The sequence below is a fragment of the Carboxylicivirga mesophila genome, assembly GCF_018271975.1.
Taxonomy (GTDB): Bacteria; Bacteroidota; Bacteroidia; order Bacteroidales; family Marinilabiliaceae; genus Carboxylicivirga; species Carboxylicivirga mesophila.
Genome location: NZ_JAGUCN010000018.1, coordinates 57,672 through 115,342 on the forward strand (window position 1 = coordinate 57,672; position 57,671 = coordinate 115,342).

At 40.6% G+C, this 57,671-nt stretch carries 42 protein-coding genes (1 of these 42 only partly in view); 32 read left to right on the plus strand and 10 right to left on the minus strand.

Going from position 1 to position 57,671, the window contains the following annotated elements; translation table 11 throughout:
• The first annotated feature begins 164 nt into the window (after positions 1 to 164).
• The 8 genes from KEM09_RS15235 to KEM09_RS15270 all read left to right on the plus strand — a co-directional run bounded on the left by KEM09_RS15235 (position 165) and on the right by KEM09_RS15270 (position 8,478).
• Complete coding sequence (locus tag KEM09_RS15235) at positions 165 to 1,346, plus strand: acetyl-CoA C-acetyltransferase (RefSeq protein ID WP_212229574.1); 1,182 nt, start codon at positions 165 to 167, stop codon at positions 1,344 to 1,346.
• A gap of 414 nt (positions 1,347 to 1,760) precedes the next feature.
• Positions 1,761 to 3,851, plus strand: coding sequence for a T9SS type A sorting domain-containing protein (locus KEM09_RS15240; RefSeq protein WP_212229576.1), 2,091 nt, complete (start codon positions 1,761 to 1,763; stop codon positions 3,849 to 3,851).
• A gap of 236 nt (positions 3,852 to 4,087) precedes the next feature.
• Positions 4,088 to 4,516: a hypothetical protein gene (locus tag KEM09_RS15245; RefSeq protein WP_212229578.1), complete on the plus strand. Its 429-nt coding sequence runs from the start codon at positions 4,088 to 4,090 to the stop codon at positions 4,514 to 4,516.
• A gap of 72 nt (positions 4,517 to 4,588) precedes the next feature.
• Positions 4,589 to 6,076: a TlpA family protein disulfide reductase gene (locus KEM09_RS15250; RefSeq protein WP_212229579.1), complete on the plus strand. Its 1,488-nt coding sequence runs from the start codon at positions 4,589 to 4,591 to the stop codon at positions 6,074 to 6,076.
• Positions 6,077 to 6,082: 6 nt separating this feature from the next.
• Positions 6,083 to 6,481 carry a flotillin-like FloA family protein gene (locus KEM09_RS15255; protein ID WP_212229581.1) on the plus strand — a complete coding sequence of 133 codons (399 nt, stop codon included), beginning with the start codon at positions 6,083 to 6,085 and terminating at the stop codon, positions 6,479 to 6,481.
• Positions 6,482 to 6,537: 56 nt separating this feature from the next.
• A complete protein-coding gene (locus tag KEM09_RS15260) occupies positions 6,538 to 7,260 on the plus strand; it encodes a hypothetical protein (RefSeq protein WP_212229583.1) in 723 nt (240 codons plus the stop codon).
• Between the two features lie 398 nt (positions 7,261 to 7,658).
• Positions 7,659 to 8,105, plus strand: a complete 447-nt coding sequence (locus KEM09_RS15265) for a hypothetical protein (protein WP_212229585.1) — start codon at positions 7,659 to 7,661, stop codon at positions 8,103 to 8,105.
• Positions 8,095 to 8,478 (plus strand): hypothetical protein, encoded by a 384-nt coding sequence (locus KEM09_RS15270; RefSeq protein WP_212229587.1) that lies wholly within the window; start codon positions 8,095 to 8,097, stop codon positions 8,476 to 8,478. The genes KEM09_RS15265 and KEM09_RS15270 overlap by 11 nt, the downstream gene beginning before the upstream one ends.
• Before the next feature lie 47 nt (positions 8,479 to 8,525).
• Here the strand turns inward: KEM09_RS15270 and KEM09_RS15275 are convergent, their stop codons facing one another.
• Complete coding sequence (locus KEM09_RS15275) at positions 8,526 to 9,551, minus strand: DUF4421 family protein (RefSeq protein ID WP_212229588.1); 1,026 nt, start codon at positions 9,549 to 9,551, stop codon at positions 8,526 to 8,528.
• Between the two features lie 300 nt (positions 9,552 to 9,851).
• Between KEM09_RS15275 and KEM09_RS15280 the strand changes: the two genes are divergently transcribed.
• From KEM09_RS15280 to KEM09_RS15330, 11 genes are all read left to right on the plus strand, one after another.
• A complete protein-coding gene (locus KEM09_RS15280; protein WP_212229589.1) occupies positions 9,852 to 11,111 on the plus strand; it encodes a M28 family metallopeptidase in 1,260 nt (419 codons plus the stop codon).
• A gap of 143 nt (positions 11,112 to 11,254) precedes the next feature.
• Positions 11,255 to 11,836, plus strand: a complete 582-nt coding sequence (locus KEM09_RS15285; RefSeq protein WP_212229590.1) for an RNA polymerase sigma factor — start codon at positions 11,255 to 11,257, stop codon at positions 11,834 to 11,836.
• A 101-nt stretch (positions 11,837 to 11,937) separates the two neighbouring features.
• Complete coding sequence (locus KEM09_RS15290) at positions 11,938 to 12,987, plus strand: FecR family protein (protein ID WP_212229591.1); 1,050 nt, start codon at positions 11,938 to 11,940, stop codon at positions 12,985 to 12,987.
• A gap of 221 nt (positions 12,988 to 13,208) precedes the next feature.
• Positions 13,209 to 14,633 (plus strand): DUF6242 domain-containing protein, encoded by a 1,425-nt coding sequence (locus tag KEM09_RS15295; RefSeq protein ID WP_212229593.1) that lies wholly within the window; start codon positions 13,209 to 13,211, stop codon positions 14,631 to 14,633.
• A 118-nt stretch (positions 14,634 to 14,751) separates the two neighbouring features.
• Positions 14,752 to 17,940, plus strand: coding sequence for a SusC/RagA family TonB-linked outer membrane protein (locus KEM09_RS15300; protein ID WP_212229595.1), 3,189 nt, complete (start codon positions 14,752 to 14,754; stop codon positions 17,938 to 17,940).
• Positions 17,941 to 17,964: 24 nt separating this feature from the next.
• The gene (locus tag KEM09_RS15305; protein WP_212229597.1) at positions 17,965 to 19,386 is read left to right on the plus strand and encodes a RagB/SusD family nutrient uptake outer membrane protein; all 1,422 of its coding nucleotides are present in this window, start codon (positions 17,965 to 17,967) and stop codon (positions 19,384 to 19,386) included.
• A gap of 17 nt (positions 19,387 to 19,403) precedes the next feature.
• Entirely contained in the window at positions 19,404 to 19,919 is a 516-nt protein-coding gene (locus tag KEM09_RS15310; RefSeq protein WP_212229599.1) for a hypothetical protein, read from the plus strand.
• Positions 19,920 to 19,939: 20 nt separating this feature from the next.
• On the plus strand, positions 19,940 to 21,079 hold the full coding sequence (locus tag KEM09_RS15315; protein ID WP_212229601.1) for a TlpA family protein disulfide reductase: 1,140 nt from the start codon (positions 19,940 to 19,942) through the stop codon (positions 21,077 to 21,079).
• Positions 21,080 to 21,100: 21 nt separating this feature from the next.
• Positions 21,101 to 22,399, plus strand: coding sequence for a thioredoxin family protein (locus KEM09_RS15320; RefSeq protein WP_212229603.1), 1,299 nt, complete (start codon positions 21,101 to 21,103; stop codon positions 22,397 to 22,399).
• Between the two features lie 76 nt (positions 22,400 to 22,475).
• Entirely contained in the window at positions 22,476 to 23,651 is a 1,176-nt protein-coding gene (locus KEM09_RS15325) for a thioredoxin family protein (RefSeq protein WP_212229605.1), read from the plus strand.
• 177 nt (positions 23,652 to 23,828) lie between these two features.
• Positions 23,829 to 24,947 carry a DNA alkylation repair protein gene (locus KEM09_RS15330; protein WP_212229607.1) on the plus strand — a complete coding sequence of 373 codons (1,119 nt, stop codon included), beginning with the start codon at positions 23,829 to 23,831 and terminating at the stop codon, positions 24,945 to 24,947.
• Positions 24,948 to 25,692: 745 nt separating this feature from the next.
• Here KEM09_RS15330 and KEM09_RS15335 read toward each other — a convergent pair.
• The 3 genes from KEM09_RS15335 to KEM09_RS15345 all read right to left on the minus strand — a co-directional run bounded on the left by KEM09_RS15335 (position 25,693) and on the right by KEM09_RS15345 (position 29,035).
• Complete coding sequence (locus tag KEM09_RS15335) at positions 25,693 to 27,594, minus strand: amidophosphoribosyltransferase (protein ID WP_212229608.1); 1,902 nt, start codon at positions 27,592 to 27,594, stop codon at positions 25,693 to 25,695.
• Between the two features lie 115 nt (positions 27,595 to 27,709).
• Complete coding sequence (locus KEM09_RS15340) at positions 27,710 to 28,153, minus strand: SPOR domain-containing protein (RefSeq protein ID WP_212229609.1); 444 nt, start codon at positions 28,151 to 28,153, stop codon at positions 27,710 to 27,712.
• 39 nt (positions 28,154 to 28,192) lie between these two features.
• On the minus strand, positions 28,193 to 29,035 hold the full coding sequence (locus KEM09_RS15345) for a universal stress protein (protein ID WP_212229610.1): 843 nt from the start codon (positions 29,033 to 29,035) through the stop codon (positions 28,193 to 28,195).
• A gap of 216 nt (positions 29,036 to 29,251) precedes the next feature.
• On the opposite strand from KEM09_RS15345, the gene miaB reads away from it, so the two are divergent.
• On the plus strand, positions 29,252 to 30,613 hold the full coding sequence (gene miaB, locus KEM09_RS15350) for a tRNA (N6-isopentenyl adenosine(37)-C2)-methylthiotransferase MiaB (protein WP_212229611.1): 1,362 nt from the start codon (positions 29,252 to 29,254) through the stop codon (positions 30,611 to 30,613).
• Between the two features lie 56 nt (positions 30,614 to 30,669).
• Positions 30,670 to 31,017 (plus strand): carboxymuconolactone decarboxylase family protein, encoded by a 348-nt coding sequence (locus tag KEM09_RS15355; RefSeq protein WP_212229612.1) that lies wholly within the window; start codon positions 30,670 to 30,672, stop codon positions 31,015 to 31,017.
• Between the two features lie 20 nt (positions 31,018 to 31,037).
• Here the strand turns inward: KEM09_RS15355 and KEM09_RS15360 are convergent, their stop codons facing one another.
• Positions 31,038 to 31,382 (minus strand): STAS domain-containing protein, encoded by a 345-nt coding sequence (locus tag KEM09_RS15360; protein ID WP_212191931.1) that lies wholly within the window; start codon positions 31,380 to 31,382, stop codon positions 31,038 to 31,040.
• A 230-nt stretch (positions 31,383 to 31,612) separates the two neighbouring features.
• Here KEM09_RS15360 and KEM09_RS15365 point away from each other — a divergent pair, with 230 nt between their 5' ends.
• The 9 genes from KEM09_RS15365 (at position 31,613) to KEM09_RS15405 (ending at position 43,302) form a co-directional block, all read left to right on the plus strand.
• Complete coding sequence (locus KEM09_RS15365; RefSeq protein ID WP_212229613.1) at positions 31,613 to 32,755, plus strand: 1-acyl-sn-glycerol-3-phosphate acyltransferase; 1,143 nt, start codon at positions 31,613 to 31,615, stop codon at positions 32,753 to 32,755.
• A 150-nt stretch (positions 32,756 to 32,905) separates the two neighbouring features.
• On the plus strand, positions 32,906 to 34,774 hold the full coding sequence (locus KEM09_RS15370; RefSeq protein WP_212229615.1) for an ABC-F family ATP-binding cassette domain-containing protein: 1,869 nt from the start codon (positions 32,906 to 32,908) through the stop codon (positions 34,772 to 34,774).
• 51 nt (positions 34,775 to 34,825) lie between these two features.
• Positions 34,826 to 36,889, plus strand: coding sequence for an ATP-binding protein (locus KEM09_RS15375; RefSeq protein ID WP_212229617.1), 2,064 nt, complete (start codon positions 34,826 to 34,828; stop codon positions 36,887 to 36,889).
• Positions 36,890 to 37,190: 301 nt separating this feature from the next.
• Positions 37,191 to 38,090: a prephenate dehydratase gene (locus KEM09_RS15380; RefSeq protein WP_212229619.1), complete on the plus strand. Its 900-nt coding sequence runs from the start codon at positions 37,191 to 37,193 to the stop codon at positions 38,088 to 38,090.
• 4 nt (positions 38,091 to 38,094) lie between these two features.
• A complete protein-coding gene (locus KEM09_RS15385) occupies positions 38,095 to 39,270 on the plus strand; it encodes a pyridoxal phosphate-dependent aminotransferase (protein WP_212229621.1) in 1,176 nt (391 codons plus the stop codon).
• Positions 39,271 to 39,276: 6 nt separating this feature from the next.
• Positions 39,277 to 40,374 carry a bifunctional 3-deoxy-7-phosphoheptulonate synthase/chorismate mutase type II gene (locus KEM09_RS15390; protein ID WP_212191925.1) on the plus strand — a complete coding sequence of 366 codons (1,098 nt, stop codon included), beginning with the start codon at positions 39,277 to 39,279 and terminating at the stop codon, positions 40,372 to 40,374.
• Between the two features lie 73 nt (positions 40,375 to 40,447).
• Entirely contained in the window at positions 40,448 to 41,224 is a 777-nt protein-coding gene (locus KEM09_RS15395; protein WP_212229623.1) for a prephenate dehydrogenase/arogenate dehydrogenase family protein, read from the plus strand.
• Between the two features lie 173 nt (positions 41,225 to 41,397).
• Complete coding sequence (gene mnmA, locus KEM09_RS15400; RefSeq protein WP_212229624.1) at positions 41,398 to 42,444, plus strand: tRNA 2-thiouridine(34) synthase MnmA; 1,047 nt, start codon at positions 41,398 to 41,400, stop codon at positions 42,442 to 42,444.
• A 327-nt stretch (positions 42,445 to 42,771) separates the two neighbouring features.
• On the plus strand, positions 42,772 to 43,302 hold the full coding sequence (locus tag KEM09_RS15405) for a TlpA family protein disulfide reductase (RefSeq protein ID WP_212229625.1): 531 nt from the start codon (positions 42,772 to 42,774) through the stop codon (positions 43,300 to 43,302).
• Between the two features lie 73 nt (positions 43,303 to 43,375).
• Here KEM09_RS15405 and KEM09_RS15410 read toward each other — a convergent pair whose 3' ends face one another.
• Genes KEM09_RS15410 through KEM09_RS15420 form a run of 3 tightly spaced genes read right to left on the minus strand, consistent with a single transcriptional unit; the run spans position 43,376 to position 47,288 of the window.
• A complete protein-coding gene (locus KEM09_RS15410) occupies positions 43,376 to 43,699 on the minus strand; it encodes a hypothetical protein (RefSeq protein ID WP_212191921.1) in 324 nt (107 codons plus the stop codon).
• Positions 43,700 to 43,704: 5 nt separating this feature from the next.
• Positions 43,705 to 44,313, minus strand: a complete 609-nt coding sequence (locus tag KEM09_RS15415) for a DsbA family protein (protein WP_212229626.1) — start codon at positions 44,311 to 44,313, stop codon at positions 43,705 to 43,707.
• Complete coding sequence (locus KEM09_RS15420) at positions 44,313 to 47,288, minus strand: AsmA-like C-terminal region-containing protein (RefSeq protein ID WP_212229627.1); 2,976 nt, start codon at positions 47,286 to 47,288, stop codon at positions 44,313 to 44,315. Before KEM09_RS15420 ends, KEM09_RS15415 begins: the two co-directional genes overlap by 1 nt.
• A 469-nt stretch (positions 47,289 to 47,757) precedes the next feature.
• Between KEM09_RS15420 and KEM09_RS15425 the strand changes: the two genes are divergently transcribed.
• Positions 47,758 to 49,374 (plus strand): hypothetical protein, encoded by a 1,617-nt coding sequence (locus tag KEM09_RS15425; RefSeq protein WP_244825047.1) that lies wholly within the window; start codon positions 47,758 to 47,760, stop codon positions 49,372 to 49,374.
• A gap of 159 nt (positions 49,375 to 49,533) precedes the next feature.
• Here KEM09_RS15425 and aspS read toward each other — a convergent pair whose 3' ends face one another.
• Positions 49,534 to 51,288 (minus strand): aspartate--tRNA ligase, encoded by a 1,755-nt coding sequence (aspS, locus tag KEM09_RS15430; RefSeq protein ID WP_212229628.1) that lies wholly within the window; start codon positions 51,286 to 51,288, stop codon positions 49,534 to 49,536.
• A 195-nt stretch (positions 51,289 to 51,483) separates the two neighbouring features.
• Between aspS and KEM09_RS15435 the strand changes: the two genes are divergently transcribed.
• Positions 51,484 to 51,930 (plus strand): nucleoside deaminase, encoded by a 447-nt coding sequence (locus tag KEM09_RS15435; protein WP_212229630.1) that lies wholly within the window; start codon positions 51,484 to 51,486, stop codon positions 51,928 to 51,930.
• A 59-nt stretch (positions 51,931 to 51,989) separates the two neighbouring features.
• Here the strand turns inward: KEM09_RS15435 and KEM09_RS15440 are convergent, their stop codons facing one another.
• A protein-coding gene (locus KEM09_RS15440; RefSeq protein ID WP_212229632.1) for a hypothetical protein crosses the window boundary here: on the minus strand, positions 51,990 to 57,671 show its 3' portion. It continues 2,721 nt past the right edge of the window; only the last 5,682 of its 8,403 coding nucleotides appear in the window; the start codon falls outside the window, past its right edge — the gene reads right to left on this strand; the stop codon is at positions 51,990 to 51,992.

The following is a 57,671-nucleotide window of genomic DNA, read 5'->3' on the forward strand; positions in this document are numbered from 1 at the left end:
TGTGCTAAGGTTAAAAGCAATAGGACACGGATTATAAATCCGCACCGGCAATAGAGCCTAAAAGAAAACAAAAGTGCGCAGTGCATTGTGCGCTGCACCCGAACAAAAATTAATATACAAACTGAGCACCGTGCACTTGGCACTATGCACTAAAAACAAATAGTATGAAAGAAATCTATATCATTGACGCTGCCCGCACAGCTGTAGGAAATTTTGGCGGAACACTAGCTAACGTATCACCTGCTCAGATGGGCGCCACTGTTGTTAAGTCACTTTTGGAACGTAACAAACTGGAAGGCGAACAAGTGGATGAAGTAATTATGGGTAGTGTACTGCAAGCCGGACACGGACAGAACGTAGCACGTCAGATTGCGATGCAGGCTGGTATCCCTAAAGAGAAAACAGCTTTGACCATTAACATGGTATGTGGTTCGGGTCTTCGTACCGTTGCTTTGGCTGCTCAGGCCATTAAGGCTGGTGATGCCGAGCTGATTATTGCAGGTGGTGCCGAAAATATGTCACAAGCCCCTTACCTGCTGCCTAAAGCACGTACCGGTTACCGCATGGGCGATGGTACTTTGGTAGACTCAATGATTGCTGACGGCTTAACCGATGTGTTTAACAACTACCACATGGGTATTACCGCCGAAAATCTGGCCAATAAATACAACCTGACACGTGAAGAGCAGGATGCCTTTGCTGCTCAATCACAGAATAAGGCTGAACAGGCCATCAATAGCAATCGCTTTGCTGACGAGATAGTGCCTGTAGAAATCCCTCAGCGCAAAAAAGACCCAATCATCTTTGCACAGGATGAGTTTGTGCGCTTTGGTGTAACAGCCGACTCACTGGCTAAGCTACGCCCGGCCTTTGTAAAAGAAGGTACTGTAACAGCTGCCAACGCATCGGGTATTAACGATGGCGCAGCTGCGGTTATCGTCGCCAGCAAAGAGGCTGTTGAAAAATACGGTCTGAAGCCAATGGCTAAAATTGTATCCTATGCCTGGCATGGTACCGAGCCGTCCATAATGGGTATCGGACCGGTTGAAGCTGTGCGCAAAGCATTGGATAAAGCACAGTGGAGCAAAGACGAACTGGAGCTGATTGAAGCCAATGAGGCCTTTGCTGCCCAGTCCCTGGCCGTTATGAAGGAGCTGGAATTGAATCCTGAGATCACCAACGTTAACGGTGGTGCTATCGCCATTGGTCACCCCATTGGAGCGAGTGGTACCCGCATTTTAACAACCCTGGTACACGAAATGAAAAAACGCGAAGTAAACAAAGGACTCGCTACATTGTGCATTGGCGGCGGTATGGGCATTGCCATGTGTGTGGAACGCATCTAAACCAATATTATATAAGTCCTATTTATTAATTTAAACCTTTAGTCTATTGAGAAAGAGTCGGCCTGCCTGGGTCGGCTCTTTTTTTTGCCGGTAAGTGATGTAGCAACCAGAAAACATCAACTTATTCCCTATCTAAAACTTACATTAGAAAATAGTTGTTGCCTTATGTGACCAATAATAAAAATTCACACATAACATTTACTTAACCATAATGCTACTTATTAAACTAAAAATTCTATTTTAGTTGTCGCTAATCGGAATAGCCGCCTCCCTGACCAGGGATAAATGTGAGTGATGTGGGGCGGAAAGAAGGTGTAGCAGAACTTTTATCATAGAATAGACAATAAATACAACCCTTTATATAATATATGAGCTAACCCCAATCCTCAATAAATACAATCAAACCAAACTATTATGAAAAGAAATCTAACTCTATTTATCTTACTTCTGTTCTTTTACAATATTCAGGCACAGGCACCGCAATGGATCAGCATTACTGCTTCGTATGAAGTGGTTGACATTAAAGAAGAAGGCGACCTCTTATGGCTGGCAACCCAAGGAGGAGTCATTAAATTTCATAAGGAAACAGGTGAGCAGGAACTCTTCACCAGTACTAATTCAGGACTCTGTGACAATCGAGTGCAATCTATTGTCATTGAAGAAAGTGGAAAAAAATGGTTTGGGACAGCAAATGGAGTGAGTTCATTTGATGATACCAATTGGATTGTATACCGAAACGAACTTCCTGATAATTTCGTTAATTCTGTGGCCATAGACCAACAAGGGAATAAATGGTTCGGAACCCAAAGTAACGGTTGTGCTATGTACGATGATTCTCAGTGGAAAATATATAATAATAAATCAAGCGGACACCCAACAACTATTGTTGATATTGTTATAGATAATGAGAATGCAATCTGGTTTGCAACTTTTGGTATGGGCATCTGTAAATTTCATAACAATCAATGGACTCAGTATAATACATCCAACTCTAACCTGCCATATGATTATGTAACTGATTTGATGGTTGATACTGACAACAGTATCTGGTTTAATGTAAATACAGGTGTCTACAAAATTGAGCAGAATACCGTAAGTATGATTTCATCTGACATCCCTGACTGCCTGACAATTGATCCGGCTGGCAACAAGTGGTTTGGCTTCAGAAATGGAGGTATTAGCAAATACAATGAAACCGGCAATTCCACTTATCCTTATATCCCGGCTTTGGGCAATAGGGAAGTAAGAACTATAGAAGTGGTTAGTAATGGGGATTTTTGGATTGGCACCAATGACGGGATAGTTTTGTTTGACCATACGAGCTCGGAGTATTATTCTACTGCCACATCAGGGCTGCCCAGTGCTCTGGTTTACAATATTCACATTGATAAAAACGGAAACAAATGGTTCGGAACAAATCAAGGGGCTGCCAGGTTTGATGGTTCTGATTGGCTCACTTTTAAAGACAAAGACTCAGACTTTTACCTAACACAGGTATTCAAAATAATATCCGACCTGGATGGTAATATCTGGATGGCAACCAATGCAGGAGTTGCCCGGTTTGCTGATGGACAAATGAAGATGCTGAACCACATGAACTCACCTTTACCTAACACCATATTTTCTGATGTTGATGTGGATCCAATCAGCGGCGATGTTTGGGTTACTTCCGCAGAAGGGGTACTAAGCTACGATGGCACTAACTGGTTAGCCTATAATGCTACCAACTCTGATTTACCATCGAATAATGTCAGCTGCGTTGCCATCGATGCCACAGGCATAAAATGGTTTGGAACCCAAGGTAGTGGCATTGCTAAATTTGACAATACCAATTGGGAACTTTTTAACGGGTCTAATTCTCCTGTTGACATTGATTACATTAATTCGATTTCCATTGATAAAGACCAGAAAAAGTGGATATACACTAGCCAAAGGGTTATCGAATACAATGAAGAATCCTGGATAACCCATTGGCATCTTGATTATCAATGGAGGGGTAAAATGCATGAAGGCATTGAAAGTAACAAATGGTTCACTGGTTATAGCGGACTCACTAAGTTTACAGGTGCCTATTATGAACACTTCACAATGGAAAATTCAGGCCTTCCGGCCAATTGGTGTTATTCTTTTGTTGTTGATGACAAATTGAATAAATGGATTGCTACAATTGGTGGTGTTGGCGTTTATAATGAAAATGGTGTTGATATTTCACCAACGCCAACTTCAGTCAATATATCGCCGGTCTCTACAAACCTGAAATTTAAAGTATCACCTAATCCTGCTTCAAGCCATATCAACATTAAATTCAACCCGGTATCTGAACAAGAAAAGATTAATACAATAGAAGTATTTATTTATGATGCATCGGGTAGATTGAATAAACAAGTATCTAAGGCTTTTACCTCCCAAACGACTATCAATGTAGGTGACATCAGTAGTGGTATTTACTTTGTAAAAATCAAATACGGAGAGCAGATTGGACAAACTAAGTTTGTCAAGCTATAGAAAAGTACTTAACCAGATGCTATGGAAGTAAGAGGCTTACTGGTTGTTTTAACTATAAGCAATGGCACGGATTGCAAATCCACACCAGCAATGGGCGGAAAGCAAACAAGGATATAAGAATACATTGGCACTTTAGTGCAGGTAGCGTAAAATATAGAATCTGCATCGGGCATCGATGTGGTGATATAAACTAGTTAGCATTAATTAAAAATTACAAACATTAAATCTTCAAATATATGTTTGGATTATTTAAAAAGAGAAATAGACCAATTCATGAATTGCCAATTTCTAAAGCCCTTGTAGAATATAGGAAAAAAGGATTCGTCATTTTGGGAATTAATTTCTACATCGATGACCAAATTCTTTTTCAAGTATTACTCGCTAAACATTTTAAAGAAAAAGGACTTGAAGTAATCAATGAAGATGATATGGCCATTTATCATTTTTTCAATAAAACTAAAACCCTCACAAATGAAACTTGGGAGATATTTAAAAACGAAGAAATCAATAGCTCTTTTCTTCACTTTGAAGAACTTAAAGGAGTTTTTGGATATGTGAGAAATATCGGAAAGAAACCTACTGAAATTGAAGAAGCTATCTATAATGACATGAAACTGTACAATTTATCCAAAGAAAAAAAAGTTGTTATAGAATATGTAGGGTAAATAACTAATGTAACAAACCGCAATATCACACGCTACATAACTGTTTTCTGTGAAGTTAAAAACCAATCCTATATGAGAAAGTTCTTTATCCTGATGTTCTTGGTTAGCTGTTGGAATGACACCTCACAAGCCAATACCAAGAGATTTGTATTTACTCCCCATCAACCTGCCTACATCAATTTCGTTGTAGAAAACATCAACGACACACATGCCTATTCGCTCATAATTAATGAAATGCTTCCCTACAGTCAGCAAAGTTTAAATGTTGATTTTAATGAGCCTGCCAGTCTTACAAAAGCACTTAGTATAAACACGCCTGTTTATATCAATATGGTCAGCGGTAATAACATGCTGAAGCTTTTTGTGATTCCAAATGACACACTAACGGTTAAACTGGATTATTCTAAAGGCCCACAACTAAACGAGATGGCCTCTTTTAGTGGCACAACTGGCAGCATCTGCAACTACTTAAACAATGTGCGCCAGCACTATTACAAAGGGCCACGAAAAGAACAAAGCATTGAGGATTTTAATCAGCAGGTAGAAGTGTTTTATAATAACCAGCAACACAAATTAGACTCCGTGCAGAAAGCGAATGAAATACCCGCTTGGTTCTATCAGCTAGAAGCTTTCAACATAAATATGGAAGCTGAGTTTAACAAGGCGAACCAGTTTTTGCAACGCGGCTGGATGCATAATCAATACGTCAACCGGGATGTCAGCTTCACGGAGCATGTAAATTTCAACAACCAGCACATGTGCTGGCTCGAAAACAGCATCGAATACCTGGGCAGTCTAAAGCCGGTAAAATTCGACTCGCTGTTGCAGTACGGCAAAGCTACCGATGAGATATTTTTTGAATACCTGCAAAGCAATATTGACATCGTATCATCAAAAATCAAAGGATATGGACTTGCTTACTATGTAGCATCCAGATTGTCGGTCACCTTCTGTGGCAACAAACTGCTTAAGCTCTCCCCCGCTGAATTTAACACCTACACCCAACAGGTTGATGAACTGATTTTAAACAACAAGCATTTAATAACCGACTCAACTGTCTATCATTTCCTGATAGCTGAAAAAGAAAGAAAATATTCAGAGTACCTCAACCAGAACCAACTCACTAAAGGTGACGATGCCCCTAACTTTTATTTACGCAATGTTGATGGTGGAATGAAAAACCTGGAGGACTTTAAAGGGAAAGTGATATTTATAAATTTCTGGGCAACCTATTGCGTACCCTGCATTAATTCGATACCTCAGAAAAATGAGTTGGCTGAGGAGTTTAAGGAGAGTGATTTTATACTGATTAATATTTGCCTGGATACCGACTTTGAACAATGGAATAAAATCATTGAAACAAAAAATTTTAAAGGAGAGCATCTCATCTGCAAAGGCCAATGGAAAGAAAACCTGACGGCTAAATATAATATCTATGGAATTCCTCACTACACAATCATTGGAAAGGATGGTAAAGTTCTGGCCAATAAGATCAACAATGAGATGCATGATATAATTAAAAAAGCAGTTGAAGACAATTACTCAATAACTAAGCAATAAGCTAAAATGTATACTCCCCTCATAACAATACTGATTATAGCCATTCTCCTTTTTATCCTTTATTATGTACCTATATTGCTTTGGTTTGTGGCACGATTATCCGGCGCAAAAATTAACCTGTTGACACTAACCTTCATGCGGTTTAGGAACGTACCTCCAGCAGTAATTGTAAAATCGTTGATTGAAGTCAACAAAGCTGGCTTAAAGGGCATCGATAGAAAGGTACTAGAAGCCCATTATCTGGCTGGTGGAAATATTGAGAATTTAGTTCATGGTATTATTATAGCAAATAAAGCGGGAAGAACGTTAACTGTGGAGAAGACATGTAAAGATGACCTTGCCGCTATTGATTTAACGGAGGCATTTAATGACGTAAAGCATGCTGGCGATGATGAAGTGATCTAATAACCTAAGAGCGAAATAAATTACCTGTAATATAACAGCTTATTAACACCTACCCCATGTCAATAGAAAGCATCATCGAACAATGGCAGCCCATACTGGCCAGCATTCCCCGGGAAGATATTAAAAAGCCCAAAATACCTGTTAAGCACCTTTGTGTTGAGGCCGAAGCACTGGCCGTTACCTGTCTTAAGGACAAAGAGCAGCTGGTAAAAGCAGGGCTTAACTGGCAACACGCCATGGACCTGAAGCCCTTGAGTGAGCTGCTGCGGCACTATCAGTCCCAATGGCAAAGCACAAGAGGTCAATCACCTCAAACAAAACAATGGCTCGCCATGAAACAGGAAGCTATTGCCTTAAAAAAAGAGTTGCTCCGCCACTACTATTATGCCTTTCATCATCATCCGGCTATTTTAAAACAGCTGAAGCCCATCAGCCACAGTAATAAAAACAACCAACTAAACATCCACCTGCTGGAACTGGCTAATATTGCTGATAAGCATGGCACGGTGCTGTCAGGCATTAACTTCGACACGAACCAAAGCACGAGGGCCCGGGAGTTGGCGAACCAACTGGCAGAACATCTGGCCAAAAACCACAATGCTTCCCCCTCGGGCAAAGACGCTTTGCTATGGCGCAACAGAACCTATACCCTTTTATACAATAAAATGACCGGGATTCGCACCTGTGGCAAGTATGCCTTTTACCATAACAGCCGAAAACGCAAACTTTATATGTCCAGCTACTTTGCGAAGAGCAAAAAGAACGGAAGGCCCACGTAAATATGATATTTTTTAGAGCCTTCCCATATTTTCTATGGCCTTCCGGAAAAACACGACGCCCTTCCCGTATTTTCATCATCCTGCTAAAGAAATAGCAGGGCCTTCCCATATTTTTAACGCCCTGCCAGTAAATGATGGCTCCAATCGGCTTGCTGATGCCCTTAATACCTGTTATATACATCTCAACTAATTAGATTAAATGTTGCCAGCTTACGTTGTGTAATACCGATTATACATTAAAATGAGTCTTATTTCACTTCGTTTATAAATCTCAATTAATGTTATATCGACATTGACCATTGTAAATAGCAAAATAGCTAAAGGTGCATTTATAATACAATTGGTATATCAGCCAGAATTGCCGTAAATTTTAATGGTGTCATTTAATTATCTGCAACATGATTCAAAACATCTCAAACAGCGTGCATGATAAATATGCTCCGTATTGGGCCGCTACTCTGGTTCTGCTGCTGATAGCAGGTCTCTCAACACTTTGGTTTGATTGGGGCCGCTTTGCGAATGGGTATGTGCTGGATATGGTGGGGCCGGCATGGGTATACATCTTATTCAGGGGGCTGTATACCGCCAAAGCCAACAATACATGGACACGCTTTTTCACACCTGTCCGCACATTGATGATACTAATAACAGCCTGCTTTGGCATTGAATTCATGCAGTATTTAAACCTGTATAGCTCCACTTTCGACCTCTGGGACTTCCTTGCTTACCCAAGCGTACTTGTACCCCTATTTTTAATCGATACTCAACTTTTGCATAAAGTGTCAAAGATGACTCGCCCAAGGCAGACAGCTAGTAACGCTAAAACATCTAACTATGGTTCCTAGAATCAAAAAATCGCGTTTAGAAGGGATTCCGGCATGGGCGCTGTCCTTGATGGTTGCCTTTGCCTCATGGCTATTTCTGATATTACTGTTCGACGAGACAGGGGTCCGGAACTTGTCGTCACTTTACCTGCTATCCATTTCACTGCTGTTGGTGGTATTTTTTGCGGTGGCCTGTTTTTTTATTTGTAAAACCTACCCCGGGAGCGTTTGGTATACACCTTTAATCTGCAACACCTTTATCATTACCTCATTTATCTTTGACATGCCATTCTGGACTCGCTCACAGCTGGTATGGATAATGCTTGGCATAGGTTTTTTGCTTTCGTTTGTAGGGGCCATAGCTGGTGCCAGCAAGGGAAAGATTCACGCATAGTAACTCCATATCGAATTACGATGGATAGCTCGTTCCCCCGACAAGGTTTACTTTCTAATTCGCCGAAAACTCTTCTCCAGGAAGTTAGGTGCTTCAAAGCGCATACCCAGAAACAGATGATAAAACACCCTTGTATCGAAATTATGAACGGTCGTATGTTCCTGCTTATACCTGGCGCCCGACACATTGGTATATAAACCGGCATAAAAACGGTCGCCGTTATAGCCAATGCCAGCTCTTCCATCCCAGCGCCATATGAAATTATCCTGCCAGGTGGTGACATCGCCATCAGGTAAGCGGGTGAGCAGCTTAGTGTTTAAATAGCCAAAGGTGGTAAAACCCGCCAAAGACATGTAAAATTGCTCGTTTACCACAAAGGTATAGGCATAACCGGGCCCAATATTAGTCTCAACATTAGTTGATTTCTGGGTATTATATTGAGCCGAGCGATCATTAACTACCAGATAATTGAATGATAAAACGGGCATAAAACTGCCAACACTCTTCAACTGACGTTCCGTCTGTGTGGTCAGGCTCTTAAACGAGAACCTTGAATTGGAGAGGTAACCTGTCCGAACCACAAAACTTTGATAATCCAAATCTGGAAATTGAATGTATGGCTGGCCTTCCTGCCACATGATATCATAATCAGCCGTGTTCTTCAGGTAAAAGCCTTTAATCCGTGCATAAAGCAGTTCGGCAAACCAGTGTTTAAAGAGTAAGCCGGTGCCTATTTCTAAAGATCTGGTATCTCCTTTTAAATCTCTATCACCATTACCAGGCAGGAAATCAGGGGCAAACTGAATACCCAATGAAATAAATTCATAGTTCAGCTTAAGCCGCAGGTGATTGGGGGTATTGGGATAAAGGATGATATCATTGGCAGCGGTATGCACCTTCAAAATATTATAAGAATTATTGAAGGATAACTCAAAGGACACTTTATTGCTCATCTTTTCAATCCATCCATCTTCAACAATAACACGACTGGTATCGGAAGTTTGCGAACAGAGCGGCCAGCCAACAGCAAACAGGCAGACCAGCCAAATTGGTATTTTTATCAACAAAGACATGAAACGCATTAATATTTAGAATAAAACAAACAGAAGGTAAAACGATTCACTGTTGATTTCAAGCTTGCAGGTTAAAGATTACTTCAATGAAACAAAAGCTATGACCAGAAAGATGCTCATACCACCTCCGTCATCCGGGCATTGTTAATTACCTCTATGCTCAGAAGGTAATGATACAATCAAAACCAATTCTGCCAAATACACGCGGAATTATATCTCTTTCCTAACAATTGTTATTGAATAGTTCAAAAGCATGCTATTACTTTGCCGCCCGGCAAACAAGTTAAAGTAAATCAAAAAATGAAACGAGTAATTATTGGTGCATGGCTGCTCATGGCCTTGTCTTTTTGTGCAATGAGCCAAAGCATGCAACGTGTGAAAAAAGTAGTTGAGGAACTGAGTTCTCCGGCCTACTACGGAAGGGGCTATACTAATAAAGGCGATAGCCTGGCGGCTGATTATATAGCCAGATGCTTGGAAAAGATGCGGATTAACGCTGTTGGTGATGCCTATTACCAGCACTTTCCGATGGATATAAATACCTATGTGGGTAATCCGGTTCTATCAATAGACGGCCATCAGTTACAAAATGGGATTGATTGGGTAGCATATCCCAACTCACCGGGTGCAAAAGGCACCTATCCTGTACAATGGGTTAGCTCCAACATGCTTACCAGCAAGCGACAGCTCAATGCATTGCTGGCATCAGATCTCGAAAATACCTTCATATGCTTCGATACAACTATAACAGCCAATGAGCAACTGCATTACTTTGCGCGCAACCTTTTTACATCCAACAGAATAATGGTAAAAGGGATAATCGACTGCGTTGAATCACCTAAATATTCAGCCCGTCGATATGTTAATGAGTATGCTACTCTGCGTGTCAGGGAAGAGTGGTTGAAACCATCAACTGATTCTATCACTATTGATTTGGAGAATCAGTTTATCCCCAAATACCAGACTCAAAATGTTAGCGGTTTCATTCAGGGACAAACGGATACCTGCGTGGCGCTAATTGCCCATTACGATCACCTGGGTACATTTGGAGAAGCAGTTTATGCAGGTGCCAATGATAATGCCAGCGGGGTGGCCATGATGCTCGAACTGGCCAGGTACTTTAAGCAGCATCCTCCCCATTACAGCATTCAGCTCATCTTTTTTGCTGCTGAAGAGGCCAGTTTTTACGGCTCAGAGTATTACGTGGCTAATCCTCTTTATCCGCTCGAAAAAACCAAACTGGTTATTAACTTCGACATGGTGGCATCGGGCACTGACTGGACCGAACTGATACATGCAGAGCTATACCCTTCGATTAAAAAGCAGTTTATAACATTAAACACGGCAGGTGAATACATTGAATATCTAAAACCCACCGGCTACGAGGCCACTTCTGATCACTACCATTTTCATGATGCAGGTATCCCGGCATTATTCTTCTGGACAGCGGGCGGTAATGACTATTACCACGAGCCACTTGATACACCCGAAAAACTAGAATATCCGGTTTTTGAAGGCATCTACAAGCTGGTAGTTGATTTTATAGAACAGTATCATTGATAACAAAACCACTTTAGATACAGCGGATAACGGGAAGGGATTTAAGTTTATTGAATCCCTTTTCATTTGGTTTTCCTGATTATAATTTGAGGATAGCGCTTCAGGTTGGTGACTAAAAATCATTATATTGCGCCCACTTAATCATGGAAAATTTCGGAAAACAATCAGACGATTTGCTCATCAGGCAAATATTGGATGATAGTCAGTATGCTTTTAATCAACTGTTTGATAAATACTATGACTATGCATTTGATGTGGCCTGCCTTTACTGCAGCTTTCAGGATGCTGAAGAAGTAATTAGTGATGTGTTTGCGAAATTGTGGATAAACCGGCAAAAGCTGGAAGGCATATCTAATTTTAAAAGTTACCTGTTTATTTCGCTCAAAAATCAGTGTCTCAACTACCTTCGTAAAAAGAAAATTGATACCCTTTCGATAGAAAACAGTTTTAACCAGATTGCAAACAGAGAAAATGACCCCCATTTTCAGATTGAAATAGATGAACTGACCACTAAAGTGGAAGATGTGATAGCAGAGTTACCTCCTAAATGCAAGGAAGCTTTTCTGCTAGTTCGCGAAGAAGGATTAAAATACAAAGAAGCGGCTAAAAAATTATCCATCTCTGAAAACACGCTCGATGTCCATCTCAAGAAGGCTACTAAACGCATTTTAGAGGTGATCAGAAATTATGGATTGAAGCTTTTAATACTTTTTTTACACCTCTAAAGAGCTATCTATAAGACTGAAAGATTTTTTTTCAAAAAAAAACAACCAAACCAGTAACGGAACACTCAGCTTAATGAGTCTTTATAACCAGATAGAAGAAAATGACACTGAACAAAGCAAACATAGAACAACTAATCAGCCGAAAATTAGCCGGTGAACTGACACCAGCCGAAACGCAACAGTTATTCGACTGGATTGCTGAAAGTGAGGAAAATGCCATCGTCTATCGCCAGACAATACATATTCTGGGACGCCAACAGAAGTTACTCAGAAAAAGCAGTGTATGGAATAAGGTGAAGGACAAATCTTCTTTGGCAAGGTCAGCAAGCAGTGCTTCATTTACTATTGGTAGACTTATCAAGGTAGCAGCTGTATTGGTGTTAATTGTTTTAATTCCGCTGGCTCTTGGCAAACTTGGTGAAGATGAATTGGGCAATGGCTTTGTACATACTGTTAAAGGTAATGATGTTGTAACATCTTTTTACCTGCCTGATGGTAGTAAAGTATTTCTGTCGAGAGGAAGTGAAATAAGCTATAACGATGGATATAGCCAGAGCAACCGTGAGTTACTGTTAAATGGTAAAGCATATATTGAAATCAATGATCAGGTAAATAATATGCCGGTTATTGTTAATGCCGGTAAACGATGTGCGATAGCAAGCAAGGGCAAACTGGCCGTGAATGGCAAAAATGATCAGTTTGATGTGGCTGTTGAAGAAGGCGAAGCAACCATTGTAGATACAGTGTACAAAAAGGTTATAATTCCAATGTTTAAATTAACGCCTGCCGCTAAAATTGGCGAGAAAAGTACTACTCCTTTTGCCGAGAGCACCAAAGTATCAGGTGGGCAACGTGCCACCTATTCATCAGCTGATGAGGTAGCCAAAACGAAAGTAAACAGCTATTGCGAGGTGTTTAGCTGGAAGGATAAGGTATTTTGTTTCAGCAACCTGAAACAACATGAGTTAGCCTTTAAAATCTCGGAATGGTATGGTAAAAGTGTTGAATTTAAAGGGGAAATGAATCCTTATCAAAACTATTCGGGGAGTTTTAATAACCCCTCAGCAAAGGATTTAATAAATACAATTTTTAGCAACCAGGTTAAAGACATAAAGGAAACAAAGCGAAAGATAACAGTCATATTTTCATAAGTAACTAAATCTCAATAAATAATTCACCTCCACTTATTGACTGGCCAACTGTAGGTGTTGATGAAGTAAATGATTAACAATGTTAGTCGTAATGGGATAAATGTATCCCTGCATGAAGTGAACAATCCGTAATTATTTAATGCTAACGGATGGTAATTGGCAGACAACAGTCCCTTAATCACTCTGCTTATTACTTCCATAATTTATTAAAACTTAATTGTATGAAAACAAATCTTCTCAAATTTGTAATGGGATTCGTATTGCCTGTTGCCTTGGTGTTTACCGCATGCGAAGACGATGCACCAAAATCATCATTAACAGGATTAACAGCCTTTAGTTTCATGGCTGACAGTAACATTCCCGGACTCGAAAATATTGAATTTAATATTGACCAGACCAATTATACGATTACCAATGTCGATGAACTACCATACATGGCAGATGTATCAGCATTAGTAGCCGAATTCGACGCTATTGAAAAAACAGTAGTAACGGTTGCCGGCAACGAACAAAATAGTGGTACAACAGCTAATGACTTCAGCTCACCGGTAAACTATGTTGTAACAGCTGAAGATGGCGTAACACAACTTACTTACCAGGTAACAGTAAACGTATCACAGGTGAATCCTGAAGGCGTTAGCTGGGTAAAAGAAAACCCTGCTATTACAGACATGGGTTATAACGCCTCTCAAGCTATCTATTATAAAGACAAGCACCTGGCTGTATTTAGTAACGGTGGCTATTCCAGTACATCAAAACTGTTTAAATCAGCCGATGGAAAGAGCTGGACAGAAATAACATTGGACACGAACTTCCCGGGTGGAGCAAACGGGGCCTACTATACATTTTCTGTATTTAATGACAAGCTTTATATTACAGGTTATACTGCTCTTGCAGATGGAGGCTGGGCTCCTGAGGATTTAGCCGAAGTTTGGGAAAGTACCGATGGTGAAATATTTACTAAATTAGAGAACGGCTATACCTCCGCCGCTGTCACAACAGAGAACTTTGTTCATAACAATGCTCTATGGGTAGTTGGAGGACAAACCACATTCTATGGCTCCATTTCAGGAACAAAAGGCGAAGGTTCTGATTTCTTTGGTCCGCAATCTTTATCAACTAAAGTGAGAACAACCACAGACCTGACCACCTGGACTGAAACAGATCTTCCAGAAGAAGCGCCTCGCCGTTACGCTGCTAACATTGTGCACGAAGGTACCATGTTTATGATTGGCGGACAATTGCAGGGTGGTTACATATCAAGTGATGTTTGGAGCAGTACAGATGGAACAACATGGACAAAAAGTACGCCTGTTGGCTTAACACCTCGAATGGGTGCAGCAGCTATTTCATATGATGGTAAAATTTGGCTATTTGGCGGACAGACTGCTTTAGGTGTATGCTCTAACGAGGTATTAGTATCTACAGATGGTATCAACTGGACAACTCCTGATGAAGATGCATTACTGCCAGCTGAATTTACAGCCCGTGCCGGACACTCGGCTTACCTTGATGCAGACAACAAAGTATGGATTGTTGGTGGATACACATCAACTCCAACCACATCTGAAGGTGCCAGCGAGCCTGATGGAGAAACAATCACACAATTACTGGATGTTTGGAGTGGTAAATTAAATAAACTATAGCAGGTATGGAGTGCCTGGTTAGAAAAGCAGGCACTCTTTACTTTATTAATTTTTTTGCATAACTAAACTAAAAAATCAACTGCCTATCAAGCTATTGCCAGGTAAAAAATCAACTGCCATGCACAAAGCAATATATATAATTGGCCTATGGCTATTAACAATCTCCTCCCTGGTTGCCCAGGATAAAATTAAGGCTTCGAGCTTGCAACCGGCAACCGTGAAAGGACTCATTGTTGACGCTAAAACGGGCGAACCAATTCCGGGAGCTAATGTCTATGTAAAAGAAACCATGCGAGGCGATGTATCCAATATGGATGGCGAGTTTAATATGCTCCAGGTAGTTGAAGGACAAACCATCTGCATCACTTGTATTGGCTGCAAAGACATCAATATTATTTATGAAGGACAAGAATTTATCAAAGCAGAACTAATAGAAGATGTAGTGGCGCTGGGTGAGGTGGTTACAGTTGGTTACGGTGTTCAGGAAAGACGCGATTTGACTGGTGCTGTTGCGAAGGTGTCTGCTGAAGACATAGCAGGAGTGGCACCCAGCTTTGACAATGCACTGGTAGGTAAAGTGGCCGGGGTAAACGTCAACTTGAGTAGCGGAGCGCCTGGTAGTGCAACCTCTATTACCATCAGGGGCTTATCATCTCTTAATGCCGATAGTAACCCATTGATTGTTATAGATGGTGTACCTGTCTATGGAACCGGTAAAACGGTGAATAATATTGATTTTGGCAATGGCTCTATATCCGGAGGTATGATTGGTGGCAATTCGGTTGCAAATGGTTATAGCCAGCAGCCCGAGTTTGAGCGCAACCCACTGGCTGCTCTTAATCCGGATGATATTGAATCCATTGAGATTCTAAAAGACGCCTTCTCTACCGCTATTTATGGCTCAAGAGGCGCCGCAGGGGTTATATTGGTAACCACCAAAAAAGGGAAAAAAGGAAAACCTCAGATAAACATTGGCTACTCCGTTGAGATGAGCCAGCCCATTGCTACGCCGGACCTACTGGATGCGGATGAGTTCAGTGATATTTACACACGCTTCAATCGCTCACAAGGTTATACCGATCAGTTTCCAACAACCTACAATACCAACTGGCTTGATGAAGTACTGCGCACAGGAGTAACACAAGAAACACGGGCATCAGTTTCCGGGGGAACGGATAATACGTCTTACTACATTAGCTTTAACAATTTCGATCAGAAAGGTTACATCATCAACCAGGACTTTATCCGTAACAGTGTACGAACCAACTTTGACTTCAGCCCGGCTGAGTGGATTAACTTCGGCACCAACTCTTCATTTGCACTGGTTAATAATGCCGCACTTAACAGTCAAAGCGTTTACCGCGATGCGATTATGATGTCGCCGAACATTCCGGTGTACAAACAGGATGGCAGCTATTTTTACCACACGCCTTTAAACTTCGATTCGGAGAATAACATTAATACAATAACCGGCCACCTGGGTAATCCGGTAGCAACAGCCAACGAGGATAATTACGTAAAAGATACGCGTGTCATCTCCAATTTCTATGCTGAATTAAAGCCATTACCATGGTTACGTTTTAAATCAGAGATTGGTCTTGATATATACAATACCAAGTCTTATAACCGTAACTGGGCTACACCACAAAACACTGGTGGAACAGGAACAAGTGCTTCCAACCAGAACCTGAAATACGTTGTTAACAACGTATTGACCTTAAGAAAAATCACAGACGATCATACGATAAATGCCATTCTTGGCCAAAGTTTTGAAACCTCAGAAGAAAGCCGCACCCGCGTTACAGGCACCGGTTTCTTCGATGATAACGAAAAAAGTATTCAGTCTGCAACCGACAAACGGGTACTGGATGCCATCACACAGGAATGGGCGGTTGTATCCTACTTTACCCGTTTGAACTACCGCTATAAGAATCGGTACCTGGCCGGTTTCACCTACCGCATCGATGGCTCATCGCGCTTTAGCAAGAATGAGCGTTATCGTGGCTTCCCTTCAGTCTCGGCAGGCTGGATTATGTCAGAAGAGCGTTTTATGGCTGGCACAAAAGGCTGGTTAGACGACCTTAAGCTTCGAGCCAGCTACGGTTTAACAGGCTTAGACGGGTCCTTTGGTGGCTACTATGGTAACCAAGGGCAGTGGACACGCGACAACCGCACAGTAAATGGTGGTACCCTCATGTACAATGGTGTTCCGCTGTTATTTAACTCACAATCTGTAAACCCTAACCTGGAGTGGGAAACAACCACCTCGTTGGACTTAGGAATTGATGCAAGCCTGTTTAATGGCAAACTGGATATTACACTTGACTATTTCTATAAGCGCACTAATAACTTATTGGCAAGCGATTTGGTGCCTTTGTACATGGGATGGAGTGCACAGCAACAAAATGTAGGCGACATGAAGAATGAAGGCCTGGAACTACTGGTAAATGGCACTATTCTTCAGACAAATGACTGGTTATGGACGGGCTCCTTTAACATCTCCCGCATCAAGGATAAACTACTTCGATTGAATGAAGCCGGTTATCAAATGGCTTCCAATCAAGGTCTGGAACGCAAGGTATTTGTCGTTGGCGAAAGCCTGAACCAATTCTATATGTACGACTGGGTGGGCGTAAATCCAATGAACGGTAACCCCCAATGGCGATATGATGACGGTTCTATAAGTGAAGTACCTCCTCAGGGTGTATATGATAGTGATAATCCTTTGGCTAACCGCTATGCAGCCGGCAGCAGCATGCCTGACTTTTACGGAGGTTTCAGCAACCGGATTCAATATAAGAATTGGGAACTTAATTTTGCGTTCTCTTATTCTATCGGTCAAAAGCTTTACAATGGCACACAGGCTACCTTAATGACCTATACACTAACAGATGCCAATAACTTGTCTGAAGATATGCTTGATTACTGGAAAATACCAGGTCATCAGACAGATGTTCCCAAACTGGATAACGCTACCACGGTGTATAAAGATCCGCGGTGGACGAATAGCGGCTTGAGTGGTTATGATGTCAGCCGCCTTAACGATCGCTTCCTGGAAGATGCGTCCTACTTGCGCTTAAGAAACATCACCCTGGCCTACTCATTTAAAAACAATTGGGTTAAAAAACTATACATGGAACGTATCCGTCTGTATGTGCAGGGAACTAACCTGCTAACTATCACCGGATACAGTGGCATCGATCCTGAAGTGAGTGCCTACGGTTCCAGTGCCTTGTTAAGTGGCTATGACGAGTTAACCATGCCGCAGGCGAAAAGTGTAAAATTTGGTGTTGACATCAGCTTTTAATAACAAGCAATAAGAATAGTTAATATGAAGACAAGATATTTTTTCCAGACACTGGTAATCGCGGCTATATTTCTGACGGCTTGTGATAAACAACTGAACCTGGCTCCTGAAGATACTATTATAGAGGATAAAGTTTTTGAGAAATTCACAAGTACAGAATCGGCAGTGGCCGGTACTTACCATATGCTTTTTGCAGCGGCCACTAAGGATTATATCATGGCTGAGGCCACTTCGCCAACCTGTAATTACAGTTCGGGAGCCGGCCGTACCTACGATGAGATAAATAATGGAGCCGTATTACCTGAAAACACACAACTACAGGGAATATACGAAGCCTATTATGCAGCTTTGGTACAGGCAAATCTACTATTATACAAGATACCTGAATTAGGAAAGTACGATCAGGAGCAAATGCTACAGCACATGGCAGAAGCTAAATTTATCAGAGCATACGCCTACCTGCGTTTACTTGGCTGGTATGGTGATGGTGCACTCATGAATGAACCACAAAAAGATGGTGTGGTACTTTACCTTGAGCACTACGATGGCTTTAACCGTGATACGGATATTCGTCCACGTAACAGCAACCAGGAAGTATTTAATCAGATTATAGCTGATTTGGAGGATGCAATTATCGACCTCCCCGAACCTGGTGACCTGACTGCAGTTGAAACACGCGTGAGCCGTGCCAATAAAGCTACTTGCGAAGCATTATTAGTGCGTACCTATATGTACAAACGCGATTACACCAATGCGCTTATCTGGGCCACTAAAGTATTAGCACGCTCCGAATACCAATTGGAAGATGATTTACTAAAAGTGTTTCCTTTGAATCCCAATGATGCTGTTATTCCATTCTCAACTGAACATATTTTCGGATTCCCTGTAAGTTCAAATGGCGGAAACTGGCAGTTTGGCGGTAACAATATTTATTACACCTATAACAACTACTGGTACAGCCAGTCAATTATAAGCTCCTTTGCAGATACCGATCTGAGAAAAACAGACTTAATGCGGGAAATAGTGTATCAGGAAAATCCGGTATATGTAACGAACAAATACCCTAATACAAATGGGCGGGATAATCTGACAATAATGCGCTTGCCCGAAGTTGTCTTATACAAGGCGGAGGCATTAGGTCGCACCTCCAATACGGTGACACAGGAAATGATCGATTTATTGAATGAGGTTCATCTAAGAGCTAATCCAACTGAGTCAGGATATACCATCGAGGACTTCGAATCAAACGATGCATTCATCGACCGTGTACTGTTGGAAAGTAATAAAGAACTGGCTTTTGAAGGTTGTTCACGTTTTGACCAGTTACGTACCGACAGACCATTGTACAATCCGGAATTACCTGATAACAAAAAGGTATTCCCCATACCATTGCGTGAAGTCCAAATCAGTAATGGTGTTGTAAAACAAAACGAAGGCTATAACTAGATTTTATCCTGTAAATAATGAAATTAAAATGTATCAGATTATACCTGATAGTGGCAGTTATTGCCTTTTCATCAGGTCTGCAGCTAATGGCGCAAATGCAACCCGCAAAACGCATAGCTCCTAAAGTCATTAAAGGTGTAACCTTAAAGGCATCAACTCTTGACGTGTGGGCTTACATTTCATCACCCGGTGATTTTTATGCCTCAATCGAAGAAGTAAAAGACCTAAAATGTTCAGGTAACAAACAAGGTGCACAGATAAGTTTCACTATACCTGGCGACAAACGCAGGGTGCAGGAAATTAGCGTTCTTGATAACCAGGAACGAATGATGGCCTATTACATAACCCAATCGGACTATTACAACCAGCCTTTGGTGTATCGCATTCTGGTTGGCAGAGATGAAGACAATGCCTATGTACAATTCGAAGGCATATTCAGCACTGACGATACTACTAAGGATAAGAAAATTGAAAAGCTGATTATTAGCGAATGGTTGCTGATGCAAAAGAACCTGGAGAAGAAATTTAATTAGTACCTAAAAAACAAACACATATGAAAGTTAGATTAACACTGGCCTCAATGGTAATTATCCTTTTGAGTGCGTGCAATACACAACCTAAAGACACAATTACCATCTCAGGAAAAGTAAAGTTTCCTGATAATAAATTCAAGATGTACATCTCGCAATACAGGGATGGTGAAAAAGTAGTGACTGATTCATTTCAGGTGGCTGAGGATGGCAGTTATAGTTACAACATGAATACTAGCCAACCGGGTGAATACAACCTGGACTGTCAAAAGTGGCAATCGGTTCGTTTCTGGGCCGAAGATGAAGATCTCAATATTGATTTCCGAGGCCAGGACACTGCCAAGATTAAAATTAAGAATCCTCCTTACGTATACATCAATGGCGGCCCTAAAAATGAGGTGATGAACCACCTTAACTTTGTGAATTACCGTTCGTACCAGTTAATTATCGGGCTGTCGCAAACCGTTTATAAAGCTACCAAAGATGTTCCTGAAAAGTATGGCGAGATTGCTGGTCAGTTGTACGGTGTTGCCAGTGATGATGACAGGGCCCGCTTTCGCTTTCTGGCTCAGGAGTATGCCGACCGAAACAGCGTGTTGGCAGTCATCAGTCGCCTGCGCGATAAAACCGATAAAGATTTAATCGATCAAACCCTTGCAACCCTAAAGAAGACAAATCCTGCTTATCCTCCACTGCTCAAATACATCAAAGACAAGGAGGAAGCCCGGGCAGCTGCTGAAAAGGTGAAACTGGGAAAAGTGGCCCCACACTTCTCTTACCCAACTCCTGAAGGTGTTATGGTGTCTCCTGAAGATTACAAAGGGAAAATTGTTGTTATCGACTTTTGGGCATCATGGTGTGGTCCGTGCCGAAGCGAAATTCCTCATCTGAAAGAAGTGTACGAAAAATACCACTCTAAAGGCGTAGAAATGCTGAGCGTTTCCATTGACAAGAAAGAGGCCGACTGGCATAAAGCCCTGGCTGAAGAAAACATGGCGTGGGCTCAGGTGTTGGCTCCCAATGCCGGAAAGCAAACCATGAAAGACTACCAGTTCAGCGGCATTCCATTTATTATCATTCTGAATAAAGATGGTAAGATAGTTGCCAAGCAGCTAAGAGGTAAAAAGATAGATGAGAAACTGGACGAACTATTATCTAAATAATCAACAAATAATAAATTCAAGATGAAGAAAGTATTAACAATCATAACAGTGTACCTAATCTTCCTTAGTCAGGTACAATCAGCTAAAGCTGTTAATGATGGTAATGAAGGCATTCAATTTACTCATGCCACATGGAAGGAGGTTATAGCAAAAGCAAAGAGTGAAAACAAGATTATTTTTGCAGATTGCTATACAACCTGGTGTGGCCCTTGCAAAATGCTGTCAAAACAGGTTTTTCCACAAAAGGAGGTAGGCGATTATTTTAATGCCAATTTTATTAATGTGAAAATTGATTGTGAAAAAGGCGAAGGCGTTGATTTAAAAAACAAGTTTGGCGTTTCTGCTTTCCCTACAATGCTATTCATTGATCCTAGCAACGAGAAAGTTTTGCACCGCGTGGTTGGTTTCCGCCCGGCAGAAGAACTGATTAAAGAAGCAAAAGGAGCTCCTGCTGAAGCTAAGCGAGCCGAAGCATTAGCCGCTGCCTACCAGAAGAATAAGAAAGACCTGAAGACAACAGAAGATTACCTGAGCTACCTGGTAAAAGTAAGTGACCCGAAAGCTGAAGAAGTGGCTCTGCACTACCTGAAGATGATTCCAAAAACGGATTGGCACAAAAAAGAATATTTCTGGTTGATGAGCCGCTATGTTAAAGATCCATTCAGCAAAGAAGCTGCATACTTTTATAAGAACAAAGAAAAGTTTATTGAAGGCAATGGCTTTCAGGGTGAGTATTTCGAATCGGGTATGTACTACAGCTATGCAGGTAAACTGGCCGAGGTCGATAGCAAAGGCGAATTTGATCAGAAGAAGTTTGATAAGCTGATTACATTAATGGAATCAAATGGCTATGACGGAATCGAAGGCATTAAAGACTATACCAACCGTGCCCTATTAATTAATGTAAAAGATTATAGCACTTACATGGATGTGGTTGAAGAGAAATTTAATAAGGGATTGGCAACGAATTCCAAATACTACTCCGAATCCGGTTTCAACTTATTGAATCGCCTGAAGGATTGTCAAGATAAAACATGTCTTGAACGCGCCGCCAAACTGGTGGATGATGTTGTGGCCACACAAATGGCTGCGGAAGAACTGGATATGTTCAGTCTATCAATTGCTTATCGCGACAGTTACGATTTCATTAAGAAAGCTGGCATCACAGGTGAGCGCCTGACTGTGGCAAAAGCTATGAGTGACTTATTTGATAACATTGTGCCAAAACACCGTGCATTGCTTGACAAAACATACAAGGAGGCACAAAAAGCTAAGGATGGTGGACGCTCTATTCCCGCAATGAAAATGGGTGGTTTCTAGTGATAATTTAACATTTGGTTTTAGTAAACAAACGCTTTGAATAACCATTCAAGGCGTTTGCTGTAAAAGATATAATATGAAGACAATTCTCAGCTTACTATTCAGTCTGGCAGTTGCAGTTGCATGTGCTCAATCCAACAACGGTGTCCACTTTAATCACGGCACCTGGAAAGAAGTAAAACAACTCGCCAAGGAACAGAATAAATCCATCTTTATTGATTGTTATACGTCCTGGTGTGGTCCTTGTAAAATGCTTTCAAAAAATGTTTTTCCTCAGGCAGCAGTTGGTGAGCTTTTTAATGCCCATTTCATTAACTACAAAGTTGATATGGAAAAAGATGAAGGCCCGCTATTAAAAAAGCAATTTAATGTATCTGCCTATCCGACCCTTATTTGGGTTGATTCAGATGGAAATGAACTGCATAAATCAGTTGGTGCGCCAAATGCTGATGAGCTAATAAGCATAGCTCAACAGGTTATCGATGGTAAAGGTCTGGCAGCTCTTGAACGCAATTACACCACTCATCCCAACGATTTCAGTGTAATGCTAAGCTACATTGAAGGACTGAGCAATGCCTATGAACAACAAAAAATACAAGTGGTGCTTGCCAACTATTTTAAATCGGTAAAAGGAAGCGAACTCCTGGAAGAAAAAAACTACTCGCTAATTAAAAACTACCTGGAAGACATCTACTCTCCTGCCTTTGAATGGTTCCATAAGCACCAGGCTGATTTTAAAAAAAGATACGCTGCCGAAGAGGTTGAACAAAAGCTCTACCGCACTTATTTGAGTTATGGCCATTCTTTAGTCAGGAAAGATAAAATTGATTACAAAGGCTATAAGCAATATTGCAAAATCCTCAAAAAACGAAAGGTTAATAACAGGGAAAAGATAGTTGCTTATATTGACGAAAGTATCTGTCGCGCTGAACAAAACTGGGATGCCTATATCCAGAAAGTAAATGAAAACATGAAACTTGGCTACCACGAAAGCACAAACTCTTTCCTTTACTACAATTGGGCCAAAGCCATTGATAACAGTAATCAAGCACAAAGCAAGCATTACATGCAAGCAGCACAGTGGATGGAAAAGGCTTTTGAAGTAAGTCAATGGCCACTTGCTAATAACATCGTTTACCTGGAAGAAAAACTTAAAATACTTGTAAAAGCAGATAACACCCGAGATAAAATTAAACAACTGGAAGAGCGTATAACTACTTTGAGAAACCAGGTAAAAATCGATACTCATTAATTATCTGATTTCATCCTGCCTAAGGCGATTAAAAGAAACGGGGCAATACACACTATTACTTCGTTTCTTATAAATCCCATTACTAGCTATAGCGTCTTAAGAAGTTGCTTCTCAATTCTTGCAGCTTTATAAGTTCTTAAGTATTTTGCCCCGAACTTTATCCGACAGAAGTAACTTATGGCAGATTTATTTAAGAACCTTTACTCACAAAACTTTTTTGAAGCCCTAACAGATGCCTTACAGAATGTATTAAAACGCTTTAACAGGCAGCAATTCCTTCAAGAAATCTATGATACGGAGTGGGAAGAGTTGGAATTAAAGCAGCGCATGCATCACATCACCACTATTCTTACCAACTATTTATCGAGCAACTATCCCAAAAGCATTGAACAAATAGAACAAGTAATAACCTGGTTACAACAAAATCGTGTAGAAGATAAAGTAAAATACCCCGACCTGGTATTTATGATCTTCCCGCACTATATCGAACTAACCGGACTTCATGATTTTAATACATCCATCAGGGCATTTGAATCCATCACACCTTTTTCTACCTGTGAATTAGCAGTCAGGCCGTTCATCATCAAGTATGAAGATAAAATGATGAATGTGATTCAGAAATGGACTGCACACCCCAATGAACATGTCCGGCGGCTGGCATCGGAAGGTTGTCGACCACGCCTGCCATGGGGCATGGCATTAAGACGTTTTAAGCATGATCCTACACCGGTAATACCTGTTTTAGAAGCCTTAAAGAAAGACGACTCAGCCTACGTAAGAAAAAGTGTCGCCAACAATCTAAACGACATTTCCATGGACAATCCCCAGGTAACAATAGACATAGCACACATGTGGAAGGGACTCTCAATGAATACCGACTGGATTGTTAAACATGCTTGCCGAACATTATTAAAAGCAGGCAACAGAGAAGTACTTGAATTATTTGGTTTTGGTGTACCAGAACATATGGAAGTGCGCAATTTTTCTATTTTAAACGATAGGATTAGTGTGGGTGATGATCTGGAATTTAGCTTCAAGCTGTATAACCATTCTAATGAAAGCATACTGGTCCGCTTGGAATATGCCATATATTTTCTGAAACAAAAGGGCCACCACACCAGAAAGGTATTTAAGATAAGTGAAAAAAATTATGCCCCTGGATCATGTACAGTCATTAACAGGCGACAATCATTCAAGCTTGTTTCTTCCCGCAAGTATCATTCAGGCGAGCATTATGTGAGTTTAATTATCAACGGTTCTGAATTTGAAGAAGCGGCATTTACTTTGCAAACCTGATAAAGAGTCTCCATAAAAAAATAGGATGCTAAACCGTTGTTTACCATCCTATTTTTAACCTAACCCAAATCTATGAAAAAAATCTACAAGACAATTTGCAAGTGCTATGCCAGAAATTAAAACTGGCCTGTTAGCGTTTGTTAAATGATATTAATAAGTAATGCTTCTTCAACCGCTTTAAATATGATCATCTTTTGGGGCATCCTATACACGATGGCCGTGTCAGATATATATAATGACAGCATACGAAATTAATGGCACAAAAAAATGGGATATAAACCGTTGTTTATCATCCCATTTACTAACCTAACCCAAATCTATGAAAAAAATCTACAAGACAAATAGCAAGTGTTATGCCAGAAATTTAAACCAACCTGTTAGTGTTTGTTAAATGATATTAATAAGTAATACTTCTACAACCGATTTAGATACTATCATTTTACTGGCATGCATTTTTGGGGAACTGCCGTGATAAAATTATCAGCAAGCAATAAGGCAGTGGCACAAAAAAATGGGACATAAACCGTTGTTTATCATCCCATTTACTAACCTAACCCAAATCTATGAAAAAAATCTACTAAGTAATTAACAATCGCTGTGCCACATTTTGCTACAACGTGTTAGCAAACATTAAACTATGTAATTAAATGTACATATATGCATTATTAAATATCCTTTATATAAAAAACCCGCCACCTGAATTTTTGTTCAATGTGACGGGTATATTTTTAGACTAATTTATTTCCTAGTAGGCTCTGCCGGTATTCCCTTCAACAAAATTAATAAATGAAGTATTAACCACTTTGTTACCTCCTGGTGTAGGATAGTCACCTGTGAAATACCAGTCACCATTATCGTCGGGACAAGCAACATGCAGGTTTTGAACCGACTGATACACCAGTTCCACCTCAGCCTCAATATCTTCGGGACGCAGCATTTCAGCTATTTTAGCCGAAACCTGTTCTGCAGTAAACGGACGATATATTTCCTTTACATGATTGACAATTTCTTCTTTTGGTAAGAATTGCTGCTCCTTACATTTTTTGTATACTTCGTCAATAATATGCGTACGCCCAGATTCATTCAATAGTTCAATAGCTGCAGCAAAAGCACAAAAGTCTTTCAGCTTAGCCATATCAATACCATAACAATCGGGATAGCGTATTTGCGGAGCCGATGAAACAACAATGATCTTTTTAGGATGTAAGCGGTCTAAAATACGGAGTATACTCTTTTTAAGGGTGGTGCCACGCACAATTGAATCATCGATAATCACCAGCGTATCCACCCCGTTTTTAACAATACCGTATGTTACATCGTAAACATGTGCCACCATATCATCACGACTGTCATCATCTGCAATGAAAGTACGCATCTTAACGTCTTTAATGGCTATTTTTTCAACCCGTGGCTCCAGGCTCAGTATTTTATCCAGCTTATCTGCATCTATATCAGAACCCATATCTAATATCTGCTGCTTCTTCACCTGATCCATCTCACGACGAACGCCTTCCATCATGCCATAAAAAGCCGTTTCAGCTGTATTAGGAATGTATGAGAACACGGTGTTCTCAATGTCATAGTCCACTTTCTCAAGAATGGTTTTAGCCAGCAATCGTCCCAGCTCTTTTCGCTCTTCATATATTTTTCGATCGCTGCCGCGCGAGAAATAAATACGCTCAAATGAACAAGAACGACGCGTTTGTGGAACACGAACCAGTTCTTCAGTCACTTTACCATTTTTCTTAATGATTAAAGCATGCCCTGGCTTAAGTTCCTTCACTTGCACCGAACGTACATTCATTGCGGTTTGTATCACCGGACGTTCCGAAGCTACCACCACAATCTCATCATCAGCATAATAACAAGCCGGGCGAATACCCCATGGATCACGGGTTACAAAAGCATCACCATGACCTACTACACCGGCAATGGCATACCCTCCATCCCAACGGCGGCTTGAGCGCTCAAGTATTTCACGGATGTTTAGCTCATCTTCGATGCATTGAGAAATTTCACGGTTTGATTTACCCTCATTCTTATATTTTCTAAACAACAGCTGATTCTCTTCATCAAGAAAATGACCAACGTTCTCAAGAATTGTTACCGTATCCGTATAATCTTTCGGGTGCTGACCTAACTCGGTTAACGACTGAAAAATTTCATCAACATTGGTAAGGTTAAAGTTACCAGCCAATGTTAGGTTACGCGAACGCCAGTTATTCTCTCTTAGCACAGGGTGTACATAGTCAATGCTGTGGTTTCCGAAAGTTCCATAACGTAAGTGCCCCAAGTATAGTTCACCGGCAAATGGCAAGTGCTCCTTGGCATAGATGGGATCATTCAGCAGTTCAGGATTTTTCTCTTGCTGCTTAATAAATGGCTCATTAATCTTCTCAAACACATCCTTAATCGGATTGGCCTTATTTGACCTGTGTCGCGAAAAGTATTTCTGTCCGGCCGGCTGATCTATTTTCAGGTTAACAGCACCAGCTCCATCTTGTCCCCGGTTATGCTGTTTTTCCATCAAAAGATAGAGCTTATTCAGGCCATAACGCCACGTCCCATACTTCTCCTGATAATACTCAAGTGGTTTTAGCAAGCGGATAAGAACAATCCCACACTCGTGCTTAATTTGGTCACTCATGATTTTTCCCTCTAAAAAATAAAGCGCAAATTTATTTCTATTTTTCTAATCGCCAACACGACTTTTCAAAAAAGAAAAAGCCGGAAATTTTCCGGCTTTGCATATTATATCACAACTAAAATTTATTCATTTTAACATTCCCATCCTTCACAATGTAGCAGTGAGGAAACAACTCCCGCAATTCGTTCAATAGCGGTAAGGCCTCGTGCTTATGTCGATAATTCCCTACACGCACTCTCCAATTCGGCGATGTAAAAGATAAATCAACATCCTGGTCTGGAAATTTATTCAATAACTTACTTTTAACTTGCAAGGCATTTCGCTTGCCAGTTGGCCCCTGCCCTGAAAACAACTGAATACGCCAACCTTCTACACCTTCCATACGCCTGTTAGCCTCCACTTGTATATTCACCAACTCCTCTACCCCCTCTTCATCATGAATAGTGATTACGCCCTCTCCTGCAACATGCTCCTGCAAGCTATTTACCAGAGTATTGTCTGTTTGCCCAAAGGCAAATACCGGACCTAACAGTAGAATAAGTACAATAAAGTTCTTCATTATTATCATTCTTGTTGCCCGGCAAAGATAATCATTAGATTAATCTTTTGTAGGAATTACCAGCACAGGTTTTAAAGATTTATTGATTAAATCGTTAGTAAACGATTGAAACACTCGGACAAATGGATTATTAGCATGGTGCACATGGGTTGTTATTAAATCAATTGCGTTCTCCTCTGCATAGTTCATCAGGTTTTCGGAGAAGTCCCTGCCTGTTAGCTGTGAATGTTTAACCTCCACCCTGGCTCTTTCAACAACAAATTTCTCTACCTGCTTTACAAATGCTTTCATTTGCTCATTCATCCAATCCAAATCTGAAGTTTTCAATCCAACTACATGAACCTTAGCATCAAACAACCTGGCCACACCGGCAATAGCAGGAACTTTCTTTCGGCTGGCAATACTATAATCTACAGGTAGTGCAATGCTTTTAATCGCATGCTTAAGCTTCATACGTTTATTAACAACCAATACCGGACAAGGAGCATGTGCTACCAACCGATAGGCAGGGCTTCCAACCCACCTTGAAGTGATGCTCTTATCTTCGTGAGAACCTAACACAATAATAGTTGTATCACCATACCTGGCCTGATTAGCTATTTCTTTCACAATATTCCCCTCTCTTATTTTGTAATCGAAAACGCCACAACTAACCTTATATTTATGTATGAACCGTCGGTGTAATTGTTCTGCCCAGGCTTCTACATCCTGATTTAGCCTATCATCAGCTTCATTTGCCGAGAAGAAAGGGATAATGACTGAATCTGTCTTAACATGAATAACACGTATGTTGGCATTTAAATGATTGGCTAAGTCAATACCAAAATCAAGGGCAATGATAGATTCTTCAGAAAAATCAACGGGTACAAGTACTTCTTTCATGACGTGGTGATTTAAGTTAACAGTGTTGCTTAAAGGTAATAAATAGTGTTTTAAATTGCTAGAAATGAAAGTATACGAATCGTTTCCAAAATTTGGAATTTAAAATGTCATCTTGCATCATTTAACACAATTATACTTGCCAATAAGCCAACAAGCATTAACTTTGCAGCTCCTAAAAAAATGACAATCAAGAAGTAAAAAAATAATCCCGGACAAATGATGGAGTTTAGTGCAGTAAAGCCTTTAATTAGCAGTAAGAGCGGAAAAAAACTCTTTATTGAAACATACGGCTGCCAGATGAATGTTGCTGACAGTGAAGTAGTAGCATCGGTAATGGAGATGGATGGTTATGGAGTTAGTTATGACATTAATGATGCTGATGCCATTTTTATTAATACTTGCTCAATAAGAGATAATGCTGAACAGCGTGTGATGGGACGCTTAAAGCAGCTAACAGCCATGCGAAAGCAAAAGCCGAATCTTATCATAGGCATTATTGGCTGTATGGCTGAACGTGTTAAGGAAACTTTATTTGAACAAGGTGCCAATATAGTTGTCGGGCCTGATGCATATATGGACTTGCCAAACCTTATTGGTATGGCAGAAAGAGGTGACAAAGCCATAAATGTTGAATTATCAACCAGTGAAACCTATGCTGAGGTGATTCCTTCACGATTGAGCAAGAATAAAATCTCTGGTTTTGTGTCAATTATGCGTGGGTGTAATAATTTCTGCTCATACTGCATTGTGCCATATACACGCGGACGTGAAAGAAGCCGTCAGCCTGAAAGTATTAAGAAAGAAATTCAGGATCTTTACGACAAGGGCTTTAAAGAAGTGACCCTGCTTGGGCAAAATGTCAATTCCTACCATTATGAAGCTGAAGGTTGTAATCCTATGAGCTTCTCCGGATTATTAAACTTTGTAGCCGGTAATTTTCCTCAAATGCGTATCCGTTTTACCACCTCACATCCTAAAGATATGAGTGATGAAACACTTGAGGTAATGGCGAAGCATCATAATATTTGTAAGTTTATTCACCTGCCGTTACAATCAGGTAGCTCCCGCATCCTTAAGCTTATGAACCGCAAATACGATCGGGAATGGTACATGGATCGAATTGAAGCTATTCGCCGAATATTGCCTGGTTGCGGCATTTCAACAGATGTATTCTGTGGTTTCCACAGCGAAACAGAAGAGGATCACCAGCAAACACTGAGTTTGATGAAGTGGGCTGGCTATGATTCAGCGTTTATGTTTAAATACTCTGAACGCCCTGGCACCTATGCTGCCCAACACCTGGAAGATAACGTACCGGAAGAAGTAAAAGGCCGTCGCTTGCAGGAAATCATAGATTTACAAAATCAGCTATCATTTGAAAGTAACCAAAGCGACATTGGCAAAACCTATGAAGTACTAGTCGAAGGCACTTCTAAAAAATCAAAAGAAGAGCTGTATGGACGCACTTCACAGAATAAAGTAGTGGTGTTCCCTAAAAAAGATTACCAGACAGGTGATTTGGTTCAAGTGGTCATTAAAGAAGCCACACAAGCTACCCTTAAAGGTGAAGCCCTGTAATTGAATTAATAAACCCTGCTATAAGCATCAGCTTTAGCATTTAACCAACAACGAACATGAACGAAAAGGTTAAAGAATTTCGCGAGTACAGAGCTGCTATGAATGAAAAAATACTGGCGGCCGATAATAAAGTGATGAAGCGTATCTTTAATTTGGATACCAATACCTACATGGAAGGCGCTTTATCAACCAAAGTAAAAGAAATGCTTGGTTTAGTCAGCTCCATGGTGCTGCGCTGTGACGATTGCATTAAGTACCATTTGGAGAAATGCCATGAACAGGGTGTGACAACTGACGAAATGATGGAAATATTTGCCGTAGCAAACCTGGTTGGTGGAACTATTGTTATTCCACACACACGCAGGGCTATCGAATATTGGGAAATTATAAACCAGGAGGCCTAAGCCTCCTGGAATCCTTAACTTCAAACCATTAACAGGTCATCAGAAAAGGGCTTTGGACGGTCACAAAAAAAGAAGTAATTGTCGAGGTCATACTTTTTCATTGACTTAAGCACTCCCTCCTTCACGTTAAACAAGCTCAGCTGACTTTGATTCATTTCCGACAAACGCTGACCTGCCATTAAAGTATTCAACCCCTCTGCATCAACATGCTCTACCTTTTCTAAATCCACAAACAGATTAGTAAAAGGCCTCTTTAATATATCCATCATTTGATTTTTGAAGTCTTTAGAAGTATTTAAATCTAAATTCTCCTTTCTTTCAAAGGATATTAACGTGGTGTTCTTAAAAACTTTTACTCGTATCATAATCTTGGGCGTTTACACCTCATATTCCAACAGATGTGCCACAATTTACTTTCTGCTGATTATCTGCATATTAGCATTTTAGATATTGCATAATTATCCATCTGAAAGAATTTATTCCATATTTTGGATTTAATCCATAATTTGAATGGCCTGCAATTGAGTTAACGCAGATTTAATTTCGTAAACAGGAATGTTTGCCGTAATTTTGCTGCAAACATTATTAAACAGAAATGGTAAACGAATTAAACTTTGACTCTATTCGTCCTTACAATGATGATGAGATTCATGAAGTGTTTGAGCGACTAGTTAATGAAGTCAATTTTTTAGGATTAATCAATTTCCTGTACCCTAATTTCTCTACTAAAGATTTTCTGAATAAGCTACTGAGTATTCAATCTATTAAAGAATTCCAGACTGAAGTTATTTACCCGTATGTGAAGGAAGTTCTAAGGACCACCACTAAAGGTATTACTCACTCAGGCTTTGAAAATCTGGATCCGAACGGTCATTATCTTTTTATATCAAACCATCGTGACATTGTGTTAGACTCAGCCATCTTAAACATCCTGATGGTTGAAAACGGTTTTAACACAACAGAAATAGCCATTGGCGACAATCTGTTAATTTACCCGTGGATTACTGATTTGGTGAAGCTCAATAAATCATTTATCGTACAGCGCAATTTACCAGTGCGACAGATGATGGAGAGTACAAAACGCCTGTCAGCCTACATCAGGCAAACACTCGCAGATCGCAACCAAAGCATTTGGATCGCTCAACGTGAGGGTCGTTCAAAAGATGGTGATGACAGAACACAAGTTAGCCTTTTAAAAATGCTCAACATGAGTGGCAATGGTAGCTTCACTAAGAATTTTGAGGAGATAAACATTGTACCACTATCCATATCGTACGAATACGATCCTTGTGATTACCTTAAGGCACATGAATTCCTGATGAAGCGGGACAACCCAGATTTCAAGAAAACCCAGGATGACGACCTGAAGCATATGGGAGCCGGCTTGCGGGGCCGTAAAGGAAGAGTACATTTTGGATTTGGAACGCCAATTAAAAAAGAATTGAGTGAGCTCGAAGCATTGGCTAAAAACGATCAGTTACAGGCTTTAGCCGAGCTTATTGATAATCAAATCCACAGCAACTATAAATTCTATCCTGGTAATTTCATAGCCGATGATTTATTTACCAATCATCAGCGCCACATCAACAAATATACCGATGAGGATAAAAGCACCTTTTTGGCATACCTGGACGAACACTTGTCGCGAATAGATGGTGATAAAGACTTTTTATTCAACACACTGCTTGAAATGTATGCCAACCCGGTTAAAAATTTCTACACCTGCGAAGATAAATAGCATATTATTATCGTATAAATCAGAGCCTGCCTTGATATAAGCGCAGGCTTTTTTATGCCAAATAAAAAGCAACTTGTATAGCCACATTACTTTTCTTCACTGGTAAATTAGCCACATTATCTTACCTTTGTGCCCACGCAAAAAAGGGTTATGATTAATTATCTTTCTGTCGAGAATCTGACACAACATTGGGGCGATGTTCGCCTGTTTAATAATATCTCATTTGGACTAAATGAAGGCCAGAAAGTGGCATTAATCGCCCGTAATGGTGCAGGTAAAACCACCTTATTAAACATTCTGGCAGGTATAATGCCGGCAAATGAAGGCCGAATAACACTTCGAAACGGCTTAACCATGGGCTACCTGCCCCAAGATCCATACCTGAACAAGAGTCACACGGTGATAGAAGAGGTGTTTAATGCTGAAAGTGAAACGGTGCAAACCATCAAAGCCTATGAGCAAGCCTTGGAAAGTAATGAGCAGGAAGCACTTGGAGCACTCATTGAAAAGATGGATGCTTTGCAGGCCTGGGATTACGAACAGCGCATCAAGCAAATTCTTTCGCAGCTAAAAATCACCCGATTCGACCAACCTGTTGCTGAGCTTTCTGGCGGTCAACAAAAACGCGTTGCGCTGGCTAGCATACTAATCAGTGAACCTGACTTATTGATACTTGACGAACCTACCAACCACCTCGATTTAGAAATGGTTGACTGGCTGGAGCAATACCTTTCCAAATCAAAAGCCACGTTACTAATGGTAACACACGATCGCTATTTTCTGGATCGTGTTTGCAATGAAATCATTGAGTTGGACGATGAAACCATTTACAGATATCAGGGCAACTACTCCTATTTCCTGCGTAAAAGACAAGAGCGACTGGCCAATAAAAAAGCAGAAATAGAAAAAGCACGTAACCTGCTTAAAACGGAACAGGAATGGATGAACCGAATGCCCCAGGCCAGAGCAACCAAAGCTAAATATCGCATTGATGCCTTCTATGATTTAAAGGACAAAGCACACCAGAATATTAATGAACAAAATCTAGAGATTGGCATCGCCCAAGCGCGCTTGGGTAAAAAAGTGATTAACCTGCACAGTATCTCCAAGTCATTTGACCAGTTGCAGCTAATCAAAGATTTCTCATACAAATTTGCTCCATTCGAAAAGGTAGGTATTGTTGGTAAAAACGGAACTGGTAAATCAACCTTTCTGAATATACTAACCGGAGCCCTTCTGCCCGATGCCGGTGAAGTTGAAAAGGGTGAAACAGTAGTATTTGGCTATTATCGTCAGGAAGGCATTAATATTGACGACAACAAAAAGGTAATTGAGGTTATCTCCGATATTGCTGATGACATTTCTCTTGGCGAAGGCAAGCAGATGTCTGCCGCTCAGTTTCTGCGCTACTTCCTCTTCCCGAACGAAATGCACTATGTACAGGTCAATAAATTAAGTGGAGGAGAAAAAAAGCGCTTACTACTGATGACGGTATTGATTAAGAATCCAAACTTCTTAATTCTGGATGAGCCAACCAACGACCTGGATATATTTACTTTAAATGTATTGGAAGATTACCTGGCCAACTTTAAGGGCTGTGTGATAGTGGTGTCTCACGACCGTTACTTCCTTGATAAAGTGACCGATCATCTCTTTGTATTTGAAGGCAACTGTTCCATTAAAGATTTTGTTGGTAGCTACAGCGACTATAACCAGCAGAAAAAAACACTTGAGCGCAACCTGAGCAAAACTGAGAAAAAAGCCAAACCTCAGGAAAAACCTAAAACTGAAACTAAAGCAAAAAAGCTTAGCTATAAAGAAAAACGTGAACTGGAGCAACTAGAAGCAGACATTGAGAACCTTGAACACCAAAAAGATACACTGCAAAACGAACTGAATTCCGGATCACTCAACACTGACGTGCTGATTGAGAAATCAAAAGAACTTTCGGAAGTAATGGAGCAATTGGATGAGAAAGAATTACGCTGGCTCGAACTTAAAGAGATAGAAGAACAATAGGGCTTGATATAAATAGCTGTAAATTACTATATTTGTGCAGCTTTTGTGAAAATGACCCAAAAAACACTCATCATACTCAGCTTTTTAATAGGTAGTTATATCCCTGCTATAACTGCCGTGAATAAAAAAAGTATAAAAGTTGGTGTGCACCACAATCCTCCTTTATCCAGTATCGACTCCAGCCATCAGGCAAAAGGCATCTTCATTGATATCATTAATGATGTTGCGACCATTAACAATTGGGAGATTGAATACATACCGACAACAATAGCTACAGGATTTGACGACATACAGTATGGCAAAATTGATCTACTGACTTCGGTAGCTAAAACCAAAGAGCGAGAGCAATTAGCCTTATTCAATAACGAAACCATATATACCAACTGGGGTGTTATTTATTCCAATAAGCAAACTAATATTGAAAACATCATTGACCTTAATGGAAAAACAATCGCACTTGAGAAAGGAGATATCCATGCTAAGGCATTGCTTAAATTGCTCAGCGACTTTAATCTGAATGCCCAGATTATATGGTGTAACAGCCTGGATGAAGTATTTGATAAAATAATCCGAAACGAAGCTCACGCCGGAACCGTCAATAAACTATATGGCTATCAACAAAATAGAGATCAGCAACTAAAAGCTACATCCATTTTTTTCAACCCGGTTAATCTTCAAATGGCCGGTGGGCCATTAGCTGGCATTTTACTCAATGACTTTGACGAGGCATTGCTTCATATAAAAGAGAGCCAACCCGATTTTTTTGAGCAAACCATCAACAGATGGCTACTGGAAGAAGAAACAACCAACAAGCCTCTGTACAAAATCCTCCTGATCGTATTTTTCTCGCTCATTCTCATCTTGCTAATCATCCTGTTTTTTCAGAGAAGAACTGTAAAACTGAAAACCCACAGGCTAAATGAAGCGCAAAAAGTAGGGGCACAAAGAGCGAAAACCATTAAGCAGCTTGAAAAGGAAAAAACGCTTATTCTTAATAGTCTGGACGAACAGGTCATATTTATGGACAATGACTACAACCTGGTTTGGGCCAATGATGCTTTCAAGAAATCATCAGCTATTCCTTTTGAACAAGCTGTGGGCCGAAAATGCTACCAGGTCTATTTTGATCAGAATAAACCATGCGACTTTTGCCTATACAATACATGCCTTAAAACCAACCGAACAGAAGTACGAGAGCATGTGAACTCGCGCACCGGAAAAATATATACTCACAAAACTCACCCTGTATTTGATGAAGAGCAGCGTCCCATTGGATTTGTCGAAATCCTGTCAGATATCTCAGACAAGAAGAAGCATGAAGAGGAACTAATTGCCGCCAAGGAAAAGGCCGAACAATCGGATTATTTAAAATCAGCCTTTCTGGCCAATATGTCGCACGAAATCAGGACACCGATGAATGCAATCATAGGCTTTTCGGAACTACTGGAAGACAACACCTTGACACATGACGAGAAAAAAACCTACCTCAATATTATCCAGTCAAACGGCAATCAACTTCTCAAACTCATCTCTGATATTCTTATTTTCTCGCAGATAGAATCAGGACATGTCAAGTTACAATATGGCTCCATTAATATCATAGACTTTCTAAATGATACGTTTAAACAATTTGAAAGTGAAGTCAGCAAATCCAACAAACCATTATCCATTGAATTAAATGCTCAAGTTGATAATGATTTAAAACTTGAAACTGACGTTGTAAGATTCAAACAAATCGTTTTTAACCTGCTAACCAACGCCATTAAATTTACCAATGAAGGTACCATTACCATTGGTGCCTATTACAGCGAACCTGATAAACTAACCGTATACGTTAAAGATACCGGCATCGGTATCCCCAAAGAAAAACACAAAGACGTTTTTAAACGTTTCTCTCAGGTACAGGATAACAATATGCGAAAAGCATCAGGCACAGGTTTGGGCCTAACTATTGCTAATGATTTAATCAAACAATTAGGGGGCTCATTATGGCTCGAATCGGAACCTCAGAACGGCAGTACATTTTTTATCACCCACCCCTTAAATCGTTATAAACTAGCAAAAGGAGGAGCTGTTATAGAGCCACAATTACTAAATAGCAAGCGAGAGTCTTAGTACGGTTTAATATCTCACATTATTCAACCAACTTACAACCTCTAAGTATTCAACTCCCAATAGCGTCAAATTATTTTTTTTACATTTTATCTGGTCACAATTTTGCGTTTGCGAATATATTTATACATTTGCATCGTATAATGAACAAAGCAATGATAGCACACTCTTTCTTTTATAACTTTTATTATTTCTTTTTTAGCAACAGTTAAAGAGGTGGGCTTTCTATGATTTAAACGAAACAAAATAAAATATTTAAAACCCGCCTCTTACAGGCGGGTTTTTTTATATCCATTATTCAGCCATGAGCAAAACAGCAAAACGAATAGCCATACAGGGGTGGCCGGGAGCCAACCACGAAATAGCTGCAAAAGCCTATTTCGAAGATGAAAACATTGAAGTAGTTCCTTGTCTTACCTTCCCCGATTTGTTTGATACCCTTAAACAAGACCGGGACTGCTATGGCATCATTGCCATCGAAAACACTTTGGTAGGCAGTCTACTTCCCAACTACACCATGCTGAAAGACAGCGATCTGGTGATTATTGGTGAATATAAACTTCGTATAAAACACCAGTTTCTGGCCTTACCTGGGCAATCTATTGAGGAAATTAAAGAGGTGTACTCACATCCGATGGCCATAGCTCAATGCGAAGCGTTCTTTAAGAATTACCCACATATTAAGCTTATTGAATCAGAAGATACAGCACTTAGCGCCAAGCGTATTGCCGACGAGCAACTCAAAGGTATTGGAGCTATTGCATCTGAACTAGCTGCTGAAATGTATGAACTGGAGACCCTGGCCAAAAACATTGAAACCAACAAAAAGAATTTCACCCGCTTCCTGATTATCTCTGACAGAGGCAAAACGGAAAACGATGAATTGCTGGAACAAAACAAAATCAATAAGTCGTCCATCGTTTTCTCATTGCCACACGAAGAGGGCAGCCTGTCGAAGATCCTCACTATTCTGGCCTTTTACAACATCAACCTGACCAAAATTCAGTCACTACCAATTGTTGGGCAAGAATGGGAATACCTGTTTTATGTGGATTTGACCTTTACCGACTATAAACGCTACCTGCAATCGCTGGATGCCATCAGGCCATTGACCAAGAAATTGAAATCATTGGGCGAATATGCAAGTGGCAAACAATCGTACCCGGTTCATAACGGACATATTGAAACAGCACATTCAAATTAAGTATATGCAAAACGAATTAAACATACAGCCAGCCAACCGAATAGGCACCGTCGAAGAATACTACTTCTCCATTAAACTAAAGGAGTTGGATAAACTTCGTAAAGAGGGTAAATCCATTATTAACATGGGCATTGGAAATCCCGATTTACCTCCGGCACCACAGGTATTAGCTGAGCTGAATAAGCAAAGTTCGGCCGAAAACAACCACGGCTACCAAAGCTATGTAGGCATCCCTGAACTAAGAGAAGCCATGAGCCGCTGGTATCAGAAGCACTATGATGTGGCTATTAACCCGGCGAACGAGGTCCTTCCGCTGATGGGCTCTAAAGAAGGTATCATGCACATCACACTGGCCTTTGTTAATCCAGGCGACAGTGTATTAGTCCCCAATCCGGGCTATCCCACCTATGCATCGGCCAGTAAAATTGCTGAAGCCAGGCTGATTCACTACGACCTGGATGAGAACAATAACTGGCAACCCAACCTGGAGGCTTTAGAGCAACAGGATTTGAGCAAGGTAAAGCTAATGTGGATCAACTATCCCAACATGCCAACCGGAGCCAATGCCAATACAAAATTCTTTGAACGCATCATTGCCTTTGGTAAAAAGCACAACATCGTCATTGTAAATGATAATCCATACAGTTTTATCTTAAACAATGCCCCGCAAAGCATAATGGAGATAAATGGTGCCAAAGACATTGCTATTGAACTGAATTCGTTGAGTAAATCACACAACATGGCAGGCTGGCGTGTAGGTATGGCCGTTTCCAATGCCGAAATTATCCAGTACATCCTGCGGGTAAAAAGCAACATGGATTCAGGCATGTTTAAGCCACTTCAGTTGGCAGCTGCCAAAGCCCTTGAACTGGGCACTGAATGGTACGAAACTGTTAATGCCGAATATAAAAAACGCCGTGTATTAGTGCACGAAATAATGGACTTATTAGAGTGCAAATACGATATTGAGCAAACAGGCATGTTCATTTGGGCACGCATCCCCGAACGCTATCAGGACAGCGGCCAGCTATCTGACGAGATACTTTATGGCTGTGATGTGTTTATCACACCTGGCTTTATTTTTGGAGATAAGGGAAAACGCTACATCCGTATCAGTCTGTGCACCAATCAAACAACATTAGAGGGAGCAAAACAACGCATAAAAACATTAAAAAAATAAATAACCATGGAACATAAATTAGACTTACAACCATTAGCACTACCAGGCTTAGAACTAAAGCGTCCGATCATTATTGCGGGACCATGTAGTGCCGAAACAGAAGAACAAACACTTGAAACAGCCCGTCAACTAGCGGCTCAAGGGGTGAAGATATTCAGAGCGGGTATCTGGAAACCAAGGACTCGTCCCGGAGCCTTCGAAGGTGTTGGTACCGTTGGCCTGCCCTGGCTGAAAAAAGTAAAGGAAGAAACCGGCATGTTTGTGAGCGTGGAAGTAGCCAATGCCCATCACGTGTACGAAGCACTTAAGTTTGGGGTGGACATGCTTTGGATTGGTGCCCGCACTACGGCCAACCCATTTGCTGTGCAAGAAGTTGCTGATGCACTAACAGGCGTCGATAAGCCGGTGCTGATTAAAAATCCGGTTAACCCTGATTTGGAGTTGTGGATTGGAGCCATTGAGCGTGTGAACCGTGCCGGTGTGAAGATGATTGGAGCCATCCACCGCGGTTTCAGCACCTACGACAAAACTAAATACCGCAACAATCCGGAGTGGCAGATTCCAATTGAGTTGCGCCGTCGTATTCCTGAGCTGCCCATCATCACCGACCCTAGTCACATCAGCGGTAAGAGTGAGATGATTGCCGAGATATCACAGGAAGCAATGGACCTTAACTTTAACGGATTAATTATTGAATCGCACATGTGCCCTGAGAAAGCCTGGAGTGATGCCAGTCAGCAGGTGACACCACAGCATCTGGGCGAAATCAAACAAAACCTGGTGGTACGTCGTTCGGCCATTGGTGATACCCCACGCGTGACACTGGATGAATTGCGTCAGAAGATTGACTCCATCGATAAGCAACTGCTTGAAACACTTAAGTCGCGTATGAAAATATCGGAAGCCATTGGTAAATACAAATACGAGAATAACATTACTATCCTGCAAACACGACGCTACGATGAAGTCATGAATAACCGTCGCAAGCAGGCTGAAGAGGTTGGTTTAAGTCCTGAATTTGTCGTGAAGGTGTATGAGCACATCCACGAAGAATCCATCAATCGCCAGAACAAGGTGATGAATAAAGAATTAGCCAAGAAATAAAAAAGCGATATGAGATGAGAGGAAAGTGATTCATCACTGTCTTCTCAACTCTCACTACTCGATACTATCTATTATGAAAATTTGTATTCTGGGAGCCGGAAAAATGGGCACATGGTTAACCGATGCTTTGTGCCTGCAACATGAGGTAGCCATATTTGACAAGGATATCTCCCGACTTCGATACGTTTTTAACACGCAGCGACTAACCAAACTTGACGAAATAACAGAGTTTGGCCCCGAACTGCTTATCAATGCTGTGAGCCTCAAGTACACCCTGGCTTCCTTTGAAGAGGTATTACCCTATTTACCCAAAGACTGTATCATATCTGATATAGCATCGGTAAAAACAGGCCTGCAGGATTTTTATGAGCAAAGTGGTATGCGCTATGTTTCTACGCACCCCATGTTTGGCCCTACATTCGCTAACCTGAAAGATTTGAGCATGCATCATGCCATCATCATCAGCCAAAGTGACCATCTGGGCAAGGCTTTCTTTAAAGATTTCTATGCTTCGCTGGGCCTTAATATTCATGAGTATACATTTGATACCCATGACGAAACCATCGCCTATTCATTGTCAATACCATTTTCATCATCGTTGGTCTTTGCTGCATGCATGAAGCACCAAAAAGCGCCTGGTACGACATTTACCAAGCACATGAACATTGCCAAAGGGCTTTTATCGGAAGAAGACCATCTGCTTACGGAAATTTTATTTAACCCGTATACATATGAACAGGTGGAGAACATCCGCTTTCAGCTGAAGCACCTGCTTGAATTGATCGATAAAAAAGATTCAAAGGGCATGCAGACCTTTTTAAATAATGTAAGAAAGAACATTGAAGAATAGTACCTAGATAATGGTGATAACGAATGCCCATTGGCTCTTATGGTTGATGGGCATTTTTTTATGATTCTAAAACTCTTGGCCGAGAATGATGACTCACCTTTGCCTTTGCTCAACAACAAGTCCAATGGCGGTTAAAGGATTATTACTACTTTCGCACCAAGAACAAAACAACAATGGCACAAGAGCGGGTATTATTGGGAATGAGTGGCGGCATGGACAGTTCTATGTCGGCTGTACTGCTGCAACAGCAGGGGTATGAAGTGATTGGGGCAACGCTATTAACACATACTAACGAACAGGATGCCAGCATTATTGCCGCCCAAAACCTGGCAAAGGAACGGCAGATAGAACACCATCTGATAGACTGCCGCGAGCAATTTAAATCCACCGTTATACAATATTTCGCTGATGAATATACAGCTGGCCGAACGCCGAACCCCTGTATCAAATGCAACGAAACTATTAAATGGAAATTACTGCTTGAACAAGCTGACCAACTCAATTGTAAATACATAGCTACGGGCCATTATGTACAGAAAGCGCTCGTCAATGATCGATATTATATACAAAAGGGGCTCGATCCCGCCAAAGACCAATCCTATTTTCTATGGAACCTAAATCAGGCAACTATCGAAAGAGCTCTATTTCCTCTGGGACTGCTGCACAAGCAAGAAGTACGGAAACTGGCACGCCAACTGGGATACACCGAAATTGCCGATAAAAAAGAAAGCATGGGCGTTTGCTTTTTAGCAGGTACTGATTATCGTCATTACCTTACCCAACTATTAGGTGAAGCACACCCGGCTTTGAACCGTGGCCAGGTGGTGGATGAGAATGGAACTCTGCTGGGCCACCACGAAGGCTACCCTTTTTATACCATTGGGCAACGACGAGGCATTGAAGGCATAGCCAATGGTAAGTGCGTTATTGCCATTGATGCCGAAAACAAGCAGCTGATAGCTGGTAATCGCGATAATCTATTTACTAATCGGATAATCCTGAATGATTTTTCACTCACCAATGACCAAACACTATGGAAGAACCAGAATATATTTATCCGCATCAGGGGTTTGGATAGTGTACCAGGTTATTGGGGAAGCCTGGAATTAATCGATGATTCACTAATAGTACAATTTGAAAACAATGTATGGGCCGTTACGCCCGGCCAGTCTATTGTATTTTATAAAAATCATAAAGTCATTGGTGGCGGCATCTATTAAAACCTACTTCTATCACATCTCATACTCAATCTAATTGTTATTTTCACTATTACATTTACACTTTAGATGTGATGATTTACATATCAGATAGCTTCATTAATCAATTAGCTAATTGATTTTTTTAATTAGAATTATACATTTATATATAGCTTAATACATTTAACATTCAGCTAATAGCATACATTTAAGAACTAAATTCAATTACACCTAATAACTCTGTTAGGTCATACGAAAACCATTCACAATTGACATAAGCTGTGGTTGAGCAATGTTACCAACCGGATTATGACTTAATTAATTATCTTAGCAACGAAAACAACCTGAAGAATGAAAAATACAATAGTTGCTATACTTATCTTATTAGCCATTAATACATCTATAAATGGGCAAGGACTAAAAGTGGGCGACCAAGCTCCTGAAATCATTCAACAGTCCATCAATGGCGAATCCTTATCTTTATCATCACTAAAAGGCTATGTGGTGCTGGTTGATTTCTGGGCATCGTGGTGCGCTCCATGCCGAAAAGAGAATCCAGTGCTGGTTGAAGCTTACAAGCAATACAAGAATGCGTCCTTTTCAGGAGCTAAGGGCTTTGTGATTCTTAGCGTATCGCTCGATATGAAAGAGACAGCCTGGAAGAAAGCCATTGCAGATGACGGCCTTATTTGGCCCCATCACATTAGCGACCTGAAAGGCTGGCGCAACGAAGCGGCTAAAACCTATGGTGTTCGCAGCATTCCCGCCAACTATTTAATTGATACAGACGGCGGAATTGTGGCCATTAATCTCCGTGGTGATGAATTGGGCAAAAAGCTCAGAAAACTCCAACGCAAAGGCTGGTATCGCTTTTGGGAGTGAATAATATTATAATACACAAAGGCCTGACAAGTTGCGTATACAAGTCAGGCCTTTTATGTTGATATCAATTGTTTTATTGACAGATGGCAGCAGCGCGGGCTTCGTTTAGAAGTCTCATTGCCACAGCATCAAACTGCATATGAATCATCTTTGCCTCTTCAAAAGCAGCACCTGGAGCACATGCATTAACCAAGTCACTCACCTCATAATATTCAGTACCATTAAAAATAAAATAAGTATCATCACCAGTACAAACAGTAATATCGGCATCAACACATTGAGCAGGTTTGTCATTCTGAGTTAATTCATCACATGTTTCTTTGTCATCATCATCACTGCAACTACTCAACAATGCAACCCCCAATAAAAATGGCAATACCTTTAATAGCTTTTTCATAACATTTAATTATTAAGTTTCTTAATCAATTCTTCATAACTCATAAAACCTTCAATCACCATACCTTTAATTACAAATGTAGGTGTTCCTTTACTTTTTAACTCCTGAAATTGATAAATATTGTGGATAATACCAGAGTAATTCTCATCCAAAATACACTCTCCTAACGACTCGTTTGCTACTATATACTCTTCAATCAATTGATTGAATTCGCTGGTATAAATTACTCTACTTTCATATAACAAAAGTTGGTGCAATTTCTCAAATTCGCCATAATTATTAATACAAATAACGGTTTGGTTAGCACGAAGCGCCATTTTATCTGTCAGCCCACATACCAATTTTAAAACAAGATTAACTTTCCCTGTTTTGATGTATTTTTCCTTAAACTTTGGAAAAACGTCTTGAAAAAACTTTCTACAAAAAGCACAATTATAATCGAAATAGAGAATAACACTTTGGTCTGCATCAATATGACCTAATACAATATCACTAAACTGAGGCTTGGATATTTCTGTCATTAGCTTATCCTTTCCTTTATTCCCCAAATAGATATAAACAACAAATACTGCTAAAAGAGCAACACCTGCAATAATTAACTTCTGTCTCATCATTATTTGCTATAAACGCCGGTATTATAATTCATCAGTCTCGGATCAAAATAGAACTCATATATTGCTCTTTTATTCTTAATACTCTGCTCCATTGTTACCCTTTCACTTGAATTTTTGCCTTCCAAGGTGCTCTTGACTGTTTTACCGTTTTTAACTTTATAAATGGCAAACATAGATGACAAACCTTTCACCCCACCCCCTCTTTTAGTTTCGTCTGCCGCTTGTTTCTTTTCAATCCGGTCTGTTTTTCCTCGTAATATCTCTTTCAGATAAAATCGTAAGTGATATTGGCAGTCCAGATTAAATTCCTGTTTCCCTAACAGCGCCACATCGTAAGCACTTGTTTTTATTTCTGTTTGAGGAATATATATGGCTCCTTGATACGAAAACAACTCTGTATCTATAGTTTTAAATTCAATATCCTTTAATTCTGGACGCTTATAGTCTCTTGCCATCTCTTCAGTTATCGGATAATCTTTTAAACGACCATCCTCTAATCGAAGACGAGTTGTTAACTTAATTGTATTCAGGTCTAATGAATCACCATAAAAAGTTACCTGTCCATTCAGGTTATCCGTACTAAATGTACCACTCAACTGTTCGCTACTAATATACACCTCATCTGTATAGTCCATAAAGTCATCAAAATCATACAATAGCTGATTGACATCAAGCCCACTGGTGCTGTTTTTAAAATTAATCTTCATTACATCATCAGGCAGCATTTCCACTTTCACCGAGCTGTTAGTTGTCCCCTTAAAAGCATCAAACTTCACCTGGTCGGCTATATAGAGGCTATCCGACACGTTGTACAGGGCACTGAGGTTTTCAAACAGCGCATTGCCATACCAAAAGCTTTTGGCAGTAACTTTTCCTTTAGCCGCAAAGCGATAATTAGCCGGTTCGGCATTTGCCTCTGGTTCATTTATCTTGTCCGGTTCTTCAGCCATCAAAGGTTCAAACACTACATAATCAATATCTCCAAAATTGAAATAGCCATCAACCTTAACAGTATCAGGTTGATTGAGCCAATAGGCCTTGTAGAAGTTTCTGATAAGAGTTGAATCGGAATCAAAGGTGATGCCCGCCAACTCGCCCGACACCTTATTAATACCAATGGAGTCATCAACAAGCTTAATGGTTCCATTGAGGGCCTGCAGCTGCATCACTTCATCGTTGGTAGCTACCTGCACATCTTCAAAGCGAGTTGTTACACGGCTGGATGTAAAAAGCAGCCTCATCAGATCATCGGCAATGGAATCAAGATGTATGTTCCCGGCCGAATGCAAATTCGTATAAATAGCTCCACTCATATTGGTTATCAACGAATCGGGAGCAAAAGGCTTCATCTCCGCTAAATCAATTGCCGCATCGGCATCTATAGCGCAGGCAGGTCTTTCGGGATTATTAAAGCTCATATGCCCCTTCACATGGCTCTTAGCTGTTTGCACATCCAAGCCTTCTATTCTCAGTCCCAGTGAAGCAATATTAGTAAGTTCACCACTGTATTCGGCCAGCAAGTTTGCATTTGTAAGCTTTAGCTTATAATCCGGCAGTTGCAGTTTCAGGCTATCCACCTTCAGCGATTTTGGTTGATAACTTAAATGACCGCTCAGCTTAGAAAGGTTCAGAAGAGAATCCATCCCTATGTTCAAATCCTGCAGCTGCATTTGACAATTTGTGCGCGCCAGCAGGTAATCGACATAGGCAACATCAAAGCTGTCGGGCATAATGCCATTGGTTGCCATCTGCATCCTTACTTGCCCCTCCAGGCAATTCACCATTGAGTCGGGAACAAAAGTCACCACATCACTCAGGTTCAACAGCACATCCGACTGAACACTAAACTTGATTCTATCGAGGTTAGCGAGTTGCCCTTTTACATTAGCCCAACTGCCTCCCGACGCCAGATAAAACTTATCAATCACCAGTTGTGTTGTGGCATTATTCTGTTCTTCCCCATTGGTATAGCTCCCTGCCAGCTGTACTGATTGCATTTCAGGCAGCTCCCCCATGACAAGTTGCCCGTTACTTAAATTAAACCGCGCATCAATCCGCGGCATGATACTATCATTGTATTCCCCTTTTACATCTGCAGAAAAGGAAGCCACACCCTTTAACTGTCTCACTTCATAGGCCTGAAATAAGCTGTCAGGGATATATTTTTTTAGTTCGGCTAAATCGAGCTTTGACGATGAAAGGTGAATATCGCTATATAAAGATGATTGATTCTTAATTTCGCCATCCAAACTAAGCTGCAGGCCATCCGATGTAATATTGAGTGCATTTATGGTTACCAATTCATTGAAATAGGCCACATCGGCCTCCACAATAATCTCGTCCATCAAGTGCAAATTAGTTGCGGGATAGCGACAGTTATTGGCCCGCAACTGCCCCTTAAAGGATGCCTTGGTGTTATCCTCATCGATATAAATAACTGACAAGCCATTATCAATGTAGAGACAAGCATTAATATTATTGGGCACATCGGTATACGAGCAGAAAAGATTAGTCAACTCCAGATGCTTCAATGATAAGAGCAAGGTTGATGCGGTGCTATCCTGTTCCTCTGTCTGTTCAGAAGGCACCAGGAACACATCGAAGTTGGTTTTACCTAAACTATCGATTTTATAGTAGGCCATCCCCCCTTCCACCGCCACTTCGGTAATATTAAATTCGCTATTAAACAAAGGACGCATCTCCACCGATATAAACGCGCGTTCTACCTGCGCCATGGTGTCGGTACTTGTGAAAATACTCACATCATTAAACTCAACCATTGCATCAGGAAACCCTTTAATCAGCGAAAAATCGACTTCACCAACACTGATGGTAGCATCAATATTAGCATTAATTTGCTTTAGAGCCAATTTGGTCACATGCGTTTCAGCCAGCTCTGCAATCAGAATAAGGGATAGAATTAATCCCAACAGAACCAATAGCAGGTAGGCCAATATGTGTTTTAATCGCTTCATAACAGGTCTTGAGGTAAGTTGTTTTTAGATGACAATACGATGTATCATCAACAAATTTATGATTTATACACCACCTCTCTATCTTTTCAGCTAAAAAGTTGATTATTTTAGTCGTTTGATGAAAAAATGTAACAATTCGATTGACACCCTCATGTGCTTCCCTTAAATTAGTAAATGTCTCAGGGATGAGATTTCGAATTCAGTTATGGAGCCGAAAGCTGTAGCACCTCGCTATAATAAGGGTACGAGGATCCTGGTAAAAGTTTTGCCATTAAAGGATAACGAGAGTTGAAACGGCTTTTAGCTCTTTTTTATTAAGGGTCGCATCTTTATTAAACATCTGACAATAAAGGTGCGATCCTTATTTTTTCATTGTTATCCCAACATGTTACATTCAAGAATTTTAGTATTCATAAGGTGCATAGATGCCTTTCATGTTGTATATTCGTTGCAAAAAGCTTCAATATCTATGATTAAAAGATACCTCACCCTGGTGACCGCACTTATTCTTGTGCAATTTCTGACAGCACAATCGGTCAGTCATTACGAAGACCCATACTACTCTCCTTTTGAACGTTACATATATCAACCTGGCACTAATTTTCATACGTCAATCCGTCAATATCGAATGGACCAGCTTAATGAAGTTGTCAATACCGACTCTGTATTGTATGATGGTCTGAGAGTGCCTGAGGGCCGGCTAAATATCTGGCAGCGTTTTTTACACGATGATCTGATTTCATTGGATAAAGAGGATATTAACATAGTGGTTAACCCCATATTTGCCTTTGAGGGCGGACGCGAAAGCAATGAAGGCATAAGCACCTGGACCAATACACGTGGTTTGTTTATTAAAGGTAATATAGGGAAACTATATTTCTATACTGATTTTGTAGAAAACCAGGCTGTTGTTCCTAATTACATCAACGAGTTTGCCAACAAAACCAATATGATGCCCGGACAAGGACAACGTAAGACCTTTGGCAGCAATGGACATGATTATGCACAGGCCACCGGCTATATTGGTTTTAATTTTGCCAAGTATTTCAACTTCCAGCTTGGCAATGGTAAGCATTTTATTGGCGATGGCCATCGCTCTCTGCTATTATCCGACGGTGCTTTTAGCTACCCTTATGTGAAACTTACAGCTGATTTCTGGAATATCAAATACATGGTGATGTGGAATAAGATGTTGAATTACGATGCGGTGGCTGACCAGCATGATTTTCGCTACCCGGGAAAATATGGTGTGCATCAGTACCTCGACTGGAATATTAATAAACGCCTGAGTCTGGGATTTTATGCTAATGTGGTGTATGCAGAAAAAGATACCACCGGACATAGAGGTTTTGACATCCACTACCTGAATCCTGTCAACTTCTTCAGGCCAGTTGAATACAATCTTGGCTCTCCGGATAATGTAACCATGGGATTTAATGCGAAGTACATTGCCTCCAAATGGCTAACATTCTATGGCCAATTTGTAATGGGTGAGTTTAAGTTTGATGAAGTTTTTAGTGGTAATAAATGGTGGGCCAACAAGCATGGTTTTCAGCTGGGTGCCAAAACCTACGATCTGTTTGGCATTGACAAGCTGGATTTACAGCTTGAATACAACCAGGTAAGACCTTACACATACTCGCATTATACAAGCATTTATTCCTACTCGCATTTGAATCAGCCCATGGCACATATACTAGGCGCCAACTTCAGGGAAGGGCTTGCCATTTTGAAATACCGCAAAAATCGCTGGCTTTTTAAAGCAGAATTAATGGCCACTATGTATGGCGATGATTATGGCGATGAAATTAGCTGGGGAAAAGATGTATTGATGCCCAATACCCAAAGACCACTTGATGCAGATGGTCGTCCAAGAGAGCATGGCTACTCTATTGGCGACGGACTTAAAACCAATGTTTATAATGCCGATGTGAATGTTTCCTTTCTGGTGAATCCGCGCAATATGTTTAATATTGTTGCAGGTGCCAGAATCAGAAAAATGAGCAATGATTTAGAGACTATGGACACCCAGCATGTATATTTTGGCATCCGCACCTCACTCAAAAGCCTTTACTACAACTTCTAAATACAATGAAATCGTCAGAACGTCCATTACACTAACTCACTTAGAACACTGTAAATCAAGCGTCTCAAAGTATCATTCTGACATTTACACACACGATATACCTTACAAAAAATGGGGCACATAAAAAATGTGCCCCACTGATATATTGTTATATTCGTTTTATTCCTTAACAGTTAAGGCAATCTTCAGTTCATCGAGCTGTTCTTTTGCTACCGGCGATGGAGAGTCAATCATCACATCACGGCCTGAATTATTTTTAGGGAAGGCAATTACATCGCGAATAGAGTCCAGTCCAGCAAATAATGATACCAAACGGTCGAAGCCAAAGGCCACACCACCATGAGGAGGAGCACCGTATTTAAAAGCATTCATCAGGAAGCCAAACTGATTCTCGGCCTCTTCCTCTGTAAAGCCAAGCAGTTTAAACATTTTCTGTTGTAACTCATCATTGAAGATACGTACAGAACCACCGCCAATCTCAACACCATTAATAACTAAATCGTAGGCATTAGCACGCACATCACCTGGGTTACTATCCAGCATATCCATATCTTCGGCTTTAGGTGATGTAAATGGGTGATGCATCGCATAGAAGCGCTTAGTATCTTCATCCCACTCCAACAATGGGAAGTCAACTACCCATAATGGCGAGAACTTATTCTTATCACGCAAGCCCATTTGATTACCCATCTCCAGACGTAATTCGCAAAGCGCATTCAGTGTTTTATTAAGCGCACCGGCCAGAATCAATACCAAATCACCATCCTTAGCATTGAACTTAGCACCTATCTCCTTCAGTTGCTCAACTGTGAAGAATTTGTCGACAGATGACTTAACTGTACCATCGGCATTGAATTTGATATAAATCAATCCACCAGCACCAATCTGTGGTTTCTTAACAAAATCAGTCAATTTATCCAGCTGCTTGCGTGTATATGAAGCACAAGCATCGGCACATATACCACCTACATACTCAGCTTCGTTGAAGAGTTTGAATTCTGAGTCTTTGACGTCCTCTGTTAAATCCACAAACTTCATTTCGAAACGGGTATCTGGCTTATCTGAGCCATAATATTTAATAGCATCGGCGTACGATAAACGTGGGAAAGTATAATCAATATCCACATTTTTTATCGTCTTAAACAGATGCTTGGTCATTCCTTCAAACGTATTCAGGATATCTTCCTGCTCAACAAACGACATCTCACAGTCAATTTGTGTAAACTCAGGCTGGCGATCAGCACGCAAATCCTCATCGCGGAAGCATTTCACAATCTGAAAATAACGGTCGAAACCACTCACCATCAACAACTGCTTAAATACCTGAGGCGACTGCGGCAATGCATAAAACTGCCCTTCATTCATGCGAGAAGGCACAATAAAATCGCGCGCACCTTCGGGTGTCGATTTGATTAGAACAGGTGTTTCTGTCTCAATAAAATTTTCACCATTCAGGTAGTTACGAACCTCAAAACCGATTTTATGACGCAACACCAAATTCTCACGCACAGGATTACGACGCAAATCCAGGTAGCGATATTTCATACGCAGTTCATCACCTCCATCAGTATCATCTTCGATGGTAAATGGTGGCAATTCTGATGAATTAAGAATAGTTAATTCTTCCACTAATATCTCGATGTCTCCGGTGGCAATTTTGCTATTTTTATTGCTTCTCTCAGCCACCTGGCCTTTCACCTGGATCACGAACTCACGTCCGAGCTCTTCTGTTTGTTCACAAAGGGCCTTGTGGGTTTCTTCATTAAAAACCAACTGAGTAATACCATAACGATCTCGTAAATCGATAAAAGTCATACCACCCAGATTTCTTATCTTTTGCACCCAACCACTTAGTGTAACTGACTGATTGATGTGCTCAATTCTTAATTCTCCGCACGTATGTGTCCTGTACATTGTAATTACTTATTTATCGTTGCCAGTTGGCAAATGTATGCAACGATCTTGACGTTTAAAATTATCTTTGCGAAAATAGTAAGAAAATAGATACAAAAAAGCCGTTGATGCTTTTAGACAGTAGTTTTTTAGGCAGGTGCATTCAATCCATGATTTTTATCATGCCAGCAGTCTAAAATCTTTAATTTTCCAAATATGAACGAAATCAACTTCTCCGATCAATACTTTATGAAACAGGCTTTTATTGAAGCCCAGAAAGCCAAAGAAAAAGATGAAGTACCAGTGGGTGCCGTAGTGGTTTGCAACAACCAGATAATTGCCAGAACCCACAACCTGACCGAAACATTAAACGACGTGACAGCACATGCCGAGATGCTGGCCATTACCTCTGCAGCCGAATTTTTGGGCGGCAAATACCTGCACGATTGCACTCTTTATGTCACTTTGGAACCTTGCGTGATGTGTGCCGGAGCGCTTAACTGGTCACAACTAAAACGCATTGTATATGGGGCAGCTGATGAGAAACGTGGCTTTTTACGCTGTCAACCATCATTAGTACATCCTAAGACAACCATTACTTCAGGTGTTATGAATGACGAATGCCAGAAGATAATTCAGGACTTTTTCAGGCAAAAACGATAAGACAAAGAAAAAGCCGGAACAGTATCGTATCCGGCTTCTTCATATTTGTAAACTAAAACTTAGTCGATATATAACTTTTGCTCGTATGCATCATCTCGCCCGATGACCTTAACAACGTAAACTCCTGGTCTCAGACTCAAATCCTTAGTAAAAGTATCACCTTTAAATTCTTCTGAAGCTACCAGTCTGCCTTCAATTGTATAAAGCAACACCTGCTTTTCACCATTCCACTGACAATCAACGGTTAATACCGAACCTTTTTGCACGTAGGCTCTGACAGCATCACTTTCATCGGTATCGACATCATCAATATCCGTTGGCACTTCTGTTTTTGGTTCTTTAAAGTGCAGTGCAAAGCGGTCATTGATAGTTCCTTCAATGGCTGTAAATTCATACACAGTGGTGCTGGTCATCTTTGTCATAGTTGACGGATTAGTTCCCTTATCTTCGAGCAGCACCTCATAATCATCAACAAGCGAATTCAAACCTGAGATACTCAGAGCATTTAGCCCTTCAAACTTGGTTCGCAGTCCCAAATGAACTGATTCATCATATATGTCGGCAGGCAGTACATTAATTACAGCCGACTTATTATCAACCACTGAATACACAAATGAATAATTGCTGGTTGTTGTAAATTTCTGTTCAGAGTCGATGCGTGAAAAACCTAAATCACCATTCTCGCGCAGAGCAATTACTGCTTCATCTGTTAATTCTCCATTATTTAGTTTTACCCTCAGCACATTCTCCTCTTTAACTGCTGTCTTCAAGGAGACTTTATTAACATCATGAATGCGATTGCTGGCACGCATAGTTACCTGGCCAGTTTGCAAGGGTTCTGTTTGCACATAGAAAGCCTGACTCGGAGCAATGACCCCAGTAAATGTTTCCGGAGAACTTAATCCTGTCAAGGTATTATATGTTTCAAATGTTTTGTCGCTGTTGCGCGTTGAAACCGTTACATATACAGTACCTGTTGTGTTAGCAAAATCGGCAGTTGGACCGGTTTCCTTTGGCAACTGATAATATGCTGGGTATGGATTACCTATAATCTGCCAATCTGTTAATAATGATGTTGAGTAGCTTGAGGCAGCATTAATGGCTCCTGTGTGGATCACTTCAGCTCCAGCCTCCTTAACCTTAAACATATACCCCTTAATTTCGTCTTGGGCAGTGAAATTATAAGCTGTCTTTGAAATACGGTTTATCCCACCATCCAGGTACTCATACATTACATAGTCATTTGGCGCAATAATGGCATCATAACTTGTCATTACCGGATTAGTAATTGGATGCGCGATAAACCACCAACGCAGGTTGTCATAGGTCCATTTAAATGACACATCACCTGTAACATTTCCATGCGTAATTAAAGAAGCTGGCTGCGTATTTGTGTTCTCAACAAACAACAAATCATTGGTTATCAATGCACCATTAATAGTCATCTGAGCTCCTGGCTGTATCGTTAATCCACTTGTATGACTAATCGTCAAATCATTCACCTGAGCCACTTCACTGATATTCTTTACAAATGGTGCTGTACCTGTATTGGTAATGGTTACATTAGAACTAGCCACTGGCACCTGGTTATCACTCCAGTTTAATGGATCAAACCAATCCCCTGATAATCCGCCTTCCCAATCAAACGCAGGTATTACTACTGAACCGAATGTGAGATAATGCTCCAATGAACTGAATAATAAATTACCACTCAGATTAACCGTTCCACTTGTAGTAGTTCCCGATTTAGTACCAATATTAACTTGTTCCCAAGCTGTTGTATTCCATTTAACAACTCTAAAATCATTATCAGGTGTTACTCCACTTCCACTATCCCATCTTAGCAGCAAGTTTGCCTGAGCAGAGGTATTAGGAGCTGTAATATGCCAGAATTCATTATGGCTAACATACTCCACAGGTGCAATTAGGCTCTCTGGGGAGCGTGAAACACTGGAAGGATTTGTGTTATAATACCTAACACTCCACTCTCCACCTGAAACACCATCAACTGTTACTTCAACATTTCCATACCTTGAGGCATTCCCAACCGGGAAATCAAATTTACCACCTGATAGTATCTCTTTCTTTAACAAGCCATCAACGTAAGAGGAAACACTTGCCCCTACTACTGCATTTTCATCAGAATCAGTCAATTTTACAGCTGATGATGCATCAACCACAATAATACCATTTGTCAACAACAACTGCTTGTCAACATCCAGATCATTGGATACCTGGATTCCAACCGGATTATTAACTTCCAGGCTGTATAGAGCTCCCCCTTCAGCAGAAGTAAAACTTAATGCCCCGTTTACATATTGATTAACTATTCCATTAAATCCGAGTGTTGAAGTGCCGATTCCTGCATCAAACGTTCCTGCGGCAAAGCTCAAATCACCTTTTAAATATAAATTACTATTATGGGTATTAATTACATCAGGGCCGTCAATTGTCCAATCTCCATAAAGCTGAACATTAACATTAGGCAGGCGTCTTTCCCCGGTGCCACTTACAATTAAATTATTTAATAATGGCAGCTCACTTAAAATATCATAATTACCTGTTCCACTATATTCTAAAGTACCTCCAGTTTCAGAGAAAAACTCATCGTATGCACCTGCAGGCAAATCCCCTCTTTCAACCCTCACCTTACCAACACCATATACATCGCCCAGACGGTGACCAAATGAATTTCCAATATTTGCTGTGCCCGTAGCATTGATAAATGTCCTGTAGGCTGCCTCAAAGTTATCAGGGAATGACAAGTAGTGATTAATATAAATAAGACTGCCTCGAGGACCTCCTGCGGGTATACCAACACCAGCAGCACCTGTTACACCTGTATCTGGATCGTATGTTGCCCATGTTGACACATCTGAATAATTGCCATCTACAACGGTTATATAAGATGGGACCTGATCTGGTATAGCGGTTGAAACACCGGCGGTATAATCACCATCAATACCAGCATCATCAGTGTTAGAAAAGTAGAACAGGGAAATATCATCAGCATTTGCTTTTCCCTGGAACTCATCCGTTGTAAATTTATTCCAATCAGTACTGCCTAGTAAGATACGAGCCGTAATGTATTGTGATGTATCACCCAAAGCATCTCCATCATTTGAATACATCCTCGCCAATCCACTAAAACCCTGAATACCTTCTGCATCTAATGTCCAGTTATACTGAAGCACATTAGCCTGATCGGCCAAAGGAATTGAAATATGTGGCTCATCAGCTGCTTTAACCCGAATTGCTCCGGTGCTTCCTCCATTCGATGTGATATCAAATATTACCGGTGTATATTTACCCAGAGAACCAATAGGGTATGTAAATGATTCTTCAGCTGAAATAACAGGGAAATACTTTTTAATTCCATTATCGGTAAATGATAAATTTGTTTGGATCATGTTTGAGCTGGAAAACGGATTAACAGGCTCAATTGATGCACCATTATTGAAAATGAGGAGGTTCCTACCAATATCAAATACACCATTTACAAGCCGTAATTGATTTGTAAATGTTAAAGCGCCGGACTGGGTAGGTAATGCTACACCATTAGCATTATTGATGGTTAATCGATAATATTGTCCTGTTCCACCTAATTCTTGTATATCAGAACCAGCCATAATTATACCTTGTCCTCCCGTACCTGTTGTGGTCACCTCATTTACCAAATCTCCATACAAGGTCAAGTCATTATCTCCGGTATTAAGGGTACCACTTAGTAATTCCATATTACCTGTTACCAGAACAGGCGATGAAGCATCTAAGGTAAGTGTTCCGGTTCCTGTCTGCCTAATAAGATTTGCAAAGGTTAAGTCACCAGTTATTGTTTGGTCCACTCCTTCGAAATAGGTTGTATTATTATTTGGATTATAGGTTGCAGCGGCATCTTTAAACAAATTACCTTTTAAAATTACATCTAAGCCATTAGCATCAAATTCACCAGAATTAATTACCAGATTACCATTGATAGTAGCTGGCACCACATTTAGAACTGCACTAGGGGCATTGGTTCCTTCAATGGTTAAGTCTCCCAGTTCGCTGCCTGCATAAATAGCCATAATTTGCCCTGCGGGTGTTGTATTATCACCAATAATAAAGCCTGCTCCGGAACCAATAGTTACCGACTCCGGCTCAAATAAGAGTGCCTTATTAGTGGCACCATGGCCCCTAATGATTGTTAGTTTAGAATTAGCAGCCTGTGTAAATGAACTTCCAGCTCCTGTAATTTCGAATAATCCCCTCGAAGTTGCTCCAGCTTCATTAACACCCACCTTAACAGTACTTGACTCACCTGCTTGATTAAATGTAAGTACACCTACATCTGTATTTAATGAACGGCGTAGTTGGGAACCTATAGTTAACTGTGCCGTTCCATTAAGGGTAATAGTGGCATCACCTGAAGATGAATATTCAATATAGTTGTCGGTAAAACCATTGGAACCGTAAGCGCAATTGACAATTCCACCATCTTCGATAATAAGATCTCCGTCGAGCCACATTCCAGTATTGGATGAAGAGCCTCCTAACCTAACAACCGTTCCATTATCAACCCTTAAGGTAGCTCCGGAAGGTATTTTAAAATCAGCACCTCCAGAGGATATTACATGCGTACCTGTGCTGCCAAGATGACATTCACCTGACAAAAGATTAATTGGTTTAGTTGCTTGTGAAGCATCTCCCGACAAGGTAAAATTATTCGTAAAATGTACCTTTTTATCAGATGGTTTATCAATCTCCAATCGGTAAAAATCTGTTGCTTCACTGGCCGTTTTTGAGACTGTTGCTGACTGACTACCATTAAAAGTAATGATAGCATTATTATCAGTGGCTCCTGAATTGGCCAAATCAATAACTCCTGCACCCTGAATGATATCACCCTCCAGGTATATCTGATGCTTAAGGTTATTAGGTGTTGTATTCAGAACCCTCAGCTGCCTTGCATTAGTTGGAGCGGTAACACTTGATGTAAAATCAATATTTCCTTCAATGGTTAAAACCCGTTCGGTGCCATCATCATCAAATTCTAAAACACCATCTTGCCAATCTCCTAACAGCAAATCTCCCCCAATATTAATATCTCCATCAGCACCATTATTCATTCGAATTATAGAGTTGCCCCTTGGATTTAGGTGACGATTAATTACGATGTCATTGGTAAAAGTTAATACTCGACCACTACCTTCTGTCATCACATTGGGGTAAAGGGCAATTGTTTCAGGAATATCAACCTGAGCCGCACTCGCTACAAATAAAAACCAGCTATATTTATTATTGACAAAATCACCCAAATCACCTGTTATTACAGGATCGCGACTATTATCAATCCACTGGGTGATAACACCTGTTCCACTAACACGATTAAGGTTCATTGTGTTACCTCGTTCAATTTGTAAACGAGGGAAATCTTCCAGATTTGTAGACACTGTTGTGTCATGAGCAAATATAATCTCACCGACATTTTCTGTATTATATGGATCAGTACCATCATAAGCGACACTTACTCGGTGTCCATTACCTATAATTACGCGATCCCCATTTTGTGGCAAAAAGGAGTCTCGAGGTATCGCATCGCCTGTATGAGAATCAAGCGACCATGTTGACAGTGTATTCCAATCACCACTTTGACGACTGTAAAGAGTTACTACCCAATTATAGTCATTGGCTTTACCTAGCGTAAAGTCTTTGCTTAGTTCTGCTGCGTATGGAAACTTGAACGTTAAATCATTATTATC

Bases quoted from the DNA above. Each gene is read 5' to 3' on its own strand.
- KEM09_RS15235 (WP_212229574.1), top strand. From the start codon at position 165: ATGAAAGAAATCTATATCATTGACGCTGCCCGCACAGCTGTAGGAAAT.
- KEM09_RS15240 (WP_212229576.1), top strand. From the start codon at position 1,761: ATGAAAAGAAATCTAACTCTATTTATCTTACTTCTGTTCTTTTACAAT.
- KEM09_RS15245 (WP_212229578.1), top strand. From the start codon at position 4,088: ATGTTTGGATTATTTAAAAAGAGAAATAGACCAATTCATGAATTGCCA.
- KEM09_RS15250 (WP_212229579.1), top strand. From the start codon at position 4,589: ATGAGAAAGTTCTTTATCCTGATGTTCTTGGTTAGCTGTTGGAATGAC.
- KEM09_RS15255 (WP_212229581.1), top strand. From the start codon at position 6,083: ATGTATACTCCCCTCATAACAATACTGATTATAGCCATTCTCCTTTTT.
- KEM09_RS15260 (WP_212229583.1), top strand. From the start codon at position 6,538: ATGTCAATAGAAAGCATCATCGAACAATGGCAGCCCATACTGGCCAGC.
- KEM09_RS15265 (WP_212229585.1), top strand. From the start codon at position 7,659: ATGATTCAAAACATCTCAAACAGCGTGCATGATAAATATGCTCCGTAT.
- KEM09_RS15270 (WP_212229587.1), top strand. From the start codon at position 8,095: ATGGTTCCTAGAATCAAAAAATCGCGTTTAGAAGGGATTCCGGCATGG.
- KEM09_RS15275 (WP_212229588.1), bottom strand. From the start codon at position 9,551: ATGTCTTTGTTGATAAAAATACCAATTTGGCTGGTCTGCCTGTTTGCT.
- KEM09_RS15280 (WP_212229589.1), top strand. From the start codon at position 9,852: ATGAAACGAGTAATTATTGGTGCATGGCTGCTCATGGCCTTGTCTTTT.
- KEM09_RS15285 (WP_212229590.1), top strand. From the start codon at position 11,255: ATGGAAAATTTCGGAAAACAATCAGACGATTTGCTCATCAGGCAAATA.
- KEM09_RS15290 (WP_212229591.1), top strand. From the start codon at position 11,938: ATGACACTGAACAAAGCAAACATAGAACAACTAATCAGCCGAAAATTA.
- KEM09_RS15295 (WP_212229593.1), top strand. From the start codon at position 13,209: ATGAAAACAAATCTTCTCAAATTTGTAATGGGATTCGTATTGCCTGTT.
- KEM09_RS15300 (WP_212229595.1), top strand. From the start codon at position 14,752: ATGCACAAAGCAATATATATAATTGGCCTATGGCTATTAACAATCTCC.
- KEM09_RS15305 (WP_212229597.1), top strand. From the start codon at position 17,965: ATGAAGACAAGATATTTTTTCCAGACACTGGTAATCGCGGCTATATTT.
- KEM09_RS15310 (WP_212229599.1), top strand. From the start codon at position 19,404: ATGAAATTAAAATGTATCAGATTATACCTGATAGTGGCAGTTATTGCC.
- KEM09_RS15315 (WP_212229601.1), top strand. From the start codon at position 19,940: ATGAAAGTTAGATTAACACTGGCCTCAATGGTAATTATCCTTTTGAGT.
- KEM09_RS15320 (WP_212229603.1), top strand. From the start codon at position 21,101: ATGAAGAAAGTATTAACAATCATAACAGTGTACCTAATCTTCCTTAGT.
- KEM09_RS15325 (WP_212229605.1), top strand. From the start codon at position 22,476: ATGAAGACAATTCTCAGCTTACTATTCAGTCTGGCAGTTGCAGTTGCA.
- KEM09_RS15330 (WP_212229607.1), top strand. From the start codon at position 23,829: ATGGCAGATTTATTTAAGAACCTTTACTCACAAAACTTTTTTGAAGCC.
- KEM09_RS15335 (WP_212229608.1), bottom strand. From the start codon at position 27,594: ATGAGTGACCAAATTAAGCACGAGTGTGGGATTGTTCTTATCCGCTTG.
- KEM09_RS15340 (WP_212229609.1), bottom strand. From the start codon at position 28,153: ATGAAGAACTTTATTGTACTTATTCTACTGTTAGGTCCGGTATTTGCC.
- KEM09_RS15345 (WP_212229610.1), bottom strand. From the start codon at position 29,035: ATGAAAGAAGTACTTGTACCCGTTGATTTTTCTGAAGAATCTATCATT.
- miaB (WP_212229611.1), top strand. From the start codon at position 29,252: ATGATGGAGTTTAGTGCAGTAAAGCCTTTAATTAGCAGTAAGAGCGGA.
- KEM09_RS15355 (WP_212229612.1), top strand. From the start codon at position 30,670: ATGAACGAAAAGGTTAAAGAATTTCGCGAGTACAGAGCTGCTATGAAT.
- KEM09_RS15360 (WP_212191931.1), bottom strand. From the start codon at position 31,382: ATGATACGAGTAAAAGTTTTTAAGAACACCACGTTAATATCCTTTGAA.
- KEM09_RS15365 (WP_212229613.1), top strand. From the start codon at position 31,613: ATGGTAAACGAATTAAACTTTGACTCTATTCGTCCTTACAATGATGAT.
- KEM09_RS15370 (WP_212229615.1), top strand. From the start codon at position 32,906: ATGATTAATTATCTTTCTGTCGAGAATCTGACACAACATTGGGGCGAT.
- KEM09_RS15375 (WP_212229617.1), top strand. From the start codon at position 34,826: ATGACCCAAAAAACACTCATCATACTCAGCTTTTTAATAGGTAGTTAT.
- KEM09_RS15380 (WP_212229619.1), top strand. From the start codon at position 37,191: ATGAGCAAAACAGCAAAACGAATAGCCATACAGGGGTGGCCGGGAGCC.
- KEM09_RS15385 (WP_212229621.1), top strand. From the start codon at position 38,095: ATGCAAAACGAATTAAACATACAGCCAGCCAACCGAATAGGCACCGTC.
- KEM09_RS15390 (WP_212191925.1), top strand. From the start codon at position 39,277: ATGGAACATAAATTAGACTTACAACCATTAGCACTACCAGGCTTAGAA.
- KEM09_RS15395 (WP_212229623.1), top strand. From the start codon at position 40,448: ATGAAAATTTGTATTCTGGGAGCCGGAAAAATGGGCACATGGTTAACC.
- mnmA (WP_212229624.1), top strand. From the start codon at position 41,398: ATGGCACAAGAGCGGGTATTATTGGGAATGAGTGGCGGCATGGACAGT.
- KEM09_RS15405 (WP_212229625.1), top strand. From the start codon at position 42,772: ATGAAAAATACAATAGTTGCTATACTTATCTTATTAGCCATTAATACA.
- KEM09_RS15410 (WP_212191921.1), bottom strand. From the start codon at position 43,699: ATGAAAAAGCTATTAAAGGTATTGCCATTTTTATTGGGGGTTGCATTG.
- KEM09_RS15415 (WP_212229626.1), bottom strand. From the start codon at position 44,313: ATGATGAGACAGAAGTTAATTATTGCAGGTGTTGCTCTTTTAGCAGTA.
- KEM09_RS15420 (WP_212229627.1), bottom strand. From the start codon at position 47,288: ATGAAGCGATTAAAACACATATTGGCCTACCTGCTATTGGTTCTGTTG.
- KEM09_RS15425 (WP_244825047.1), top strand. From the start codon at position 47,758: ATGATTAAAAGATACCTCACCCTGGTGACCGCACTTATTCTTGTGCAA.
- aspS (WP_212229628.1), bottom strand. From the start codon at position 51,288: ATGTACAGGACACATACGTGCGGAGAATTAAGAATTGAGCACATCAAT.
- KEM09_RS15435 (WP_212229630.1), top strand. From the start codon at position 51,484: ATGAACGAAATCAACTTCTCCGATCAATACTTTATGAAACAGGCTTTT.